We start from the raw sequence: 56,517 nt of genomic DNA on the forward strand, positions 1-56,517 counted from the left end.
GCCCTTGAGGAGATACGGCGGGGTGTAGATCGAGACGTTGTGGTTCCAGGTGCCATTGCCCGGGTTGTCACCGGTCGACATCACCCGGCCGTCCGGCAGCAGGAACGACGAGGAGTGGTAGCCGCGGGCCTCGGGGTCGGCGGCCACCGGGTCGAACGTCGTCGTCGCCGGATCGAAGATCGACGCCTCGTACACCGGGTTGGCCCTGTTGTGCAGCGCGCCGCCCGTCTCCAGCACCGTGCCGTCCGGCAGCAGTACGGCCGACACGTACATCTTGCCCTGCGCGCCGCTCTCGGCCACCGGACCGTTCCCCAAGTCGACCGTCCCCTGCGGGATCTGGGGGCCGACCGTGTAGGTCGGGCTGGCCGCCTTGAGGTCGATGATGTCGGTCAGCCGGTTGGCGTCCGGGTTGGAGTCGATGTTGCCGCCGCCGATGGTGAGGACCTTCTGGTCCTGCGCCGGAGGCAGCAACACGCTTGCCGACTGGTCGCGTTGGTCCTTGTTCTGGAGCCCCGGGACCGACGTGATCGTGTTCGCGTTGTAGTCGTAGATCGCCGAGCCCGTCCCCTGGATGTTGTTCCCGAAGACATGGCTGCCCGTGTAGAAGAGCCGGCCGTCCTGCATCAGGACCATCGACGGGTACAGCCCCCAGTACGACCAGGTCTGGTTGACCTGCGACAACGGCAGCCACTTCTGCTGCGCGTCCGACCAGTACTCGGCCGTCACCGACCCCGTCGAGTCCTCCCGCAGCCCGCCGAAGGAGACGACGTCACCGTTGCCCAGCTCGGTCGCCGACGGGTACCAGTGGCCGTCGTTGAGGTCGTTCGTCTTGCTGTATGTCTCGGTCGCCGGGTCGAAGATGTACGAGTCCTTGTAGCCCTCGTACCCGTGCCCGCCCACGACCGGGAACGCCTTGTTGCCGCTCAGCACCAGCACCCGGCCGTCCTGCAGCTGGATGTGCCCCGAGCAGAACATGTCCTTCGGGGTCGGAATCACCTTGTACGTCCCCGCGACCGGGTCGTACACCGCACTCGTGAACGTCCCCGCGTCGAACTGCTCCTCGCTGTTCCCGGAGCCCGCGATCAGCAGCACCTTGCCGTTGTCGAGCACGACGGAGTGCATCGAGCGGACGGGGTTCTGCGTCGGGAGCACGTCCCAACGCCCGTTCGCGCACTGCTCCGCGGTCGCCGTGCAGGTCGCGGGCGGGAGCGTGTCGGGGACCTGGTCCATCGTGTAGTCGTCGGTGGTCGCGGACCCGGTGCCGTAGACGGAGACACCCCAGGTGATCCGGTCGGTCCCGGCCGGGACTTCCGGCGTACGGACGCTCGCCTGGGTCCAACTGCCCTGCATCTCCAGGGTCTTGAGGTCCGTCCAGTACTGCCAGCCGGCGGTGGTGTCATGCCGGAAGAGGGTGATGTTCGCATCCGGCGTGGTCGTCCTGTACCAGAGTCCGAGGTCGTACTGCTTGCCCGCCGTCACCACCGGCGCGCACCCCGTCGACTCGGTGATCAGCGCCTTCCGGTCACCGTTCACCCGCCGCGTCACGGTGACCTTCATGGCCTTCGAACCGGAGTGCGCGTCCGAAGTCGTGGTGAAATCAAAGTCGTTGTCGCCCCAGCCGGACTTCTCCCAGCAGTACGGCATCCCGTCACCGCCCGCCGTCTCGAAGCCCGGGTTGAGGACGAGGTTCGCGGCCTCGGCGGACTGCGGCGAGGTCAGCAGCAGTCCGACGGTCAGCGTTCCCACCCCGAGGAACGCGGTTCTTCTGCGGTACTTGTTCACACGGCTCTCCTTGCGGCTGTACGACTCCCTTTGCGGCGCGGGAGGTAGACCAGTGCCTCGGTTCCGACAAAGCGCAGGACGAACGTCATGACCAGCGCGAACGCGGTCGCCGACACCGCGCCCATGCCGAACTTGTGGACGAACAGGGCGATCAGCGGGATGCGCAGCACCAGGTCGGCGTTGGCGAGCAGCGCGAACCGGCCCGCCCGGTCCCACCAGTTGCGGTGCATCCGGCGGTCGCGGAACAACAGGTGCTCGATGAGCAGGAAGTTCCAGGCCACGCCGAGCTGGTTGGCGAGGATCTCGGCGGGGACGTAGTGCATGCCCGACTTGGTCAGCGCCCACAGGCCGACCAGGTTCGGCAGGAAGCCGGTGGCGCCGATCAGGCCGAAGACCAGCATGCGGGCGACCGGCGAGGCGGTGCGCAGGCCGAGCAGATGGCGCAGGAAGCGAAAGCCTTCCCGCGCGGTCGACTTGGACTCGCCGGCGAAGCGGTCCTGGAAGACGAACGGCACCTCGGTGACCGTGGGCGGACGGCTGCGGACGGCGAGTTCGAGCAGGATCTTGTAGCCGAGCGGCTTGAGCGCCTCCGCAGTCACCGCGCTGCGGCGGATCGCGAAAAAGCCGCTCATCGGGTCGCTGATGCCCCGCAGTCTGCGCGGGAAGAGACCCTTGGTCAGCCAGGTCGCCCCACGGGAGACGGCGATGCGGTAGCCGCCGGCCAGTCCCTCGCGGCTGCCGCCCTTGATGTACCGGGAGGCGACGACGAGCCCGGCGTGCGCCCGCTCGCCCGTACCCACCAACTCCGGTACCAGGGACGGCGGATGCTGCAGATCGCCGTCCATGACGACGATCCAGTCCGACGACGCCCTCCTCATCCCCTCGACGACCGCGCCCCCCAGCCCGCCGACCGGTTCCTCCCGGTGCAGCACGGTCACCGGGAACGGGCAGTCCCGCGCGGCCTCGGAGATCACCTCGGGGGTGTCGTCGGTGGAGTCGTCGACGAAGACGACCTCGCAGGGCAGCCGGGTGGGCACGGACTCGGTGATCCGGTGCAGCAACTCCCGTATGTTCGCGGACTCGTTGAAGGTCGGTACGACGATGGTGACGGCACCCGGCTCGGCTATTTCCGCCGCGCGTACCGCGGGCTCGCCCAACTCCCCGGGGACTGTGGACTCTTGGCTCATCGCTGGGCTCCCACGGTCTCGGACTGGATCTGCCGGATCTCGATGCGGTCGTCGCCGGTGCCGAAGGTGGCGACCGGTGCGGAGTGCTCGATCGCCGCCTTGACGTTGGGCAGGTCGACCGCGTCGCGCCGTACCGTCGGGGAGGCCACCACGTAGTCGATGTCCCGCCAGCCGTGCGGCAGCGTCTTGGTGACGGCGGGGTCGAGGTCGGCCTTGTAGAACCAGATGGCCCCGAGCCCGGGCCGGTACCCGGCGTGCACCAGGTCCAGCCAGAGCGCGTCGTCGACGAGGACCCGGGTGTCCTTCGGGTCCTTCACCTCGGTGGACAGCCACTTGGAGGCTGCCCGGTAGGGGGCGTTGGCATCCGCGGTCACGGCGGTGCGGTCGCCGTCGTACCAGTGCGGTACGACGTAGGCGCCGGCGGCGAGCGCGAGGACGGCGGCGAGGGCGTACCGGCCGCCGGTGACGTACCGCTTCTCGCCCTCGCGCCGCCGTCTGCGCAGTACCGCGTGGGCGACCGAGGCGGTGCCACCGGCGAGGACCAGGGCGAGGAAGGGCAGCGCGCCGATGACGTACATGGCGGGCAGATAGCCGCCCGGGCGCAGGGCTACGGCGGCCAGGATCGCCACGGTCAGCGCCGGTCCGGCGAGCGAGCGGGCGGTGACCGACCAGCGCCAGGTGACCAGGAGCAGGAGCGCCCCGGCGAGGCCGCCCAGTGGCAGCACACGGTCGTAGTAGAGCCACGAGTGGAGGACACCGTAGGAGCCGGTCCCCCGGTCGAGGATGAAGCCCGAACCGGGCCTGGTCATCTGGTACTTGAGGCCGTCCCAGAGGGAGACATGGCCGCTGCCGGGCAGCAACTCGCCCTTGAGCAGGGCGAAGAGGGGGTACGCGAAGCCGATCAGGACGCAGGCGGTGATGGCGCCGGTGAGCGCGAATTTTCTGGTGTCGCGGTGTCCGTGCCGCCACATGGTGACCACCAGCGCGGGCAGGACGATCACCATCGTCTCCTTGGTGAGGACCGAGGCCGCGGCTGCCAGACCCGCCCCGAAGTGGTGCCAGAGATGGCGACTTGGGGACGCGGCCAGGCAGAAGGCGAGCAGCATCCACATCACGGCGATGTTGTCGAGGAAGATCTCCCGCTGGAGGATCACGGACAGCGGGGACAGCCCGAAGAGGACCATGCCGAGGCCGGCCGCCCAGCCGGGCAGAGACAGACGTCGGGCGAGGACGTAGACGAGGACCGCGCTGATCGCGCTGATCACCAGCATCGCCAGGCGCATGGTGCCGACGGTCATCGAGCCGGGGCTGAAGTGCGCGGGGATCCAGGTGAGCAGGGCGATCTGGATCCAGCCGAGCGGCGGGTGGTCGTACCAGTAGGTGTAGTGGGCGAGGCCGGTGCCCTGCTGGACGGCCCAGGCCTGGGCGAGGTAGGTGCCCTCGTCGTCGCTGAGCGTCGGGTAGTCGGCGATGTTCCAGCCCTGCACGACGAGGATCGCGGTGAGGAGCAGGCCGCAGAGGAGGAGGTCGGGGTGGGAGGAACGGAGTCTTGAGGGTGCCGTTCGACCTGTCGAACCGGTTTCAGGCGCAGGCTGCCGCTGCGCGGGGACCGTGGTGGTCGCCGCGGGAAGGGTGGAAGTCACGCAGGAACGTCCTCTCGGATCACTGCGGGTTCGGTGAGGTGCGCGCCGACATGGGAGGTCAACTCCCAGTCGTTTCGGCCACGTTGCTCACGCCACACTGCGCGGATCGCGGCTCCGGCCAGGAGAACCTGGTAGAAGGGGCCGCCCACGACGAGCTTCAGATAGTGGACGGCGCGGACACGGAGTCCGTACTGCTTGCCGAAGTCGTGCAGTCCGACGACCTCGAAGACGAAGGTGACCGCGGCGGTGACCAGCGGCAGGAAGGTGAGGAAGGCGATGCCGACCGGCACGTCCAGGAAGAGCGCGACCGCCGCGTTCAGCGGGATGATGACCCCGGAGAAGGCCTGCAGGAAGGGCGTCATCAGCGTGTAGCGGGCGAGCAACCGCTGCCCGAATCCCGGGAGTTGCTTCCAGTCCCTCTTCCGGTAGACCTGAAGGAAGCCCTGGTTCCAGCGAGTTCGCTGCTTGAGCAACGACATCAGCGAGCCCGGGGTCTCCTCCCGGGTCACCATGTCGGAGTCGTAGGCGACGACGACCTTCTTGCCGACACTGGACAGCCGCACGCCCAGGTCGCAGTCCTCGGCAAGGCAGTTGGGGTCCCAGCCGTCGGCCTCCCGCAGGGTGTCGGTCCGTACGAACACGGTGTTGCCGCCCAGCGGGATGAACCCCTTCTGCGCGTGCAGATGCAGCCGGGACCGGAACCAGAAGAAGTACTCCAGGCAGTTGCGCAGGCTGTACCAGCTGGAGTGGAAGTTGATGAGTTGCACCCCGCCCTGCACGACGTCCGCGCCGGTGGTGCGGAACGCGTGGTCGACATGGGCGAGCAGCTCCGGATGGACCTGGTCCTCGGCGTCGAAGACCCCGACGACATCGCCGCGGCAGTGCGGCAGCGCCGTGTTCATGGCCTTCGGCTTGTTCTTCTTCTCGTGCGTGTCGACGACGACCCGTACGCGCGGGTCGCGTTCGGCGGCACTGTCGGCCACCGCCGCGGTCTCGGGGTCGTCGTGCCCCACGATCACGATGATCTCGAAGTCGGTGTGGGTGGACTCCAGCAGCCGCTGGATGGTGTGGTCCAGCACGGCCTGTTCGTGCCGGGCCGGCAGCAGCAACGAGAACGAGACGTGCTCGTCCCCGTCCGGGCTGCTGAAGCGGGTGGAGGCGAGCACTTCGGGCGTACGCCACGCGTGCATCTGCCACCACAGAGTGAAGGCCGCCATCCAGAACAGGGCAAGCGAAACAGCAGCGACGAATACGGACGTCAGCACAGCAGATCCCCCCAGATCCCAATACCCCCGGCGCGACGGGGAGTTACCTCCGTCGCGTCACGGGGCCGAGACTATGGGCGACCTGTGAAGTGGACAGGTGATTTCGGTGAAGAGCATGTTTCTTCACAATGGGTCCCACACATGACCATTTCCCGCACTGGTCGCGTTTGGGATGGTTACAACTCTGTCGTTTCACCTGCTCAGCGCGGTGCGCAACTGCTCGGGATCGGTCGTCGGCGCGTCACAGGTGAAGTTACGGCAGACATACGCGGCCGGCCCACCACCCACCAACGGCCGGTCGGCGAGCAACGGCAGCTCCTCACTCTCCGCCACCCCGAAGGCGACCACCGCACCGGGCGCGGTACCCAGAAGTGCCGTACGGTGCAAGGCTTTCGCGGCTTCGTCAGAGAGCGAAGGTCCTACGACGGCCACCTCGCGCGGCCCGTCGAGGTACGCCTCGGCGACCGCGAGCCCCCACCCGATGAACCGCGGCACCCGCGGCCCGAGCGCCTTCACGACCCCCAACGCCCGCTCGGCGGCGCTGCGATGGGGCTCGGCACCGGTCTGGGCCGCATAGCTCAGCAGGGCGCCCGCCGCGGCGGTCCAGCCGGACGGGGTGGCGTTGTCGGTCGGATCCTGCGGCCGGCGAATAAGCCGCTCGGCGTCGGCGGCGGTGTCGTAGAGCGCACCCGACTCGTCGACGAACCCGGCGAGCACGTGGTCGAGCAGGAACCCGGCGAACTCCAGCCACACCCCCTCCCCCGTGACCGACGCCAGCGCGAGGAAGCCCTCCGCGACATCGGCGTAGTCCTCCAACACCCCAGCGTTCGCGCCGACTTGACCATCCTTGCTGGTGCGGGCGGGCTTGGCGTGCTCGTCGAGATGCAGCCGTACGAGGAGATCGGCGGCGGAGACGGCGGCCTCGACCAGGTCGGGCCGGTCGAAGTAGGCGCCGGTCTCGGCGAGCGCGGCGATCGCGAGCCCGTTCCAGGCGGCGACGACCTTGTCGTCCCGGCCGGGGGCGGGACGCTGTGAACGGGCCGCGAGGAGCCGCCTCCTGACCGACTCGATCTTCTCGGCGTCGAACACGCCCTCGTTCTGCGGCAGTTGGAGAACGGACTGCCCTTCCTCGAAGGTCCCTTCGTCCGTCACACCGAAGTACTGAGCGGCCAGCTCCGCGTCGGGCTCACCAAGCACCTCGGTGAGCTGCTCGGGCGTCCAGACGTAGTAGGCACCCTCGACGTGGCGGCCGGTCCCGGTCCCGTCGTCGCTGTCGGCGTCGAGCGCGGAGGCGAACCCGCCCTCGTTCGTGCGGAGTTCACGCACCATGAAGTCGGCGGTCTCCACGGCCACGCGACGCGCCAGCTCGGACCCGGTGCTGCGCCACAGGTGGGCGTAGACACGGCAGAGCAGGGCGTTGTCGTAGAGCATCTTCTCGAAGTGCGGAACCACCCACTCGCGGTCGACGGAATACCGCGCGAACCCGCCCCCGAGCTGGTCGTAGATACCACCGCGCGCCATCCGCTCACAGGTGTCCTGCGCCATCTCCAGCGCACCTTCGGAACCGGTGCGGGCATGGTGGCGCAGCAGGAACTCGACGACCATGGACGGCGGGAACTTGGGCGCACCGCCGAATCCCCCGCGCTGCGGGTCGTACTCACGGGTGAGCCCCAGCAGCGCCTGCGCCAGCTCCTCCTTGCCGGGTGCCTCGGTGCCGCCGTAGTCGATCTCCCGCTGGGCCAGATCCCGCGTGATCTTCCCGGCGACCTCGGCGACCTCGTCCCGCCGGTCGGTCCAGGCACTGCGCACACCGTCGAGCACCTGCCGGAAGGAGGGCATGCCGTGGCGGGGCGCGGGCGGGAAGTAGGTGCCGAAATAGAAGGGTTCGGCGTCCGGGGTGAGAAACACGGTCATCGGCCAGCCGCCCTGGCCGGTGGCCGCCTGCACGGCTTCCATGTAGACGGCGTCGACGTCGGGGCGTTCCTCACGGTCGACCTTGATGCTGACGAAGTGCTCGTTGAGGTAGTCGGCGGTGGGCTGGTCCTCGAAGGACTCGTGGGCCATGACGTGACACCAGTGGCAGCTGCTGTATCCGACGCTCAGCAGGACCGGTTTGTTCGCCCTCCTGGCCTCGGCGAATGCCTGTTCCGACCAGGGCCACCAGTCGACGGGGTTGTCGGCGTGCTGGAGCAGATAGGGGGAGGTCTCATGGGCCAGTCGGTTCGGCATGGACCCATCGTGCCCGACGGGCGGCACAGGTCGTAGAACGGCCCGCAGCTTCCGCGCAGCGAACGGGTGATCGTCGCCCTCTCGCGCTCACGCCTCCCCCGAAGGACACTCATAGGCCAGGGAGTTGCCGTCGGAGGGGGACGCGACATGCGGGACAGCCATCGGAGCGACGCCGAGCGGCTGTTGGCTCGGGCCGTGGAGGAGGAGGTTCGGCGCTCCGGCGGGCGCGTCGAGGGGCAGGTGCTGCTGGCGCGGTCCCGGGCCGCGCTGGATGCCATGGCGGAGACGGCGGCTGAGGAGTACGCGGCCTATACGGGCGCGCTCGACGAGGCGGCGGCCGGGCAGCTCACCTTCGGGCAGCGGTACGCCAGGGAGGGTGGTGGAACTCCCTTGCTGGTGGCGGGCGTTGCCGCCGTCGCGGCGATCGTGGCCGATCTGACACTGGGTACCGGCGCCGGTACCGCGCTCGGCGCCGGTGTGACGGTCGGTGTCGTCGGTGCGGCGGCGACCGTCGTGAAGGTGACCGCCTCGCATCTGCCGGCCGCGCATCACCGGGCCGGAGCCGCGAACCAGCCCGGTGGTCCGGAGCAGTTGCGGTTGCAGTGGCTGACGGCGCTGGAGGTGCGGGGCATCCGGCCGTTCCTGGACCAGCAGCGGGTGCTCGCCGCCTCCACCGGTCCGACCAAGAAGCCGGGGCCGCAGTTGCGCGGTACGGACAAGAGCGCGGCGGCCCGCAGACGGAGTGTGCTGGAGCAGTCGTTCGGTCAACTCCCGGAGCCGGTCGGGGCGTTCGCCGGTCGGCGGGCGGAGCTGGCGCGGATCCGGCAGCTGGTGCAGGCCGCCCGCGCGAGTACGGAGACCCGGCCGACGGTGGTCGTCCTGCACGGTGCGCCCGGCTCGGGCCGCACCACCCTCGCGGTGCGCGCCGCGCACGATCTGCGCGACCAGTTCCGCGGAGCGTGCGTGGTGGATCTGCGCGGCGACAGCCCGGGCGAGTCCCCCCTGCCCACCCGTGACGCCCTGCTGCATCTGCTGAACCGGCTCGGCGCGCCCCGCGAACAACTCCTCTTCCGTGAACGCTCCTCCCCCGACCAACAGGTCAAGCGGCTGGGCGAGTTGTACCACCAGCACCTGACCGGCCTGCCGGTGACGATCGTCCTGGACGACGCCTCCGACCCCGGGCAGGTGGCCACCCTGGTCCCCGAGCGCTCCGACAGCCTGGTCGTGGTGACCGCCCGCAAGCCTCTCGATCTGCCGGCCGAACTGGCCGCCTGGGTGCACCAGTTGCCGGTGGACGCGCTGGACGCGGCCGGCGCGGAGGAACTGCTCGGCGCGGCGGCGCAGGACGGTTCGGGGCCGTACGACGCCGAATCCGAGGACCGGATCAGGGAGTTGTGCGGCGGGCTGCCGCTGGCGCTGCGGATCGCGGGCTCCTCCCTCGGCCCGCGCTCGCCCCGCCAACTGGCCACGGACCTCGGCGCGTACGGCCCGGTCGAACCGGTCGAACGGGCGCTGTGGCTGCGCTACACCGACCAGTCCGACCCGGCCCGCACACTTCTCCGCCGGCTGGCGCTGGCCGGCCGGGCCTCGCTCGGCGCCGCGGCAGCCGCCTCCCTGCTGGCCACGGACGAGACGGAGGCCACCCGCCAGCTGGTGGCGCTCTCCCGCGCGGGCCTCATCGACCACGTCCGCGGCACCCGCTACCGCCTGCACGACCTGGTCCGCGCCTTCGCCCAGGCCCGCCTCCTCGACGAGGAGGAGTCCTCGGAACGTACGGCCGCGCAGGAACGGCTGATCGTCAACTACGCCGAACTCGCCGACTCCGTACTGCGGTTGGTCGACGGCAACATGTCCACGCGCTCGGACCGCTTCGGCCCGCACGGCTTCACCTCGCTCGACGAGGCGCTGCGCTGGCTGGACGACGAGTCCAGCTTCATCACCTCGACGCTGCGGCACGCGGAGGGCGTCGACCAGGGCGCCGTACTCAATCTGCTCGGCGCGCTGTGCGACTACTGCCTGCTGCGCGGCGACCTCTACCGCCTGGGCGAGATCAGCGAACTGGCGCAGGCCGTCGACCAGGGCCTCCTTGTCCGGTCGGTGCAGTGGCGCACGGGTATCGCGGCCCGGCAGCTCGGCGAACTCGACAAGGCGCGCACCACCCTCACCTCCGTCGTCGACCTCTACATGGAGGCCCACCACGACGCCGGCGCCGCCCGCGCCCTCTGCTCCCTCGGCATCACCCTCCACCACCAGGGCAACCTCACCGAGGCGGCGGCGAAACTCCGCGAGGCCCTCGACCTGCAGGCCGCCCCGCAACTGGCCACGGACCGCGCCTGGACCATGCACGCCCTGGCCGCCGTCGAGCGCGACCGCGCCCGACTCCCCGAAGCCATGCGGCTGTTGACCGAGTCGCTGGTCCTGCATCGCGCGGGCGAGTCCGTGCACGGTGAGGCCTGGGCCCACTTCCAGCTCGGCCAACTCGGCCTGCGCATGGGCGACATCCTGCGCGCCGAGTCCGAACTGACCACCGCCCTCGGCCTCTACGGCCGTACCCGCGACGCCCGCGGCGAGGCCTGGGCGCTGACCCAGCTGGCCCGGGCCCGGCTGGTCGCCGGCGACCCGTCCCCTGCGGTGGACGGCCTGCGTACGGCGGCCTCCCGGCACCGCGACAACGAGGACGCGCGCGGCGAGGCCTGGACGGTCTACTACCTCGGCCAGGCACTGGAGGAGACCGGCAACCTGGACCTGGCGGTACGGGAACTGGAACGGTCCCGCACCATGTTCTCCCGCATGCGGGACGTCTACGGCCTGGCCTGCGCCCGGCACCACTCGGCCCGCGTCACCCGCGACCAGCGCGCGGCCCAGACGGGTTCGTTGCGCAACTCCGGCTTCGCCCGCCAGCTCCTCGTCGACGCCCGCGCCGACTTCCAGCGCATCGGCGTCGCCCACGGCGAGGCGTGGACCTGCCTGGAACTCGCGGTCGTCGACGCGGGCAATGCCCGTACCGCACAGGCACTGACCCTGTGCGACGAGGCGCTCGGCCTGTTCACCTCGTACGGCGACCACCGCGGCGAGGACTGGGCCCGCTTCCTGCGCTCCACGCTCCTGCCGTACGCGGCCCCCGGCGGCGTCGAGGTCGGCACGGCGGTCGCGCAGGAGGAGCTGGCGCAGCTCGCCCGCACCCGGCACCCCTTCCGCGACGAGAAACTCGACGACTACGTGGAGGCGTACCAGCTACTGCTGGAGCGGGGCGTGAACCTGGAGGCGGGCTGGCAGGCGTGGCGGCTGGGCATGGTGCCGAGCCGGCACGCCCGTGAGGTGATGGGGGTGGCGGTGCCGGACCGGCCCTGAACACCCGCGCGGGCCCGCCCGGTCAGCCCTGCTTGGCCTTGGATTCGACGGCGGTGGCCTCGGACTCGGCCGTCGGATCCGGGGCCTCCTTGAAGTCGACCTTGTTCATCTGCTTGCTCATGGACTTCATCAGTCCCCATACGGCCAGGGCCATCACCGCGAAGACGATGAAACCGAGGACGCCGGGGGTGACCTTGTTCTCGTCGACCTCGGCGAGGGGGACCAGGTGCGTCATTGCCAGGGCTGCGCTTGAGCTCATATCAGGCATTGTCGCGGATGCCCGCAAAGAGGTCGTCCTCGGGGAGGGAGGTATCGACCAGAGACTTCGCGAGCTCGTACTCCTCGGTCGGCCAGACCTCCTTCTGGATCTCCATCGGGACCCGGAACCAGCCGCCGTCGGGGTCGATCTGCGTGGCGTGCGCGAGCAGCGCCTTGTCACGGATCTCGAAGAACTCGGCGCAGGGAATGTGGGTGGTGAGCGTGCGGTCCCGCATCATCCCGGACTCGTCCCAGCGCTTGAGCCAGTCCCCGTACGGCGACTCCATGCCCCGGTCGAGCAGCGCCTTGTGCAGTGCCTCGGTGCGCTGCCGGTTGAAGCCCTGGTTGTAGTACAGCTTCTGCGGCCGGTACGCCGGGCCGTACTCCCCCTCCGGGTACTTCTCGGTGTCCGTCGCCCCCTCGAACGCCACCATCGAGATCTTGTGGGTCATGATGTGGTCGGGGTGCGGGTAGCCGCCGTTCTCGTCGTAGGTGGTGATCACCTGCGGGCGGAAGGTGCGGATCTGCTTCACCAGCTCGCCGGCCGCCTTGTCGACGTCCTCCAGCGCGAAGCAGCCCTCGGGCAGCGGCGGCAGCGGGTCGCCCTCGGGCAGCCCCGAGTCGACGAAGCCGAGCCACTCCTGCTTGATGCCGAGGATCTCGCGGGCCTCGTCCATCTCCTTCTTGCGCACCTCGTGGATGTGCTCCTCGATGTACTTGTCGCCCTGGAGCTTCGGGTTGAGGATGGAGCCGCGCTCCCCGCCCGTGCAGGTCACGACCAGCACGTCCACCCCCTCGGACACGTACTTCGCCATGGTGGCCGCGCCCTTGCTCGACTCGTCGTCGGGGTGCGCGTGAACGGCCATCAGTCGCAGCTGGTCAGTCAAGACTCAATCCTCAGTAAGTCGGCGCCCCGGTGTCCTGGGGTGCAATTCAACAGGTGCCGTCCCGCAGGGACGTCGTTGAGGGGCGGTGGTCGGGCGGCGGGAGGGGGCTTCTATAGTGACCGAATCGAGGGGCGAATAATTCCGGGGGCCTGTTTCGGGAGCCCCTCGCCGGGAGGACGATCATGAGTACGGCGAGTACGCGACTGCCCGAGGGCCGCTACGGCCACTCGTCGGACGAGCGTGCCGACCACAAGCTCAAGGTCGCCGGTGCCGTCCTCGCGGCGGCCCTGCTCGTCCTCGTCGGGTACTTCGCCTACCACTATGTCGTCGAGGCCAGGATCAGCGCCGAAGTGATCACTTTCCAGGCCTCGGACAACGAGGTCAAGGTGCATCTGGAGGTCCACAAGGACTCGGGCACCAGCGGCTACTGCACCCTGCGCTCGCAGGCCGCCGACCAGTCCGAGGTGGGCCGCGCCGACTTCCGCTTCGGCGGCTCCGCGACCCGCATCGACAAGGTCGTCACCCTGCGTACGACGGCCAGGGGCACCACAGCCGAGCTGCTCGGCTGCCACTCCGACTGACATCACCCTCGTTGTATAGGCCTTGACCTGCGTTGACGTATTTCTGGTGCCTTATGTCCTCCCCCTGGCGCCGTTGAATTGTTAGGCTCGTGGTTTCGCCCTTCCATGAAGGAACATTCTTCTGGGTAGGGCGATGCTTTGTATTCCCAGTACCTACGAGGAGCACCTGTGACCCAGACCAGCGAAGACGTCACCTGGCTTACGCAGGAGGCGTACACCAAGCTCAAGGAAGAGCTGGCGTACCTGTCTGGTCCCGCGCGCGAGGAAGTCACCGCGAAGATCGCGGCTGCGCGCGAGGAGGGCGACCTGCGCGAGAACGGCGGGTACCACGCGGCCAAGGAGGAGCAGGGCAAGCAGGAGCTCCGCATCCGCCAGCTGGTCCAGCTCTTGGAGAAGGCCAAGGTCGGGGAGGCTCCGGCGTCGGCGGACGGCGCGGTCGCGCCCGGCATGGTCGTCACGATCGCCTTCGACGGCGACAAGGACGACACGATGACCTTCCTGCTCGCCTCGCGCGAGTACGCGAGCGCCGACATCGAGACCTACTCGCCGCAGTCCCCGCTGGGCTCCGGCGTGCTCGGCCACAAGGTCGGCGAGGACGCGCAGTACGAGCTGCCCAACGGCAAGAAGGCCTCGGTGACGATCCTCAAGGCCGAGCCGTACAACGGCTGACCTGCGGGACCTGACCCACGGGATTCCGGGCCTTCGCCTTCGACGAGCCCCCGGCGGCCTTGCGGCGCCGGGGGTTTCGCCATGCCCCCAGGGATTCCGTCGTCCCGCGTCCCCTCAGGCCGTCGCCGAGCGGTACTTCCGCACCGCCAGCGTCCGGAATATGAGGATGATCAGGAGCGAGTAGATCAGTGAGGCCCACACCGGGTGCACCATGGGCCAGGCGTCCGAGGGCGACTGTCCCGGGTTGGCGAAGAGCACCCGGCAGGCCTGCACGGTGGCGCTGAACGGGTTCCACTCGGCGATGTGGCGCAGCCACGGGGTCATGTTGCCGGTGTCGACGAACGCGTTCGAGATGAACGTCACCGGGAAGAGCCAGATCAGTCCGCCGGAGGTGGCCGCCTCGGGCGTGCGGACGCTGAGCCCGATCAGGGCGCCGATCCAGGTGAACGCGTACCCGAGCAGGAGCAGCAGGCCGAAGGCGCCGAGAACTTTGCCGGCGTTGGTGCCCCCGTCCGACCCGACGCGCCAGCCGACCAGCAGGGCGACTATCGCGAGGACCAGGAGGGTGAGCGCGGTCTGTACGAGGTCGGCGAGCGTCCGCCCGGTCAGCACCGCACCGCGCGCCATGGGCAGCGAGCGGAAGCGGTCGATGAGGCCCTTGTGCATGTCGTCGGCGATGCCGGCGCCGGAGCTGGCGGTGGCGAACGTGACGGTCTGCGCGAAGATGCCCGCCATCAGGAAGTTCTTGTAGTCGGTGGCGCTGGTGCTGCCGCCGATCTGCATGGAACCGCCGAAGACGTAGGTGAACAGCACCACGAACATGATGGGCTGGATGAGCCCGAAAACAACCATCTCGGGAATTCGGGACATTCGAATCAAATTACGCCTAGCGACGACCAGGGAGTCGTGCACGGACTGGCCCAGCGCGCTGCTCGGTGCCGCGACCGGCACGGCGTCGGTGACGGCACTCACTTCGCGGCCTCCTTCTTGTGCTTGTTGTCCTTGGTGTCCGGGTTGGTGTCCGCGCCGTTGTCCTCGGTCTTCTCCTCGGCCAGGTGGCCCGTCAGGGAGAGGAACACGTCGTCGAGGGTGGGGCGGCGCAGGCCGATGTCGTCGATCTCGATGCCCTCGGTGTCCAGTTCGCGGATGATTTCAGCGAGTAGCTTGGCTCCGCCGGAGACGGGCGTGGTGATCTTGCGGGTGTGCTCCTCGACGGTGGTGTCGCCCTTGCCGAAGCCGCGCAGACTGTATTTGTCCAAGAGGGCCGAGGCGATCTCGATGTGGTCGCGCTCGTGTACGACGACCTCCACGCGCTCGCCGCCGGTGCGGGCCTTGAGCTGGTCGGAGGTGCCGCGGGCGATGACCTTGCCGTGGTCGACGACCGCGATGTCGTGCGCTAGATGGTCGGCCTCTTCCAGGTACTGCGTGGTCAGCAGGAGTGTCGTGCCGCCGGAGACGAGCTGTTTGATGACCTCCCACAGCATCTGGCGGTTGCGCGGGTCGAGGCCGGTGGTCGGCTCGTCCATGAACATCACGGGCGGGGAGACGACCAGGGCCGCCGCGAGGTCGAGCCGGCGGCGCATGCCTCCGGAGTAGGTCTTGGCCGTGCGGTCGGCGGCGTCCGCGAGGTTGAACTGGTCGAGCAGTGCGTCGGCCCGGGCCTTCGCGGCCTTGGCCTTCATCTGGTAGAGCTGGCCGACCATCTGCAGGTTCTCCCTGCCGGTCAGGTACTCGTCGACCGCGGCGAACTGGCCGGACAGACCGATGGAACGCCGCACCTCGTTGGGCTGCTTGAGCACGTCGAGGCCGGCCACGGTCAACTTGCCGCTGTCGGGTCGCAGCAGGGTGGTCAGACAGCGGACGGCGGTCGTCTTGCCCGCGCCGTTGGGCCCGAGCAGGCCCAGCACGGTGCCCTCGGGGACATCGAGGTCGACGCCGTCCAGAGCTTTCACATCGCCGAAGGTTTTCACCAGGCCTTCGGCATAGATGGCGCCTGGCATATCAGCCTCCACGTCGTCGGGGATTCTTCGAAAAGCCTAGGTTTGCGCATGATGCTCCGTCTCCCGTTTTTCACAGGAACGGCGACACGAGACACACCATAACGCGATGTATCGCGTCTCTCAACGGATTTCTCGAACGAGTGACGGAACAGGTGACGAACGGGCCCTGACCTCAGTCGATGACCGTGTACCCCGCGTCGCGCAGGGCCTGGCCGACCTCGGCGCAGTGCACCGGCCCCTTCGTCTCCAGGTGCAGCTCGACCTCCACCTCGGTGAGCCCGAGCCGTGGGTCGGTCCGGACGTGGCTCACATCGAGGACGTTAGCGTCGACCACTGACAACACCCCGAGAAGCGTCGCGAGCGCCCCCGGCCGGTCCGTCAGCCGCAGCGTCACGGCCAGGTAGCGGCCCTGCGCGGACATGCCGTGGCGCAGGATGCGCTGGAGCAGCAGCGGGTCGACGTTCCCGCCGGACAGCAGCGCGACGACCGGTCCCTCGAAGGCACGCGGATCGCTCAGCAGCGCCGCGACCGGGCTGGCGCCGGCCGGTTCGACGACCAGCTTGGCCCGCTCCAGGCACAGCAGCAGCGCGGTGGACAGCTCGTCCTCGGTGACCGTGCGGACCTCGTCCACCAGATCGGCGACGATCCCGAACGGCACGTCGCCGGGCCTGCCGACCTTGATGCCGTCGGCCATCGTCGCCGGGTGCCGGATCGACACGGGGCGCCCGGCCGCCAGCGAGGGCGGAAACGCGGCGGCGCCGGCCGCCTGCACGCCCACGATCCGCACGTCGGGCCGCAGCGCCTTCACCGCGACCGCGACACCGGCCGCGAGCCCGCCGCCGCCGATCCCGACGACGATCGTGCGCACCTCGGGGCACTGGTCCAGGATCTCCAGGCCGACCGTGCCCTGGCCCGCGATGATGTCCGGGTGGTCGAAGGGGTGGATGAACACCGCGCCCGTCTCATGGGCGTACTCCTGCGCGGCGGCCAGCGTCTCGTCGACCACGTGGCCGTGCAGGCGCACCTCGGCGCCGTACTCCTTGGTGGCGCTGATCTTCGGCAGGGGTGCGCCCTTGGGCATGAAGACCGTGGAGCGCACGCCGAGGAGCGCGGAGGCGAGGGCGACGCCCTGGGCGTGGTTGCCGGCGCTCGCGGCGACGACACCTGCGGCGCGCTCCTCGGGGAGCAGTCCGGCGATACGGACGTAGGCGCCGCGCAGCTTGAAGGAGCCCGTGCGCTGGAGGTTCTCGCACTTGAAGTGCACCGGTGAGCCGACGAGCTGGGTCAGGTACCGGCTGCCCTCCATCCCGGTCACCCGTGCCACGCCCGTGAGCATCTTCTGGGCGCCGCGCACATCGTCGAGGGTGACGGGTCGCAGGGAGTCAGCCGTGCTGTAGCTCATGACTCAAGCATCGCAGTTCACAGGCGCGTGCCGCGCCTGTGACCAAGCTCCGAGACTGGTTTGCGCAGCGCAGGTACGGGCCGCCTTCCGGCCCGTTACCCTGTCCCCCAACCCAGCACCCCCTTCATGAAGCGAGCCCCCGGCCATGCCCACAACACCTGAAATGTCGATGGACATGACGACCGTCGGTGAATCCGGTCTCCTCGAGACGCTGCAGCACGAGGTGGCGGTCTTCGCGCGCCGTGCCGAACAGACCCGGCTCGGCGGAGTCGGACAGGTGCGCAACTCCATGGACCGCGCCGCGTATCTGCTGCTCAACCGCCTGGACAAGGAAGGCCCGATGGGCGTCAAGGCGCTCGCCGCGAGCATGGGGATCGACTCCTCGACGGTCACCCGGCAGGTGGCCCCGCTCGTCGACACGGGGCTCGTCAAGCGCACTTCGCACCCCGAGGACGGCCGCGCGGTGGTGCTGCAACTGTCCCCGCGCGGGCAGTCGCGACTGGAGGAAGTCCGCTCGTCCAGGCGTCAGTTGATGGACGAGTTGACACACGACTGGGCGCCTGAGGAGCGCGAGGCGTTCTGCACGCTCCTCACACGCTTCAACAGCGCCCTCTCCGCGCGGATGGCGATGCCGGGCAACGAGCCGTCGACCGCTTCCTGATCCCTCGGCGAGTCGGGCACACACGCGTGGTGCCCGACTCCCGCCCCTTCGTGCCGAACTCTTGACCTCACGACGGCCCTGGCCTCAGATGAGACCGGGGCCATCAGGGGGGAGGGTGTGGTGCGCGAACGGCAGGTGTCCCAGGGCGCCCGCCGGGCCCGGGAGTTCGAGGCGTTCGTCGCGGGCGCGGCAGGGCGGCTGCTGCATGCCGCCACACTGCTCACGGCGGAGGCCACGGACGACAACCCGCGCGCGCGACGTCTGCTGACGCTGTCGCTTGCCCACACGTACGCGTGCTGGGACCGGCTGCGCGGCGAGGACCCGTACGACCGTGCCCGGCAGTACCTGGCCAGCCGCTTCGCCCGCACGGCCTGGCACCAGTACGGCGGCCTCGGCCGGGGCCGCCCCCACCCCGACAGCCCACTGGGCGCCCTCGCGCCCCAGGAGCGGCTGATCGTGGTCCTCAGGCTGTACGAGGGGGTCGCCGAGGAACAGGCCGCCGCGCTGCTCGGGCTGCCCACGGAACGGGTCCGGACGATCTGCGAGCGGGCGACGGCGAGGCTGCTGCATCCGCCGCGCCCCCCGGTGCCGAAGGTGGCGGGGGCCAAGGTGGCGCCGTCATGAGGTCGCCGAAGGGGGGTACGCGCGCGTGAACAGGCCCGAGCGGGAGGCGGCCGTACGGCGGATCATGGAACGGACTCCGCCGCAGGTGCCGCCGGAGCTGTACGCGGAGGTGGTACGCCGCGGCGGCCGGATGCTGCGCCGTCGCAGGGCCGCCCGGCGGCTGATGTGGCTGCTGCTGTGCGCTGGGGTGGTCGCGTTCACCGTGTGGGCGCTGATGGTCCATCCCTGGGTGGAGCCGCCGTCGGAGACGACTCCACCGCTGACGGGCTGGTGAGAACAGGCGCTCTCGCCGTCGGCTAGCCCAGGGCCTGCTGCAGGTCCTCCAGGAGGTCCTGCACGTTCTCGATGCCCACGGAGAGGCGCACGAGGTCGCCGGGGACCTCCAGGGCCGAACCGGCGACGGACGCGTGCGTCATGCGCCCCGGGTGCTCGATCAGCGACTCGACGCCGCCCAGGGACTCGCCGAGCGTGAACACCTTGGCGCGGTTGCAGACCTCGACGGCCGCCTCCTCGCCGCCCTCGACCTGGAAGGAGACCATGCCGCCGAAGGCCCGCATCTGCTTGGCGGCGATCTCGTGACCGGGGTGCTCCGGGAGGCCCGGGTAGAGAACGCGCGTCACGCGTGCGTGCCGGGTGAGCATGTCGGCGACCTTGGTGGCGTTCTCGCTGTGCCGGTCCATGCGTACCGACAGCGTCTTGGCGCCGCGCAGCACCAGCCAGGAGTCGAAGGGCCCGGCGACCGCGCCCATCGCGTTCTGGTGGTACGCCAGTTCCTCGCCGAGCGCCTCGTCGGCCGCGATCAGCGCACCGCCGACCACGTCCGAGTGGCCGCCCATGTACTTGGTCAGGGAGTGCACGACGACGTCCGCGCCGAGGGCGAGCGGCTGCTGGAGGTAGGGCGTGGCGAAGGTGTTGTCGACGACGAGCCGCGCGCCCGCGTCCCGGGCGATCTGCGCGACGACCGCGATGTCGGTGATGCCGAGCAGCGGGTTGGAGGGGGTCTCCACCCAGACGACCTTGGTCTTCGGGGTGATGGCGGCCCGTACCGCCGCCGGGTCGCTGGTGTCGGCGACCGACCACTCGACGCCCCACCGGGAGACGACCTTCGCGAAGAGGCGGAACGTGCCGCCGTACGCGTCGTTCGGGATGACGACGTGGTCGCCGGGGCTGAGCAGCGTACGCAACAGGCAGTCCTCGGCCGCCAGTCCGGACGCGAACGCGAGACCTCGGCGACCGCCCTCCAGGGCGGCGAGGTTCTCTTCCAGGGCGGTCCTGGTGGGATTGGCGCTACGGCTGTACTCGTAGCCGCCGCGCAGACCTCCGACGCCGTCCTGCTTGTAGGTCGAGACCTGGTAGATCGGCGGGACGACCGCGCCGGTGAGGGGATCGGCGGTGTTGCCCGCGTGAATCGCGAGGGTCTCGAAGTGCTGACTGATGTGCCTGTCGCTCATGGGGCCGAGCGTAGTGCGCTCGCGGAGTGAACGACGATCCGGAGGTTTTCCACAGGGTGGCGGGACGGAGCGGCGGTCGTTTTCCACAGGGTGGTGGGCCGGGTTGGCCAATTGTCGGACCCGTCTGGTTCGCTTGAGGCATGGAGATTCTCTGGGTCCTGATGGCGCTGCTCATGATGGGCTTCGTGCTGCTCCCGTTCCTGCGGCGCAGGCGCGGAATGATCGAGCAGGTCTCGCCGGGCCACCCGGACGCCGCGGACCCGGCGACCTACGGCTTCGTGCGCGAGGAGGAGCTGGACATCCGCATGCCCGGCCCCGACCAGGACCTGCTGGACGTCCTCGACCTGGTGCAGCGCTCGCAGGACTACCGCGCGGCGATGCAGTTGCTGGCCGGCACCGAGATCACGGGCGAGCTGCGCTGGCAGCGGGTGCAGGCCTTCGCGGGCGCCGCCTCGCTGGAGCTGCAGCAGCGGCCCGGCGGGGTCAGCGAGACGCCGGGCGGGCAGTGGCTGCGGGTGTGGCGGGCCGAGCATCCGAAGGACGCGGGCGGCGCGGCCGTGCACGCGGAGTTCCTGGTGCAGCAGGCGTGGCGTACCTCGACGCGGGGGACGGACGAGTTCCGGATCATCATGGAGGAGGCGAAGGACGCCTGCGGGCAGGCGGCGCTGCTCTCCCCCGGTGACCCGGTCCCGTACATCGTCGAGTTGTCGGTGGCCCGTGGACTGGCGTATCCGCAGCCGGAGTTCGAGCAGCTGTGGCTGAAGATCCTGGACCGTGCGCCCGCCCACATGGGGGCGCATCTGGCGGCGCTGCACTACTGGTGCGAGAAGTGGCACGGCTCGCGTGAGCTGGCGAACTCGTTCGCGGAATCCGCCGCCGCGCGGGCGCCGCAGGGCTCGCTGCTCGCCGCGATGCCGCTGTTCGCGGTCTTCGAGCACCTCCCCGAGGTGAATCTGGTCAGCAGCTTCTACCGGAGCGAGGTCGTGGAGAAGGCGATCCACGGCGCGCTGTTCGCCGTGCACGCGGCCCGCCCCGACGACCCGATGCTGGCGCACGTCCGCCATCTGCTGGTCTTCTTCCTGGTCCGCGCGGAGCGCTGGTCCGAGGCGATGAACCAGCTCATACACATCGACGGCCATGTCGGAGCCCTCCCCTGGACGCTGTCGCCCGACCCGGCGGCGGAGTTCGCGGTGTACCGGGCGCTGGCGGTGGCGGGCTACGAGGCGAACGGCGGAAGTCCGGCGAGCCTGCCGCACTGACGGCTGGGGGGCACGGGGGCGGCAGGGGGCCGGCGGGGGCTTCAGGACCGCCGTATGCGAAGACGGGACCGGAATTCTCGAAGCCCCTCGCCCGTTGACGCTTCGGCCTCGGACTCACCCCGGGGCCCGTTGGGAGAGCGCATGTTCCTGTACAGCCGTACGCCCCAGCTGCCGACCCCTGAGCACGCTCTGCAGGGTAGGCCGGAGCGGGTGTTCGCGGTCCCCGACCGCCACATCGTCCTCGGTACACCGTTGCTCGGTCCCTACCCCGGGCACCTGGAGGTCGCCGACTTCGGGCTGGGCTGCTTCTGGGGTGCCGAGCGCAAGTTCTGGCAGCTCCCGGTGGGGGTGTGGACGACCCTGGTCGGCTATCAGGGCGGCTACACGGAGAACCCGCACTACGAGGAGGTCTGCTCGGGCCTGACCGGCCACACGGAGGCGGTCCGTGTGGTCTACGACCCGGCGCTGATCTCGTACGAGAAGCTGCTGAAGACGTTCTGGGAGTCCCACAACCCGACGCAGGGCTTCCGCCAGGGCAACGACGTGGGCACGCAGTACCGCTCCGCGATCTACCCCCACACCCCGGCACAGGCAGCCGCGGCGGAAACCTCCCGCAGGGCCTACCAACAGGTCCTCACGGGTTCGGGCTTCGGGACGATCACCACGGAGATCCTGCCGGCGGAGGGGCGGGTGTTCTACCCGGCCGAGGGATACCACCAGCAGTACCTGGCCAAGAATCCGGCGGGGTACTGCGGGATCGGCGGGACCGGGGTGTCCTGCCCGACGGGTTTCGCTCCTGCGCCGGAAGCCATGGACAAGTAGGACCGAGGTGCTGAAGAGCCGTGGGACCGGCCATGCGCACGGCGCTGCGGCCGATGCTCCCCGTCACATCGAACGGCAGTAGAAATTCAGTGGCCGCCTGAACCGGCCGACCCCACGCTGTACGCCATGGACCAACCGCAACACACGATCCGTGCGGCCTACTCGGAATCCGCGATCACCGTCTACCAGGCGTACTCGCCCGAGATCGGCCTGGCCGCCGTCCGCGACGGCCGTTTCCCCGCCGCGTGGAAGCGGGACAGGATGACGTGGATCAAGCCGTCGTTCCTGTGGATGATGTACCGCTGCGGCTGGGGCGCCAAGACAGGGCAGGAGACCGTCCTCGCCATCGACATCAGCCGTGACGGCTTCGAGTGGGCGCTGCGCAATGCGTGTCTGTCGAGTTACGTCCGCGGGGTGCACCCCGACCGAGCCACCTGGCAGCGTCAGTTGAAGCGCGCGCCCACCCGCGTTCAGTGGGACCCCGAGCGGGACCTGCACCTCCAGCCCCTGCCGTACCGATCCCTGCAACTGGGCCTCTCCGGCGAGGCTGCACGGCGCTACGCGGACGAGTGGACGGTCGCCATCCGCGACGTGACCCCGCTCGCCCACAATCTCCACGCGCTCGTCAGCCGTGGCGAGTTGGACTCCGCCACGCGGCTGCTGCCCCAGGAACTCCCTTATCCCGCTTATCCCGCTGGAGAGGAATCACTTGCCCACCTCCTGGAATGACGGGCCGGCTCACCCGACAGACGACCGCGGCCGACGGGTCACACGGCAGCACAGGCTCGCCGGGACCGAGGTGTCCTGCCCGATCGGTGCGCAGCTGGCCGACGGATGAGCGGCGACCTCGACAGAGAGGGTCAGCCCTCCGTGCGTGCCGGCAGGCGCCAGCCCGGGCGGGGGAAGTGGCAGGTGTAGCCGTCCGGGTAACGCTGCAGGTAGTCCTGGTGCTCGGGCTCGGCCTGCCAGAAGGGGCCGACCGGCTCCACCTCGGTGACGACCTTGCCGGGCCACAGGCCGGAGGCGTCCACGTCGGCGATCGTGTCCTCGGCGATCCGCTTCTGCTCGTCGTCCGCGTAGTAGATCGCGGAGCGGTAGCTGAGGCCGATGTCGTTGCCCTGGCGGTTCTTGGTGCTCGGGTCGTGGATCTGGAAGAAGAACTCCAGGAGCGCGCGGTAGTCGGTCTTCTCGGGGTCGTAGAGGATCTCTATGGCCTCCGCGTGCGTGCCGTGGTTGCGATAGGTCGCGTTCTCCACGTCACCGCCGGTGTATCCGACGCGGGTCGCCGTCACTCCGGGGAGCCGGCGGATCAGCTCCTCCATCCCCCAGAAACATCCGCCCGCCAGTACGGCCCTCTGCGTCTGCGCAGCCATCGCGATCCCTCCACTTTCTGTCGGCTCGGTCACCCACAGTCCACAACGCGCGAGGACGCCCGGCGATTCCGTACCCGTACGACCGGGCGGCCCGGAAAGTCGGTTGCTTCCGACGGCTCCGAGAGCGCTGAATGCCGGGTATAGCCGATATTCAGGGATCGTACGACGACCTGTTCGACGCGGTACCCCGTGCGCTGGCCGGAATGCTGGACTCCGGGGACGCGGGGCCTCGGTCGCGGTGTTCGTGGACGGTGAGCCGGTGGTGGACGTGTGGGGCGGGTTCGCCGACACGGACCGCACCACCCCATGGCAGCGGGACACGATCACCAATGTCTGGTCCGTCACCAAGACCATGACGGCGCTGTGCGCGCTGATCCTGGCCGACCGCGGCGAACTCGACCCGGACGCGCCGGTCGGCCGTCACTGGCCGGAGTTCGCCGCGGCGGGCAAGGAGAAGGTCCTCGTACGGCACCTGCTCTCGCACACCGCGGGACTGCCCGACTGGGACGGGCCGGTCGAGGAGCTGTACGACTGGACGTCCGCCACGGCACGCCTGGCGGCCCTGGCTCCGCAGTGGGAACCGGGCAGTGCCGCCGGATACCACTCCCTCACCCAGGGGTTCCTGGTGGGCGAGGTCGTACGCCGGATCACCGGCCGCAGCGTGGGCGAGTTCTTCGCGGCGGAGGTGGCCGGCCCGCTGGGCGCGCAGATCCCCGCGGCGAGCGGATTCGGCAACGCCCGCTCGGTCGCGCTGGTGCAGTCGGTGCCGGCCTGTGGCGGAGCGGTGGGCGGGGTGCGGCTGCTGTCGGCGGCGGGGTGTGACCGTGCGCGGGAGGAGCAGTTCGCCGGCGAGGACCGCAGGCTGGGCATGCCGGTCCGGTGGGGGCTGGGCTACGGGTTGTTCGGCGGCGCCTTCGGGTGGGGCGGCTGGGGCGGTTCGCTCGTCGTGATCGATCCCGAGAGCCGGATGGCGGTCGCCTACGTGACCGACCAGATGCGCGATCCGGCGGACGACACCCGGGGGATGGAGCTGGTGACGGCCGCCTACGACGGGCTCAAGGGGCTGCGGGCCTGATCGGAGCGGCAGTCCGGCCCGGCGGCAAAAGCGTGTGACAGGGGTCGGGGGACGGGATGTAATGCGCTGGTGAACGAGCCGAGTGAGCCCGCCGGACCCAGCACCTTTCTGATCGGCGGCGGCTGGGACACTCCCGCCGTCCATGCTCCCTTCCTGCGCGCCGCTGCGGCCTCCGCCGGGGCCGTGCCCCGCGTCGGCTGTGTGATCGTCGACGAGGGCGAGGGCGAAGGAGACCGTCAATTCGCCCGCTACGACGCCGCGTTGAGGGCCGCCGCCGACTGCACACCCGTACCGTCGCTCGTGCCGATCGGTGAGCGCTACGACATCAGAGCGGCCTCGGACGTGGACGGGCTGCTGGTGTGCGGCGGGCTGACCCCCGCCTATCAGGACGCCTTCGCCGGCTGTCTCGACCTGTTGCCCGGCCTTCTCGCCGAGCGGCGCATCCCGTACGCCGGGTTCTCCGCCGGAGCGGCCCTCGCCGCACGGTCGGCTGTCGTCGGCGGGTGGCTGCTCGACGGCGTTCCGGTGTGTCCGGAGGACACTGCGGAGGACCTCGAAGAGATCGCCGTACGGCCGGGGTTCGGGCTCGTGCCCTTCGCCGTGGACGCGCACGCGGCGCAGTGGGGGACGCTGCCGCGGCTGATCGCGGCCGTCACCCGACACCGGCTCCCGCACGGCGTCGCCGTCGACGAGAACACGCTGGTCGAGGTGGCGGCGGACGGCCGTGCGCGCGTCTCCGGGCTGGGGCGGGCGCACTCGGTGCGGCCGTCGGCGGACGGTGGTGTGCTCGTGCGCTCCTATGGAGCCGGCGAGTCGTTTCTCACCCACTGAGCCCCCTGGCCGACCCACTCCGACGGCAAGCTAAGGTAAGCCTTACCTGGCCAGTTTCGATCGGAGTGACAGTGACAGTGCGTGCGTTCAAGAGGAAGGCTGTCACGGCGGTGGCCGCCGTGACCGTCGTCGGGGGGCTGCTGGCCGGGTGCTCGTCCTCCTCCGCCGACAACGATGCCGGGAAGACGACCGAGGGCTCGCAGAACAAGGTGATCGGCGCCTCGGAGGGGCCGTCCGCCGCGCCGAGCACCCTCGCGACCGGCATGGGCGCGGACACCGACACCGATGGGACCTTCCCCCGGACCGTCACGCACTTCGAGGGCAGGACGACGATCAAGGCGAAGCCCAGGAAGATCGCCGTGCTGAGCACCGGGCAGCTCGACGACCTGCTCTCCCTCGGCACCGTCCCGACGGCCACCACCCGCGCCGACAACGCCGGGCTCGTCCCCGACTATCTCGCGGACGCCTTCCCGGCCGACAAGTCGAAGCTGGCCGCGATGACGGACGCGGGCACGCGCCAGGCGCCCAATCTGGAGACACTGGCCGCCGCGAAGCCCGATCTGATCCTCGCCAACGACTCGCTCGGCGACCTCTACCCCAAGCTGTCGAAGATCGCGCCGACCGTCATCACGGCCGGCAACGGCATCAACTGGAAGCGCGACCTGCTGCTCGTCGGCGACGCGATCGGCAAGGGGCAGCAGGCGCAGCAGCTGCTCGACGGGATCGTCGAGGACGCGCACGAGAAGGGGGAGGCGCTGTCGAAGACCTCCGTGTCGATGCTGCGGTTCACGGCCGGCCGGACCCGGATGTTCGGCGTCTCCTCCTTCACCGGTTCGATCGCCGTCGACATGGGGCTCGACCGGCCCAAGTCGCAGCAGTTCAAGGCGATTTCGCAGGACATCGGCGCGGAGAGCATCGACTCGGCCGACGGTGACTGGATCTTCTACTCGGTGCAGGGCGACGCTGGCAGGACCGACGCGGTGAGCGTGGTGGCCGGGCCGCTGTGGAAGTCGATGAAGGCCGTGAAGGCCGGGCACGCGGTGAAGGTCGACGACGACCCCTGGTACCTCAACGCGGGCCCGACCGCGGCCCGCCTCGTCGTCCTCCAACTCGCCGAGGACATCAGCAAGTAGAGACAAGTAGAGAGACGAGCAGCGGAAGAGAAGTGAGCCTCAAACGCCTCGCCTGGCCGGCGGCCGCCCTCGCGGTGGCCGCCGCCGTGCTGCTCAGCCTCGCCGTCGGTACCCGCCCGGTCCCGCCCTCCGCCGTACTCGACGCCCTTCTGCACGGCGGGAGTTCACCGGACGCGCTGGTCGTACGGTCGCTGCGGCTGCCCCGCACCGAGATCGGGCTGACGGCGGGCGCGGCGCTCGGCGTGGCGGGCGCGGCACTTCAGGCGATCACTCGTAATCCGCTCGCCGACCCGGGCATCCTCGGCCTCAGCCAGGGCGCGGCGGCCGGTGTCGTCCTCGCCATCGCGACCGGCCTGGCGAGCGGCTTCGAGGGCTACGTCTGGTACGCCTTCGCCGGTGCCGTCCTCGCCGCCTGTCTGGTCTACGGCATCGCCGCGCGCGGACGCGGTGGGGCGTCCCCGGTGAAACTCGCCCTCGCCGGTACGGCGTTGTCCGCGATGACCGCCGGTGGTACGACCGTCGTCCTGACCTCCGGTTCGGCCACCCTGGACCAGTTCCGGTTCTGGCAGGTCGGCTCGCTGAGCGGGCGGGACGCCGACACCGTCGTACGGATGCTGCCGTTCCTGGCGGCGGGCGCGGTGCTGGTGCTCGCCTGTGCGCGCGGGCTGGACGCGCTGGCGCTCGGGGACGAGACGGCGCGGGCGCTGGGGCATCGGGTGGGGGTCGTACGGGTGTGTGCGGCGCTCGGCGCGACCCTGCTGGTGGCGTCGGCGGTGGCCGCCGCCGGTCCGATCGCCTTCGTCGGGCTCGCCGTCCCGCATCTGGCCCGTCGGCTCACCTCGGGCGGTCATCGCGGTCTGCTCCCGCTGTCCGCGCTGCTCGGTGCGGCACTGCTGGTCGCGGCGGACGCGGCTGGCCGGGTGGTGCGGGCACCGGCGGAGGTGCCGGCCGGGGTGATGACGGCGTTGGTGGGGGTGCCGGTGCTGGTGGTGCTGGTGCGGCGTCGGGGAACCGCGCTGTGAGCACCACCGGCGTCACCGTCCTGCGCCCGCGCCCCACCATCTCCCTTCTGCTGCACCGCCGTTCGGCCGCCGTGGCCGTAACTCTCGTACTGCTGCTGGCCGTTGCGATGGGCGCGGCGGCCTGTCTCGGGCAGACCTATATCTCACCTGCCGAGGTGTGGCACACGCTGCGTACCGGTTCCGGGCAGTACGACCTTGTCGTCAACGAGTTGCGGGTGCCGCGGATCGTGCTGGGGGCGCTGGTCGGGGTGGCGCTGGGGCTGGCGGGGGCGCTGGTGCAGACCGTCACGCGGAATCCGCTGGCCAGCCCGGATGTGATCGGGGTCGGGCACGGTGCCGCCGCCGCGACCGTGCTCGCGCTGTCCACCGGGCTGGTCGCCTCGCCGGGTGCGATGCCCGTCGTCTCCGTGGTGGGCGGACTCGCCGCCGCCGCGCTCGTGTACGTGCTGGCGTGGCGGCACGGGATGCAGCCGAGTCGGTTCGTGCTCACGGGAGTTGGTATCGGGGTCGCGCTGTCGGCCGTCGTGCAGCTGTATCTCGCCGACAGCGAACTGGAGGCCGCCGAGCAGGTGAAGCTGTGGCTGACCGGGTCGCTCAACGGGCGCGGCTGGGAGCAGGCGGGGCCGCTGGCCGGCGTACTGCTGGTGTGTCTGCCCGCGCTGGTGTGGGCGAGCCGGGCCGTACGGCCGCTCGGGCTCGACGCCGATACGGCGGCCTCGCTGGGGGTGCGGGTGGACCGGGCGCGGCTCGCGCTGACCGTGCTCGGGGTGGTGCTGGCCGCGACGGCGACCGGGGCGGCCGGGCCGATCGGGTTTGTCGCGCTGACCGCCCCGCAGTTGGCCCGCCGGCTCACGCGTACGCCTCAACTTCCGCTGCTGTGCTCGGCGTTGACGGGTGCGGTGATTCTGGTGACGGCCGATCTCGCGGCGCGGACGATCCTGCCTCCGCTGGAGGTGCCGGTCGGCGCGCTGACCTCGCTGGTCGGTGGGCCGTATCTGCTGTGGCTGCTGGGGCGGAGCCGGGCGGAACGCTGAGGGCCGAGAAGGGGGGTGGGGTACCTGTCCCAGAAAAGTGTGACGTTTTCGGGCGGAAGTGTCACACTTTTTTGAAGTAGGTACCCCACCCCCCTGCCCGTCAGATGGTGGCGGTGTCGATCACGAAGCGGTAGCGGACATCGCTCGCGAGGACTCGCTCATAGGCCTCGTTGATCTGGTCGGCGGAGATCAGCTCGATCTCGGCGCCGAAGCCGTGCTCGGCGCAGAAGTCCAGCATCTCCTGGGTCTCCTGGATGCCGCCGATACCGGAACCGGCGAGGGTCTTGCGGCCGCCGATCACGGAGAACAGGTTGAGGGAGACGGGCTCCTCGGGGGCGCCCACGTTGACCAGCGCGCCGTCCGTCTTCAGCAGCGAGAGGTACGCGCCGAGGTTGAGCGGGGCCGACACGGTGGAGATGATCAGGTCGAGTGTGCCGCGCAGTTCCTCGAAGGTCTTCGGGTCGCTGGTCGCGTAGTAGTGGTCGGCGCCGAGCTTCAGGCCGTCCTCCTTCTTGCGCAGGGACTGCGAGAGGACGGTGACCTCCGCACCGAGCGCGTGCGCGATCTTGACGCCCATGTGACCGAGGCCGCCCATGCCGATGATCGCGACCTTCTTGCCGGGGCCGGCGTTCCAGTGCTTCAGCGGCGAGTAGGTGGTGATGCCGGCGCAGAGCAGCGGGGCGGCCACATCGAGGGAAATGCCCTCGGGAATGCCGAGGACGAAGTTCTCGTCGACGACGATCTTCTCGGCGTAGCCGCCATAGGTGGGCTCGCCGTCCTTGTCGAGCGCGTTGTACGTGCCGACGTTGCCGCCGGTGCAGTACTGCTCCAGGCCGGCCTTGCAGTTGTCGCACTCGCGGCAGGAGTCGACCATGCAGCCGACGCCCACCCGGTCGCCCACCCGGAACTTGGTGACACCCGGGCCGACCTCGGAGACGATGCCGGCGATCTCGTGGCCGGGCACCATCGGGAAGATGGCCTCGCCCCAGCCCTCGCGGGCCTGGTGGATGTCCGAGTGGCAGATGCCGGCGAACTTGATGTCGATCAGGACGTCGAACTCGCGGACCGCCCGGCGCTCGATCGTGGTGCGCTCCAGGGGAGCCTTGGCGGCGGGGGCTGCGTAAGCGGCGACTGTGGTCATGCCGGAACACTCCTAGGGGGGATGTGCGCCCGGCTGCCTTCCGGCCGGGCACGCTGAACAGCCTGCCCGAACGCCCGACGGCTACCCAGGCCACGCTTCTGCGTACGTCCGCTGTGCCTACCACCAGCGAGGTCAGGCTCATGGACGTACGACCGGGAATACTGGAACGCATGGACGAACAGCCCGAATCCGCCACCGAGCCCCTGGACCCCGGCCGGCCGCTGGACCAGCGTGCCGAGCTCAGCGAGTTCCTGCGCAGCCGGCGGGCCCGGCTGAAGCCGGAGGACGTCGGGCTGCCGGACTTCGGGCGGCACCGCCGGGTGCCCGGGCTGCGGCGCGAGGAGCTGGCGCAGCTGGCCGGGGTGTCGGTGGCGTACTACACCCGGCTTGAGCAGGGCAACGGGCGGAACGTGTCGGCGGAGGTCCTCGACGCGATCGCCCGCGCGCTGCGCCTCTCGGACGCCGAGTCCTCGCACCTCACCCACCTGGCGAAGCCGAAGCAGCACAAGAAGAAGTCGTCGGCCCCGGCCCAGCATGTGCGGGCGCCGCTGCGGCAGCTGCTCGACACGATCGACACGGTCCCTGCGTACATCACGGGCCGCCGCACGGACATCCTGGTGTGGAACCGGATGGCCGCGGCGGTCTTCGGCGACTGGTCCGAGCTGCCGCCGCAGGAGCGGAACTGGGCGCGGCTGGTGTTCCTGCGGCCCGAGTACCGGGACCTGTTCGTGGAGTGGGAGCAGAAGGCGACGGACATCGTCAGCATGCTGCGGATGGACGCGGGCTACTGCCCGGACGACCCGCGGCTGTCCGCGCTGGTGGGCGAACTCTCCGTGAAGAGCGAGGAGTTCAGGCGGCTGTGGGCGACCCACGACGTCAAGGAGAAGACCTACGGCGTCAAGCGCCTCCTCCATCCGCTGGTCGGTGACCTCACCCTGCACTTCGAGGGTTTCCGCCTGTCGGACGGCTCCGAGCAGATCCTCGTCACCTACCACGCTGAACCGGGCTCCCCGTCCGCCGACGCCCTTCGCCTGCTGGCGAGCTGGGGCGCGGACGCGACCCGCGCGGGGGCGTCGGCCGACCGTCCCGGACTCACTCCGTGACGCCGAGGTCGGCCCGCATCAGCCGCCGCATCGCGGTCAGCCGGGGCTCTGCCTCCTTCAGGTCGAGCATGACCTGCTCGGCGTTCTCGCCGTCCCGCGTCAGCCCCCGGTCGAGCCGTTTCACGGCGGCGTCGGCGGCCACGAGGACCTCGTTCACCGCACGTGACGCGTCCAGGACGCGTTCGGGTACGACCATCTGCGCCTCGGCGTAGCGGTCCCGGTGCTCACGGCGCGCCTCTTCCAGCTGGTCGCGTTCCCGCTCGGTGTAGACGCCGTCGCGGATGCGGTGCAGGGCGTCCTTGAGGAGCGTATGGAAGTGCCGCGAGGAACGGTTCATGGCCGTGTACGCGTCCCGCCGCTCCTCGAACAGCCGCCTGCGCTCGGCGACTTGGGCGTCCTCGGCACGCTGCCGGGCGGTGAGGCGCTGACTGAGAACGGGCGCGAAGAGCGTACCGAGCACACCGACGACGGCGGTGATCATGGCGGTGACGGCGGCGGTCATGGCGTGACCTTATGGCACCCCTGGTACGGCGGCATCGATCCCCAGCTCCACCGCGGTACCGGCTGTTCCGCCGGTGGCTGGGCGTCCGGGGCGGAGAAGTACACGGCCAGGCGCGTGCCCCATTCCACGTATGCGACGAACGCCGAGCGGAGCTCCGCGTCCGTCGGCAGGCCGGCGTCGTCCGCCGCCGCGGGTCGGTGGGGGCTGGTCGCGCACTTCCCCGCGCCCCTTACGGGGCGCTGTACCAGCGCCGGACTTCAACGAAGCTGGAGCCAGAAGGCGTCCTGGGGCATTCCTTCGCCAACCCGGTAACAGGGAGAATGCCTCGGCTCCGTTGCCCAGTTCTACCTGGTGGGGACGGTCGGGGCTGTCATGGGGCCACAGAAACACGAAGGGCCCGCCGGAAGCCGCACTTCCGGCGGGCCGTTCGCTGTCGGCCTACTCAGGTGCTAGTGGCTCACTTGGCGTAGTACGCGTTGTAGATCGAGATCGTCGACTTGTTGCCCTTCTTGTCGGCGATCTTGGCGTGGAAGGAGATGGCCTTGCCCTTGGCGGGGTTGGTGACCGTGATCTTGCCGTTGACGACAGTGACCTTCTTCCAGGTCTGGCCGTAGTCGTACGACACCCACACGCCGAGCGACTTGAGGTTGCGGCCGGCCGCCGCGCCCTCGACGGTGACCGGGAAGGTCACCTTCTTGCCGGCCTCGACGCGGCTGTCCGGGCCGGTGACCGCGTGGAAACGGGCCGTGGAGACCGGGAGTTGGGCGACGGTGTCACCGGACGGCTTCTTCGAGGAGAACGTCCAGCTCGCGTCGATCCGGGTGGAGGCGGCGGCGACCTTGACGCTGCGGATGACCGAAGTGGTCAGTTTGTACGAGGCATTGGCGGCCGGGACCTTGAACGTGTCCCCGCCGAACAGCGGGTCCTTGTTGGAGCCGACCTTGGTGCCGTTGCGGTACAGGCTCGTGTTGACCGAGGTGAACGTCGACGAGCCCGGGTTGCCCTGGGAGTCGGCGAACAGCGGCACCCGCCCGGCAATGTCGTTGCCGATGCGGAACACGCCGTAGGCGGCGGTGAGATGGGGGCCGAAGACTGCCGTGTTGAAGGTCTTGGAGTAGGTCTGGCCCGCCTTGAAGGTCTGCAGGTCGTTCAGGGTGTAGTAGGCCTCCGTGATCGGGAAGCCGTCCGCGTCGAGCCCGCCGTCCTGCTCGAACTCCAGCCCCCACTGCACTCCGTTGATGGTGGAGACGTGCAGGGTGCGGGTGCCGGGCAGCTTCTGCTGGACGCCGGTGGCGGAGCCGCCGAGGCCGTTGGGCACATAGCCGAAGGCGGCCACCTGACCCGTCTTGCCGCTCGCCGCGGCGCCCATGTGGGCCTTCACCGTGGCGAGTTCGGTCGCCTTGTAGTGCCTGGTGTAGCCGGTGGCGAGCTGCTTGACCTTGGCCGCGGTCGTGGTGTCGTACTGCTCGTCGGCGCCCTTGATGAAGTGGGCGTCCCACTGCTCGGTCAGCGAACCGTCGGTGATCTGCGGACCGAGGTGCGCGGTACGGAAGTTGGCGTACGTCTCCAGGAACCAGCCGAAGGAGATGTCCCCGTCGCCGGTCTCGAGCAGGTAGGCCGGTGACGCGAAGACCGACTTGGCGCCGGTGTCGGGCACCGTGATGTCGACCGGCTTCGTCGTGCGGGCGTCGAGGGTCAGCGTGGTGTCCTTGCTGATGTCCAGCTTGGGCCGGGCGAGCCAGTCGGCACCCTTGGCCGCGTCCTCCGGGTCCACGAAGATCGCGCCGTCGAGGACGTAACCGCCCTTGGGGACCCGGACCTTGACGGTGCCCGAGGCGTCGTAGGGGCTGAAGAACTGGCCGTTGCCGAGCCCGGAGACACCCGCCACCGAGGCGCTGTAGTAGGTGGCGGGGGTGCCGTCACGGTTGACGAACTTCAGTGTCAGGTCGTACGACTGCACCTCGCGCACCACGGCCGCGGCCGTACGGACGTTCTGTCCGCCGCCGGTCGCCGTCACATACGCGGAGTAGGCGCCGTCGAGCGTGCCGCCGAGCTTGGTGTTGACGGTCAGGGCGACCGAGGCCTTGCCACCGGCCGGGACGGTCACCTTCGTGGCGCCCAGCTTGAAGAAGCCCGCGGGGGCCGTGCGGCCCTTGGGGTCGGTGGCCGCCGCCGTGAGGCCGAGGGTGACGGCCGTGGTGCCGAGGTTGCGGTAGGTGAGTTCCTTGCTGACCGGGGTGTCGTCGGTGTGCGGCCACTGCTGCACGCCGAAGCTCACCGACACCGGGTCGGCGATGACGCTCTGCTTGATGGCCTTGTCGACGGCGATACGGCCCGAACCCTGCTGGAACGGCGTGTACTTGCCGCCCTTCGCGGACCCGGTCAGCGCGCCCTTCAGCTCGGCGTAGCCCCACGTGGGGTGCTCCTGCTTGAGGAGGGCGGCGGCGCCCGCGACGTGCGGGGTCGCCATCGACGTACCCGAAATGGTCAGGTAGCCGGGCGGGTTCTCGCCGACCTCCTGGTCGATGAGGCTGCCGGGTGCGGCGGCTGCCGTGATGTCGACGCCGGGCGCGGTGACGTCCGGCTTGATGGCGCCGTCGCCGAGGCGCGGGCCGGTGGAGGAGAAGTCGGCGAGCTTGTCGTTGCCGTCGACGGCGCCGACGGTGATGGCCGCGTCGGCGCTGCCGGGCGAACCGATCGACTCCGGGCCCTCGTTGCCCGCCGCGATGGCGAACAGGATGCCCTTCTCGACGGAGAGCTTGTTGACCTCCGCCTCCAACGGGTCGATCCCCGGGGTGTCTTGACCGCCGAGGCTCAAGTTGACGATGTCGGCGCCCTGTTGGGCCGCCCACTCCATGCCGGCGAGGATGCCGGAGTCGTCGCCGGAGCCGGTGTCGTCGAGGACCTTGCCGCTGAGGATCTTCGCGTCGGGCGCGACGCCCTTGTACTTTCCGTGCGACTTCGCGCCGGTGCCCGCCGCGATGGACGCGACATGGGTGCCATGTCCGACGCGGTCCTTGGTGTCGGCGGAGGTGGAGAAGTTCTTGGCCTCGATCACCTGCGTCTTCAGGTCCGGGTGGTCGGCGTCGACTCCGGTGTCCAGTACGGCGATCTTGACGCCCTTGCCGGTGTAGCCGGCGGCCCATGCCTTGGGGGCGCCGATCTGCGGCACGGACTTGTCGAGGCTGGCCCTGCGGACGCCGTCGAGCCAGACGTGCGCGATGCCGGAGGCCGTACGGTCGCCGTTGGTGACGGCGTCCCACAGTTCGGGGGCGTCCTGCTGCGGGGTCTGGACGGCGTCGGCGTTCAGCGTCTTCAGGGACCGGCGCAGCGTGCCCGCGTCGCGGACGTCGGCTCGGGTGGCGGCCGCGGCGCCCTGGTAGCCGACGATGACCTTCAGGCCGGCCTTCTGGGAGGCGCGCTCGGCGGACTTGTCGAGTTCGGTGATGTCGAAGAGCCGCTGGTCGAGCTTGCCGCTCGCGACCAGGCGGGCCGCGTCGGCGGGTATGACGAGCGTGTGCCCGGCGATCTTCCGCACCTGAACCGGTATGTGCTGACGGCCCTTTGCCGGCTCGAGGCCCACGACCCGGCCCTTGGCGTCGACGGTGACGCGGTCGCCGGTGATCAGCGTCAGATGATGCTCGCCGGCCAGCCGGGCCTGCGCGGCACCAGCCGTACGCAGCGCGGAGCCGGTCGAACTCCCCCCGCCCTGTTCGGACTTCGCCGACGCCGGGCTGGTCATGCCGGCGGCGAGGGCGACGGCGGCGGCCGTGGCGACACCGGCCGCGCACGCTCTCTTCACTTGTCTGCGCAAGACTCCCCCTGGAGCTCAGGTACCGGGCGAATTTCCCCATTCACCCGGCCGGGGGAAAGTTCGCACACCTGCGCGCACACCCCCCGGAACACGAAGTATGCCGAGGGGTGATCAACCGCTCAAGAGATGAGAGGAGGGTAAGAGAGCACGGCCGGAGAATGTTACGGACCCGCGCGAACTCCGTTACCCAGTCGCCGGGTTCAGCCCGCGAGAACTCCGCTAAGGAAACCCCTCCCGCCGAACTCCCTTGCACAGCACCGGAGTTACTTGGACCCCGCGTTCTCCTTCACCGTGATCTTGCCCTTGCGGATGGTGGCGAGACGCGGCGCCTTCTTCGCGATGGCGGAGTCGTGGGTGACCATGATGAAGGTCAGCCCGTGCTCCTTCCACATGCGCTCCAGTACGTCCATGATCTCGTCGCGCATCGACTCGTCGAGATTGCCGGTCGGCTCGTCGGCCAGCAGCACCTTGGGCTGCTTGACGAGCGCGCGGGCGATGGCGACACGCTGCTGCTGTCCGCCGGACAGCTCGCCGGGGAGGTGGTTGGCCCGCTCGCCCAGGCCGACCGAGACCAGCGCCTCGGCGGCCCGTTCACGCCGGACCTTCGCCTTGATGCCGAGCGGTACGAGGGCGGTCTCGACGTTCTCCTGCGCGGTGAGCGTCGGGATCAGGTTGAAGGACTGGAACACGAAGCCGATGTTCTCGCTGCGGACCTTGGTGAGCTTGGCCTCCGACAGCTTCGCCAAGTCGACGCCGTCCAGGACGATTTCGCCTGCGGTGGGGCGGTCGAGGGCGCCGATCATCTGGAGCAGCGTCGACTTGCCGCCGCCTGTGGGGCCCTGGATGACGAGGCGGTCGCCGTCGCCGATGGTCAGGTCGATGCCGTCGAGGGCGTGGACGGTTTCCTTGCCACGTGAGTAGAGCTTGGTGACGCCTCTGAGTTCGTACATCGTGCAGCTCCTGGGGAAGTAAAGGGGGTTGGGGCCCGTCGTGGGACGGGCCCCAAGGCCGGGCGGTGACTGCCGTACCGGTGCGGGCTACTCGACTCGGCGCAGGGCGTCCGCCGGGCGGAGGCGGGAGGCGCGCCAGCCGCCGAAGGCGCCGGCGATCAGGCCGCCGGCGACGGCGAGGCCGACCGCGAGCCCGATGGTGGTGGCGTTGACGGGCGCGGTGAGCGCGACGTCGAGGGTCTTGGCCGCGGCCTGCCGGCCACCGCCGAAGCCACCGCCACCGCCGGGTCCGCCGCCCGGACGGGCGGCGCCGCCGGCCGAGTTGCCGAGGGAGGCGGACAGGGTCGGGCTGATCGCGGTCACGACGTACGCGCCCGCCAGGCCGAGCGCGATACCGAGGGCGCCGCCGACCAGACCGTTGACGATGGCCTCGCCGACCACCTGCCGGGTCACCCGGCCCGACTTCCAGCCGAGCGCCTTCAGCGTGCCGAACTCACGCACCCGGCGGGAGACCGCCGAGGAGGTGAGCAGACCGGCGACCAGGAACGCGGCGATCAGCACCGCGATCGACAGCCACTTGCCGACGCTGGTGGCGAGGGAGGAGGCGGTGGACAGGGACCCGGAGACGGTGTCGGCGAGATCGGCGGACGTGGTGACCGTCGTACCCGAGACATTGCTCGTGATGGTCTTCTTGACGGCCGAGATCTGCTTGGAGTCGGTCGCCTTGACGTAGATCGTGGTGACCTTGTTCTTGTCACCGCTCAGGGTCTGCGCCTGCGTCAGCGGGATGTACAGGTTGGCCGCGGCGTCCCCGCTGGTCGCGGTGGCGATCCCGATGACCTTGTACTTGACGCTCTTGATCGTGACGGTCGAACCGACCTTGAGCTTCTTCGTCTTGGCGTACGCCGAGTCGGCGACGACGACCTTGGAGTTGGCCTCGGCGGTGGTGAAGGTACGGCCGCTGGTGATCTTCGAGGAGGTCAGCGGGCCGAGCGCGGGCTTGGTGACGTCCGTGCCGTAGACCGAGTACGAGTTGATGTTGAAGTTGGCGCCGCCACCGGTGACTTCGCCCTGCGGCGCGCCGGTGGCGCCACCGCGGTTGCCGCCGCCTCCGGTGCCGCTGCTCTGGTTCTGCTGGAACTGGCCGCGGGTGAACTGGCCGTCGACCTTGACGACGTTGAGGCTGAGCCCGCCGACGGCGTCGGACACCCCCTTCTGTCCCGCGACCTTGGTGACGGTGGTGGAGGCCAGCGTCGTGAAGCCCTGGACCATGACGCGGTCACTGCTCTGCGTCTTGCTGTCGTCGTTGTTGTTGGCGTCGAACTGGAACCGCGGCTGCTGCGAGCTGCTCGCGCTGGCCGTGGCCGCCTTGGTGACGGTCATGTCCGTGCCGAGTCCGTACAGCGACTGGAGGACCTTGTCCTGCGCCTTCCCCATGCCGGAGGACACGGAGTTGACCACGATGACCAGCGCAATGCCCAGTGCGAGGCCGGAGGCGACGACGAGGGCCGCTTTTCTGCGGCGGCGCAACTCGCGCCTCAGGTAGGTGAAGAACATGGCCCGCAAGCTAGGTACGGCGCGTGATGATGCCATAAGGCCGACATAAGAGAACGATGAGAAGGCTGTCCGTGGGCAAAGAATGAACCTCTGCGGGGCTGTCAACGGGGGTGCGGGACCCGTGTGACCCCGCGGACGTCTCAGCCCGGCCCTCAGCCTCCGACGGGTCCGGTGTACGTGCCGGGATGCGTGGCGCCGTCCTGGAGCAGGACGCTGCCGCCGGGCCAGGCCAGGGTGGCGGAGGTGGTCTCGTTCGGCGGGGTGACGACGACGGAGGTGGCCTTGAACTCGGTGCCGCTGCCCTGGGTCCAGGGCAGGAAGCTGATGGTGAACGTCGCGGTGCTGCCGGCGGCCAGGGTGACCTTCTTGGGCGTCGCACCGCTGCGGGTCAGTGACCAGCTTCCTCCGGAGGACTTCAGGTCGACCCCGGGGAAGCCCTGGACGGTGCACGCGACGGACGTCTTGTTCTTCAGCACCACGGCCAGTTGCTGCTGGTCGTCCGAGCTGCTGACCTTGCCGTCGCCGGAGCCGAACGAGAAGCCCAGCCCGGCGGTGTGGCAGCGGCCCGCGCCGGTGCCGTCACCGCTGCCGGTGCCCGTACCGCCACCGGTGCTGCTGTCACTTCCACTGGTGCCGCTGCCCGCGTCCTCGGTGGCACCCGCGTTCTCGGCCGTGGCCGTGGCGCCGGCGGCCGCGGTGGCCGAGGACGAGGACGCCGGTGCGGACGACTGGTCGCCCGAGGCGTCGTCGCCACTGCCGTTCCCGCAGGCGGTGAGCGCCAAGGCGAGCGCGGACGTGGCGGCGAGTGCCGTGGCGGCGTGGAGCAGTCGCATCGTGGTACTTCTCCGTTGGATAAGGGGCGCTGACGTGCGCCGTGTTGATCACCACAGTATGGGTGAATCCTCAACAGATCTGTAACCAAGGTGTTCTGACGTTGTATCCGGCAAAAGGGGTGACCTCGACTCGTGTGGCCGTCGTCGGTGCCGAGAACGCGGACGCGGACGGTCACCGGAGTCCCCTCCCCCCACGTGGTCGATCACGTTGGTCACCAACTCCGTTGCGCAGAGGCGGACGACTTCGTCTGCGTTTTCTGCGGCGGCGATCTGCCTGCGGCGTGGAACGTGGATCCCACCGGTTGAGGGACGGCTCCGTCATGAAAGGACGAAGAGGCGGTCACCCCCAACCAGGGGCAACCGCCTTCAAGCGAACCGGAGTTGGCAGGTCGGTCGGGTCAGACCGCCGAGCCCGCCTTCCACTGCGCCCAGTCCATGTTCCAGCCGTTGAGGCCGTTGTCCGGCGCCACCGTCTTGTCGCCGGTGTTGGAGATGACGACCACGTCACCCACGATCGAGTTGTTGTAGAACCACGCCGCCGGCATGTTCTTGTCGCCCGCGCCCTTCACGTCCTGCAGGCCCACGCAGCCGTGGCTGGTGTTGACGCTGCCGAAGACGGACGGCGAACCCCAGTAGTTGCCGTGGATGAACGTGCCGGAGCTGGTGAGGCGGATGGCGTGGGGGACGTCCTTGATGTCGTACTCGCCCTTGCCGTCGTCGTCGGTGAAGCCGACCGTCGCACCGTTCATCCGGGTCTGGACGAACTTCTCGGACATCACCATCTGGCCGTTGTACGTGGTGTGCTCGGGGGAACCGGCCGAGATCGGGATGGTCTTGACGACCTTGCCGTCCTGCTCGACCTTCATCTGCTTCGACTTCGCGTCCACGTACGAGACCTGGTTGCGGCCGATGTGGAAGGTGACCGTCTTCTGCTGCACGCCGTAGACCCCGGAGGCGCCCTCGACGCCGTCGAGCGCGAGCTTCAGCGTGACGGTGGAGTTCTCCTTCCAGTAGTCCTCGGGGCGGCAGTCCATGCGCTGGGTGTTGAACCAGTGGCAGACGACCTCCTGGCCGCTGCTGGAGGTGACGGTGACGCCCTTCTGGACGGCGGCCTTGTTGGTGATCGCCTTGTTGAAGTTGATCGAGACCGGCATGCCGACGCCGACCGTGGAGCCGTCCTCGGGAGTGAAGTTCCCTATGAAGCTGTTGGCCGGGGAGACCGTGGTGAAGGAGGCGTTCTCGTGGGCGGCGAGGCCGGCGGAGTCCTTGGCGGTCGCGGCGACCTTGTACGTCGTGGAGCGCTCCAGCTGGGCGCTGGGCTTCCAGCTGAGCTTGTCGGCGGAGATGGTGCCCGCGACGGCCGTACCGTCCGCGGTCGTCATCGTCACGGCCGTGAGCGTGCCCTTGCTGACCGTGACGGCGGCCGAGTTGTTGATGGAGGCGTTGTCCGAACCGTCCGCCGGTGTGATCTTGATCTGGGCCTCGGACGACTTCTTCGCCGCCGCCTCGTCGGCCTTCGACTGTGAGCTCTGGCTCGAGTCGCTTCCGGACGACTTGTCGTCGCTGCTGGAACACGCCGTGAGCACGAGCACACCGCCGAGCAGTGCGGACGCGGCCACAAGACCCCTGCGCCGCTTACTGTCCGTCATCACACGCTTCTCCATCGTTGCCGAATCACCAAAAACCCGAGCGCCCCGTTAAACAGTTCTTAAGAATCCAACGCTACGACTGGTGCGTCCCGTTCCGCTTACCCACCATGTGTGGGGCACACCACGTCCACCGTGACGCCCGGAACGGCTGAGACGACGAAACCCCGGACAGCGGTTGCCGCCCGGGGTCACACGCTCCCGCACGGTTCAGCCGACCAGTGCCGTCCCGTCTGCTTCCTCATCGCCGTCGACATCATCCTCGTCGAGGTCCCAATCCGGCGAATCCGGGTCGTAGTCGATCTCCTCACTGCTCCATGAGGCCTGGGCCAGTCCGACCCCGGGCATCTCGCCGACCAGGTCGAACGGGTCCACGAGATAGGCGAGGGCCTCGGCGGTGTCTTCCGTCACAGCGCTCTCGGCGTGCACCCGTTCGTCACCGGGTAGTTCCGGATCGTCGGCGATCTTGGCCAGCGCGGCCTTGGTCACGGCGTCCTCGTTCTCGACTTCAAGAACGAGTTCGACACGAAGGCGTACAAAACGTGATGTCTCTGGAGTGGTCATGCCGGGAGCGTACGGCCCACAGCTCCCGCGACTTTCCCACGACCCGCAGAGTTCATTAGCATCGCTCCACACGGCCAATTCGCCAGCGCCACAAGGGGATCGATATTCCGTGTCAACCGCTCGCCGAACGATGCTGACCGCCACCGCCGCGGGCACCCTGCTGGGCGCCCTGTGGTTCGTCCCCTCCGCCAACGCGACGGTGACCGACCAGGTGAGAGTGGAGACTTCGGCGACGCCAACCTCCCAGGTAACCCAGCAGGCCAGGGTGACCTCGTCGGCCGTCACCACCTACTCGGACGACACCCAACTCGCCGACACCGGAAGCCCGGACACCACGCCGTACATCATCGGCGGCACCGTGTTCCTCGGCCTCGGCGCCGGTTTCGTGGCGTATTCGGTGCGGCGGGAGCGGCTCGGGTTTTAAGTTGCTTGACTCTTGCTTGACTCAAGCTTCATAGTCCGCTCATGAAGAGATCATCGGGCATACGGCTGCGCGTCACCGTCGCGGTGGGCGCACTGTCGCTGGCCCTCATCACCGGCTGCTCCGACGGCGGTTCGGACAACGCGAAGAGCGACGACGCCAAGAGCGACGCCGCGAGCACCACCAAGAACTCCTCGAAGGCGCTCACCGCCGCCGAGTTGCAGAAGCTGGCCCTCGCGAAGGGCGATGCCGTCGGCTACGAGGTCGGGGCGGTCGGCAAGACGTACCCCGCGACCAAGAGCGCTGTCACCGTCGACAAGGCGCAGTGCCGTCCGCTGGCCTGGGCCATGGCCGGGCAGGCGCCGGGAGACGCCGCCTCGGCGACGAACCGGCTGGTCACCGAGGCGAAGAAGCCCTCCGCCGCCGCCTCCAAGTCCGTGGAGGACCTGAGCGAGGAGGAGTTCGACGACGCGTTCGGTGCCGCGCTGGACCGCACGACCACCGTCGTCGGGCTGTCGTCGTACGACGGCGACGGCGCCGAGAAGACGTTCAAGGCCGTCTCCGACGCGGTCAAGAGCTGCGCCGGCGGCTTCACCCTGGTCCCGGGTTCCGACGGCACGAAGTACACCGGGGTCGCGGCCGAGAAGGCCTCGGACACCGGCGACGAGTCGGTGGCGTTCGGCGCGAGCGCCGTAATGGAGGACTCCGGCGGCAAGACGGGCACCGTACACACCGAGGTGGTGCGGCACGGCAGCACCCTCGTCACGTACTACACGGTCAACCTCGGCGCCCTGATGTCGCAGAAGGCCTACGACGTGCCGGACGCGCTGATCACCGCGCAGTCCGCCAAGCTGAAGTGACGTACGGGGCCCGGCCGTTGCCACGGCCGGGCCCCAACAGCCGTCTGAAGACGGCCCGTTGACCAACTGCCCTACCGCAGCGGCCCGGTGACCTTCTCCACGGCCTCGACCACGTGCCCGTCGCGCACGAACGCCTCCGCCGCGGCCAGGTCGGGAGACAGGAAGCGGTCCGGCCCCGGGCCCTCGACCCCCGCCGCGCGTACGGCGTCGATGACCGCCCGGGAGGCCGGTGCCGGGGACAGACCGGAGCGCAACTCCACGGCCCGCGTGGCCGCGTACAGCTCCACCGCGATGATCCGGGTGAGGTTGCCGACAGCGGTGCGCAGCTTGCGCGCGGCCGACCAGCCCATGGAGACGTGGTCCTCCTGCATCGCGGAGGACGGGATCGAGTCGGCGGAGGACGGTACGGCCAGCCGCTTCATCTCGCTGACCAGCGCGGCCTGCGTGTACTGGGCGATCATCAGCCCGGAGTCGACACCGGCGTCGTCGGCGAGGAACGGCGGCAGCCCGTGCGAGCGGTTCTTGTCGAGCAACCGGTCGGTACGGCGCTCGGCGATCGAACCGAGGTCGGCGGCGGCGATGGCGAGGAAGTCGAGGACGTAGGCCACCGGCGCGCCATGGAAGTTGCCGTTGGACTCCACCCGGCCGTCGGGCAGCACAACGGGATTGTCGACGGCGGACGCCAACTCCCGTTCCGCGACCAGGCGGGCGTGCGCGATCGTGTCCCGTCCGGCCCCGGCGACCTGCGGGGCGCAGCGCACGGAGTAGGCGTCCTGGACGCGGGGCGCGTCGTCCTGGTGGTGCCCGGTGAGTTCCGAACCGGCAAGCACGGCAAGCATGTTGGCGGCACTGGCGGCCTGCCCGGGGTGCGGGCGGATGGCGTGCAGCTCGGGCGCGAGCACCTTGTCGGTGCCGAGCAGCGCCTCCAGCGAGAGCGCGGCGGTGACGTCGGCGGACTTGTAGAGCATGTCGAGGTCGGCGAGGGCCATGACCAGCATGCCGAGCATGCCGTCGGTGCCGTTGAGGAGGGCGAGGCCCTCCTTCTCGCGGAGTTCGACGGGCGCGATGCCGTGCTCGGCGAGCAGCTCGCCCGCGGGCCGTACGACGCCGTCGGGGCCCTCCGCGTCGCCCTCGCCCATGAGGGTCAGGGCGCAGTGCGAGAGCGGGGCGAGGTCGCCGGAGCAGCCGAGGGAGCCGTACTCGTGGACGACGGGGGTGATCCCGGCGTTGAGGACGTCGGCCATGGTCTGGGCGACCTCGGGGCGGACGCCGGTGTGTCCGGAGCAGACGGTCTTCAGGCGCAGGAACATCAGCGCGCGGACGACCTCGCGCTCGACGTGCGGGCCCATGCCGGCGGCGTGCGAGCGGACGATGTTGCGCTGCAGCTGGGCGCGGAGTTCCGGGCTGATGTGCCGGGACGCGAGGGCCCCGAAGCCGGTGCTCACGCCGTACACGGGTTCCGGTTTGGCCGCGAGCGCGTCCACGATCTCGCGCGCCGCGGCGAGCGCCGCGACGGCCTCGGCCGAAAGCTCGATCCGGGCGCCCCCGCGCGCCACGGCGAGGACGTCGGACGCGGTGACCCCGAACGTCCCCACCACCACAGTGTGCATATCCATATTCAGGAGCGTACGCATTGAATGCGGCAGTGTCACTACCGGGGTGCCGGTTGAACCCTTACAGGTAGGTCACGTCCGACGGCCCCGGAAGCGGCGCCGCTCGGCCGGCGTCTCCGGTGTCGGGGAGTCGGCGAGGCGCACCACCGGATCGTCCGGGCCGGCACGTCCGGCGACCACCGGCCGGTCCGCGCGCAGCGCCTTCGCACGGTACTGGGCCGCGTCCGCCAGCCGGAACAGCCGGCGGCCGGACCGTACCGCCCCGATCGGGTCCTCGGTCGACGCGACCCCGCAGGCGGCCCCCTCGCCGAGCTCCAACTCGGCGGCGCGGCGGCACAGTTCACCCGCCGCGTCGACCACCTCGTCGGCGGGCGGCCCGACCGCGAGCAGACAGAACTCGTCCCCGCCGAGTCGCGCGGCGAGCGCCCCCGGCAGCATCGCCCCGCACAGCGACAGCACCGACCCGAAGCGTTCGAGCAGCCGGTCACCGACCGCGTGCCCCTGGGTGTCGTTGACGCGCTTGAGCCCGTTGAGATCGCAGACGACGAGGCTGACCACGACCCCGTCGCGCCGGTGCCGCTCGACCGCCTCGTCGAGCCGTACGTCCACCGCACGGCGGTTGGCGAGACCCGTGAGCGCGTCCGTGAACGCCAGCCGCCGCGCCTCCTCCAGCCGCTCGGTCTGCGCGATCCCGGCCGCGACCACGGAGGCCAGCACGGTCGCGAAGTCGGCGTCGGCACGGTCGAACACGGGCGCGCCGACCGACCGTGCCACATACAGCTCGCCCCAGGCCCGCCCGTGCAGCACGATCGGGGCGACCACACAGCATCCGCGCCTACGACGCCGTAGCGCCGCCACACGCTGGTGGCAGTAGCCGGGACTGCCCGCGGCCGGGCCCTCGGCGGTCTCGACCCAGGCGTTGGGCTCGCCGCCGCCGGCCCAGCGCTCGTGCAGGAACTCGGTGATCTCGGGGAACTGGTGCACCGGATAGGTCTCGCCGTCCGGGAACTCCTCCTCGCCCGCCGCCCGCTCCCCCACGTTGGCGAGGACCCGCAGCCGCCCCAGCTCCCGCTCCCACACCGACAGCGCGGCGAAACTCCCGTCCAGCGCCCGGCACGCCCCGGCCGCCGCCGCCCGCCAGGACTCGCGCGGGGTGTGCGCCGCCGCCATCCCCTGCGCCAGCTCCACCACGGCAGCCAGCCGCCTGTCCTCACCCATCACTCCAGGCTAGGGAGGTTCGCGACATATCGGGACGTTGATGCGGCGAACAGGTGGGTGCGGACAGCTCGCCCGAGGCCTCGGGGCAGCTCGGGCCTCAGGTCGACAGGGGCTGACTCCCTATGACCGAAAGCAGCTGAAGTCTGTCGTGGTCCTTCGTGCCGGGCGTCGCCGTGAACACCAGCAGTGACTGCGACTGGTCGGGGTCGACGAGCGTCTGGCAGTGCAGGGAGACCGTCCCGACCTCGGGGTGGATGATCCGCTTGCGGTTGGTGTAGGTGACGCCGACCTCGTGGTCGGCCCACAACGCCGCGAACTCGGGGTTCTCGGCCCGCAGTCTCCTTGCGAGGGCGGCGGCGCGCGAGCCGCTGCCCTCCCGGGCGGCGACGGACCTGAGCTGCGCCACGTACACCCGGCCGTGCGTCGCGTGGTCCCCCGGCGCATAGCGCGCCCGCTCGTCCGGATCGGTGAACCAGCGGTGGACGATGCTGCGCGCGGGCCCGGTGAAGCCCGTCTGGTCACCGAGCAGGGCCACCGCCAGCCGGGTCTGCACGAGCGTCTCGCCGAGCGCGGTGACGACCTGTGCCGGGGTGTCCTCCAACCGGTCGAGGATCCGCATCATGCCCGCGTTGACATGGTCGCCCCGGCTCACCCGGGCCGGCGCGTTGTGCCCGGCGAGTACGAACAGGTGGTCCCGCTCGTCGAGGGTGAGGCGCAGCCCGCGGGCGATCGCGGTCAGCATCTGCTCGGACGGCTGGGGTCCGCGCCCGCGTTCGAGGCGGCTGTAGTAGTCGGTCGACATCCCGCACAGCGCGGCCACCTCCTCGCGCCGCAGCCCGGGCGTACGGCGCCGCTGCCCCGGCGGAAAGCCGACGTCGGAGGGTTGCAGCGCCTCCCGGCGGGTGCGCAGGAACGTCGCCATCGCGGTCTGGTCCATGGCTCCACTGTGCCGCGCCCGACGGGCGGCAACCACTGTCTGCCGATCCCAGGATGAGCGGCACTCCCCGCAACCTGGGACCGCCGGGCAGAGGACGAACAGGCACTGGTTATGCGTTCCGCGGGCGTCTCAACTGGTCAGGGCTGCACCCCTCGCACCACCCCCCTCGCAGCCCCTCCCGAACGAGAAACCCTCAAGGAGTCACCATGAGCACCGACCAGAAGATCGCCGTCATCACCGGGGCCAACCGCGGCCTCGGGCGTGCGCACGCGCTGCACCTCGCCGAGACCGGCGTCGACGTCGTCGTCACCTACCGCGCCAACCGGGCCGAGGCGGAGGACGTCGTGGCCGCCGTCACCGCACGCGGCCGGTCCGCGGTGGCGCTGCGCCTCGACGCCGGCGATGTCGGCTCGTTCGCCGGTTTCGCCGAGCGGCTGGGCAGTGAGCTGACGGCCCGCTGGGACCGGCCGGCCTTCGACTTCCTGGTCAACAACGCCGGCACCGATCTGACCGCGCCGTTCGCCGAGACCACCGAGAAGGACTTCGACGACCTGGTGAACGTCCACCTCAAGGGCGTCTTCTTCCTCACCCAGGCCCTGCTGCCGCTGCTCGCCGACGGCGGCGCCGTCGTGAACGTCTCCAGCGGTCTGACCCGCTTCGCGGTCCCGGGCCACGCCGCCTACGGCGCGGTCAAGGGCGCGGTCGAGATCCTCACCCGCTACCAGGCCAGGGAACTCGGGGCACGCGGCATCCGCGTCAACACCATCGCCCCCGGAGCGACCGCGACCGACTTCGGCGGCGGCATGATGCACGACGAGCAGGTGCGGGCGTACCTCACCTCGCAGGTCGCGCTGGGCCGCGTCGGCGAGCCCGACGACATCGGCGCGGCCCTCGCCGCACTCCTCTCGGACGCGAACCGGTGGGTGACGGGACAGCGCATCGAGATCTCCGGCGGCCAGAGCCTGTGAGCCCGGCGAGGAACGAAGGGAGAGGACGCTTCCGATGACCGACCTCACCGGAAAGACCGCCGTGATCACCGGCTCCGCACGGGGCATCGGCAGGGCGATCGCCCTGCGCTACGCGAGCCTCGGCGCGAACATCGTGGTCAACTACTCCGCCGACGAGGAACGGGCGGCTGCCACCGCCGCCGAGATCGAACGCCTCGGCGGCCAGGCGATCACGGTCCGGGCCGACGTGTCCGTCCTCGCCGGCATAGACCGCCTCTTCGCCGCGGCCGCCGCACGGTTCGGGCAGATCGACATCGTCGTCGCCAACGCGGGCGTCGAGCTGATCGGCATCGACTTCGTCGACATCACGGAGGCGCAGTTCGACCAGCTGTTCGCGATCAACACCAAGGGCACCTTCTTCGCGCTCCAGGCGGCCGCCCGCCACGTCGTGGACAAGGGCAGGATCATTTACGTCGGTTCGAGCACGACGACCGTGCCCGTGCCCGGAGAGGGCCTGTACGGGTCGAGCAAGACGGCGCCGCGCTACGCCGTGCAGGTCCTGGCGCAGGAACTCGCGGACCGGGGCGTGACCGTCAACACGATCCTCCCGACCGCCATCGAGGGCGCGGGCGTCTTCACCGAGCCCGATCCCGCCCACCCGGTACGGCAGTTCGTCGCCCGGCCCGGGCGCATCGGCCGTCGGATGGGCACCGTGGACGACGTAGCGGACGCCGCCGAGTACCTCGTCTCGGAGCTGGCCGCGTGGGTCAGCGGCCAGAGCCTGCTGGTCAGCGGGGGCGCACTTCAGTAGTCACGCGTGGCCGTCACGAACGCCGACCGACCGCCCGTCAGAGGGGCTTCTGACGGGCGGTCGGTCGGCGTTCGTGCGCGGAGCCCTCGCTCAGAGCTGGGTCTGGCCGCCGTTGGCCTCGTACACCGATCCGGTGACGAAGGCCGCCTCGTCGGAGAGGAGGAAGTGCACCACGCCCGCGACCTCCTCCATGGTGCCGGGCCGGTTCATCGCGGTCTTGGCCGCGATCTGGGCGCGTATCTCGGGAGGCAGCCCCTGTGCGGAGGGTGCGTCGATCGGGCCGGGGGCGACGGCGTTGATCCGGATACCGCGCCGGGCGTACTCGACGGCGGCCGACCGGGTCAGTCCGACGATGCCGTGCTTGGAGGCCGAGTACGCGGCCCGTCCGGCGTGGGCCATCACCCCTGCCGTGGAAGCCATGTTGACGATCGCGCCGCCGCCGTGGTCCACGAAGTGGGACAGCTCCGCCTTCATGCAGAAGAAGACGCCGGTGAGGTTGACCCGGATGACGTCCAGCCAGTCCTGCGGCTCGATCTCGTGGACGTCGACGAGCCGCGGAGTGATGCCCGCGTTGTTGAACGCGAGGTCGAGTCCGCCGTAGCTGGAGACCGCGAACTCCACCAGTTCCCGGGCCTGTTCGAACACCGAGATGTCGGCGACGAACGGCACGGCCTCGTGGCCTGCGGCTCTGATCTCCTTGGCCACCCGCTCCACGGCGTCCGGGTTCCGGTCGGCCACGACGAGCCGCGCGCCTTCGCCGGCGAGGCGTCTGGCAGCCGCCTCACCGAGTCCGGAACCGGCTCCGGTGACGATGGCTGTCCTTCCGTTGACGGACATGGTGCTGTTCCTCTCTCACTTCTCGGGCGCGACGACGGTAAAGACCGCGCCGGCCGGGTCGGCGAAGACGGCGATCGTGCCGTGCTCGACCGGGGTGGCACCCATGAGCACCGTTCCACCGAGGGCCGGAACTGCGCCTACGGCCGACTCCGCATCGGCGACGGTGAAGTAGACGTCCCAGTACGGAGGGATCCCGGCCGGCATCGCCGCGGGCCTGGGCAGCAGTTCGGTGACGGCACGCCCGTTCAACCGCAACTCCCGCCGCCCCAGGGGGCCTTGCGGATCGCCGAGGGTCCAGCCGAACACCGCGCGGTAGAAGGCCGCCGATGCCTCGACGTCGTCGGTGATCAGTTCGCCCCGGCTGAAGGCGCCGGGCTCGTCGACCACCCCGGCGCCGCCGTGACCGCCGGCCTGCCACACCGCGAACGTGGTCCCGCTGTGGTCCGCGAACCCGGCCGCCCGCCCGGCCCCTTCGAGGTCGTACGGCGGTGTCGTCACGCGGCCTCCCGCGGCGACGACCGTCTCGGCCGTCTTGTCGGCGTCGGAAACGCCGACGTGCATCGACCACGTGGCCTGCCCCGCGCCCTCCGCCGACACGACCGAGGCCACGGGACGGCCCCGCAGCAGCGCCGTCCAGGACGTGCCCGGGTCACCGAAACCGTCCTCGTAGGCCCAGCCGAACAGCGAGCCGTAGAAGCGGGTGCTCGTGGCGGCGTCCGGTGTGGTCAGGGTGACCCACGACGGGGCGCCACCCTCATGGCTGTTGATGTCCACCACTGCTCTCCTTGCGTGCCGGGCACCCCCGGCGCCGCTCTGGCGCACCGCTCCGGCCTGTCAACCATAGACATGTCTGTCAGTGAGTGACAATACAAGCATTGGGTGACAGTTTCGTCTTGCTATGATGGATTGCGTGACCGAGACTGCGAACGCCCGGCGATCGGGGCTGCGGGAAGCCACTCGACGGGCGGTGCGCGCCGAGATCGCGGACACCGCGATGACCCTGTTCATGGAGCGGGGCTTCGAGGAGACCACCGTCGAACAGATCGCCAACGCCGTGGGCATGTCGGGCCGGAGCGTGTTCCGCTACTTCGACACCAAAGAGGACATGGTCGTCGGGTCCATGGAGCAGCTCGGCCACGACCTGGCCGCCGCCCTGAGGGCACGGCCGGCACAGGAATCGGCGTGGGAGGCCCTGCGGCGGGCGTTCGACGAACCGCTCCGCACGCTCAGGCAGGACGGCGGGATCGCCCTGGCCCGGTCCACCCTGCTGGCCACCACGCCCTCATTGCGGGCCGCCCAGCAGCAGAAGCACGCGCAGTGGAACGCCCTCCTCGCACCCGCCGTCGCCGACCGGCTCACCGGCCCGGCGGCCACCCGCGACTACCAGGCGCGCGCCGTCGTCGCCGCCGCGCTCGCCTGCATGGACGCCGCCGTGGAGGAGTGGACCGCGTCCAAGGGCAGAAAGCCCCTGGACAGACTGCTGGACACGGCGATCGCGGCAGTCCGGGAGTAGCACTCCAGGGGCAACCAGAAAACGGGCGAAGCTACTCGCCGGGCCACTCCGGCTTCCGCTTCTCGTTGAACGCCGCCACACCCTCCGCCCGGTCCCCCGAGAACGCCACCGACCGCCACGCCGCGTCCTCGACCTCCAGCCCGGCCCGCAGGTCCAGGCCGTGCCCGAGCCGCAGCGCCCGCTTGGCCGCGCGCAGGCCGACCGGCGAGTTCGCGGCGATGCGCGCGCCCAGCGCCAGGGCCTCCTCGCGGTCGCGGCCGGTCTCCACCAGGAGATCCACCAGGCCCAGCTCCGCCGCCTCGGGCGCCTCCAACCGCCGTGCGGTGAAGATCAGTTCGGCCGCCCGGGCCGCGCCCACCCGGCGGGGCAGCAGCTGCGAACCGCCGCCGCCCGGGATGACGCCCACGGACACCTCCGGCAGCCCCACCACGGCCGTGGCGTCGGCCACGATCAGATCGCAGGACAGCGCGAGTTCGAAGCCGCCGCCGAGTGCGAAGCCGTGCACGGCGGCGATCGTCGGCATCGGGAGTTCCAGGACGCCGGTGTACGCGCCCCGGGCGAGCGGGCGCTGCCGTACGAGCTCCGCGTCGGTGAGCGAGTTGCGCTCCTTCAGGTCGGCGCCGACGCAGAAGGCCCGCTCGTGCGAGGAGGTCAGCACGGTGACACGGACGTCCCGGTCCGCCGCCAGTGCCGTACAGGCCGCGGCGATGGAGCCGGCCATCGCGGTGGAGACGGCGTTCATGGCCTTGGGCCGGTCCAGGACGAGTTCCGCGACGTGGTCGTGCCGCCGCACCAGCACGAACTCCCCGAACCGTTCCTCGCTCATGACACCCTCCTGGTTAACGTGGGTTAACGGAACTCGCCCCGATCATCGCACGGGCCTTCCCCGTTCGGGTGACATCCCGCCCAACTCCCGCCGCACCGCCCGGAGAAGCGCATAACGTGCGTCCGCCACACGACAGGGGAGGGATCGTGACGACGACCACGAAGGCGGAGCGGGCCGAGGGCACCGCGGACGTAGAGCCACCCGTCCTCCCCCGGGGGCGGCACCGGCGCCCGCGGCCCCGGAAGGTCCTGCTCGCCGCCGGCGGGCTCGCCGTGGCCGCCGGGGTGCTGAGCCTCGTACGGCTGACGCCCGAGTCGGGGGTCGGCGGGGTGGGCACGGCGGAGGCGGAGCCGAGCCCGGACGTGGACGCGGAGCAGAGCGCCGGGCACCCGGCCAACGCCGCCACGATCCGCGGCGATCCGACGGCGATCCCCTCCGCGACCTCGGTGATGGGCGGCGCGAGCGCGACGCCGGCCACCGCCTCCGGCGTCGTACCGACTCCGTACGCGACGACGGCACCCACGACCGTCCCGGAGACGGGGACCGGGACGGGGGCAGAGACGACGACGGCGCCCGGCACCCCACAGCCCCAGGCACCGGTCACCGCGCCGGGCCCCCTGGCTCCCGCGACGAGCGCGGCCCCGGAGCCGACATCCACGCCGCCCCCGAGCCGGACCGCCAACTCCCCTGCCCCGGCGCCGAGTCGGCCGGGTCTGTGCGTGCCGATCATCGGGCTCTGCGTGGACCCGCCGGCCCACCGTGATTGAGCAGAGAGCTGCCGGTTCATGCCGGTTCCGGGAGGCGTGTCGGCATCCTGCGCCGGCTGGGGATCGCCCCCTGGCGGAGACTCCCAGCGCTACGCCGGGGCCGAGTCCCGGCGGGTGAGCAGCCAGGGTTCGACCACGCCGAGGCCGCGCACCGGGCGCTGCCACATCGGCTGGAGCGCGAAGCGGTACGTCGGGGGCTCCTCGCCCTCCTTCTCGGCGGTGGCCGCGGCCTCGGCCGCCTCCGCCTCGGAGGCGGGGGCCTCGCCGCTGCGGATGAGCTCCTCGGCGAAGGCGCTGTCGACGAGGACGGCGTCGCGGGGAGCTATCGAGGTCAGCCGGGAGGCGAGGTTGACGGTCGTGCCGAAGACGTCGCCCATGCGGGTCGTGACGGTGCCGAAGGCGATGCCGACGCGGAGTTCGGGCATGGTCTCGTCGTGGGCCATGGTCTCGATCAGGCGCAGCGCGATCTCGGCGGCGACCCCGGCGTCGTCCGCGGAGAACAGGACCTCGTCGCCGAGGGTCTTGATGAGCCGGCCGCCGCGCGCGGCCACCAGGTCGGCGGCGGTGGTCTCGAAGGCCTCGACGAGTTCGCCGAGTTCTTCTTCCTCCATGCGGCGGGTCAGCCGTGTGAAGCCCACCAGGTCGGCGAAGCCGACGGCGAGACGCCGGTCGACCATCTCCTCGTCGTCACTGGCCTGGACGACCCGGCCCGCCGAGGCGGCGAGCTGGCGCCGCCACACGTAGACGAGGAACTCCTCCAGCTCGGGCAGCAGCAGCTCGATGATCGGATACGTCACCTCGGTGCGGGACATACCGGGCTCGGGCGGCTCGGTCAGGCCCTCCAGGAACGAGTCCATCTGCCAGCCGGCCAGCCGCGCGGTGGTCTGCCCGGTGGAGCGGGCCACCTGCACGGCCATCGCCTCGCTCAGCAGCCCCGCCTCGACCAGACCGGCGAGACGGCGCAGCGCGAGGACGTCCGCCTCCGTGAACGCCTTGGCCTGGCCGACGTCGGCGAAGCCCATGGCCCGCCAGAAGCGGGTGGCCAGCTCCATGGAGACACCGGCGGTACGGGCCGCCTGGAACGGCGTGTAGCGGCGCTCCGCGCCCAGGATGAGCCCTTCGAGGCGCAGCGCGAGGGGGTCTTCGCCGGGATCGGCGGCATAGGGGTCGGCCCGGCCACCGGCGGCATCGGGGTCCACCCGGCCGTCCGCGTCCGCGCCGGAGCCCGTGTCGTCGACGGTCACGCCTGCTGCCCTTCCGATCTGCCACGGTCAGGTATCGACCAGGCCCAATGCTACGGCAGGTGTGGGCCAGCTCACTCCGTGAGTCACGCGGACAAAGCTGTCACAAGAGCGGTCGGGGTCACGCGGGACGCAGGTGCACGATGTCGCCCGCCCCCACGGGCTCCTGCACTCCGTCCTCCGTGGCGAGGACCAGCCGCCCGTCCCCGTCGATCGCGACGGCCTCCCCGGTGATCGACCGGTCCCCGGGCAGCTCGGCCCGTACGACCCGGCCGAGCGTGGCGCAGCCGGCCGCGTACGTCTCCTGGAGGCCGCTTTCCACCGGGTCGCCGCCCGCCGCGCGCCACTTGTCGTACCAGTGCTCCAGGGAGCGCAGGACCGCCCGCAGCAGGGGATCGCGGTCCGTGGCGACGGCCCCGGCCAAGGCAAGAGAAGCCGCCTGGGGCACGGGGAGCTCGTCCTCGCGCAGGGTGACGTTGATGCCGACACCGACGATCACGGCGTCGTCCCCGGCACGCTCGGCGAGGATGCCGCCGGCCTTGCGTTCCTCGCCACCGACAGTCACCAGCAGGTCGTTGGGCCACTTGAGTGCCGTGTCGACGCCGGCCGAGCGGGACAGGCCCGTGGCGACGGCGACACCGGTGAGCAGCGGGAGCCAGCCCCAGCGGGCCACGGGGACGTCGGCGGGCTTCAGGAGGACGGAGAAGAAGAGCCCGGAGCGGGCCGGTGCCGTCCACTGCCGGTCGAGGCGCCCGCGCCCGGCGGTCTGTTCCTCGGCGACCAGCACCGCACCCTCGTCGGCGTCCCCCGCGAGTGCCAGGGCGATGAGGTCCGCGTTGGTGGATCCGGTGCGCTGCACGACCTCGATGTCGCAGTAGAGGCCCCCGTGGCCGCCGTCCCGTACCAGGCCCTTACGCAGCGCCGCGCCGTTGAGCGGTGGACGGTCCAGGTCGGACCAACGGCTGCTGTTCTCGTCTGAGGCATCTCGCGGCGTCATGCAAGCCACCCTAGGTGTGTTGTACGCCGCACTGCCGATCGGTAGGCCCGCCACTACTCTACGAATGAGTAACCGTCCCCCCTTTTGAGCAGGCAGGGAGCCGTAATCCCGATGTCCGAGCCGGAAGCGCCTCAAGAGATCGACATCCACACCACCGCCGGGAAGATCGCGGATCTTCGGCGCCGCACCCAGGAGGCGACGCACGCGGGCTCGGAGCGCGCGGTCGAAAAACAGCACGCCAAGGGCAAGTTGACGGCCCGTGAGCGGATCGACCTGCTCCTCGACGAGGACTCCTTCGTCGAGTTCGACGAGTTCACCCGGCACCGGTCCACGGACTTCGGCCTGGAGAAGAACCGCCCCTACGGCGACGGTGTCGTCTCCGGCTACGGCACGGTCGACGGCCGCCCCATCGCCGTGTTCTCCCAGGACTTCACGGTCTTCGGCGGCGCCCTCGGCGAGGTCTACGGCCAGAAGATCGTCAAGGTGATGGACTTCGCGCTGAAGACCGGCTGTCCGGTCATCGGCATCAACGACTCCGGCGGCGCCCGCATCCAGGAGGGCGTGGCCTCGCTCGGCGCGTACGGCGAGATCTTCCGCCGCAACACCCACGCGAGCGGTGTCATCCCGCAGATCAGCCTGGTCGTGGGCCCGTGCGCGGGCGGCGCGGTGTACTCCCCCGCGATCACCGACTTCACGGTGATGGTCGACCAGACCTCGCACATGTTCATCACCGGACCGGACGTCATCAAGACGGTCACCGGCGAGGACGTGGGCTTCGAGGAGCTGGGCGGCGCGCGCACCCACAACTCCGTGTCCGGCGTGGCCCATCACATGGCGGGCGACGAGAAGGACGCGATCGAGTACGTCAAGCAGCTGCTGTCGTACCTGCCCTCCAACAACCTGTCCGAGCCCCCGGCGTTCCCCGAGGAGGCGGACCTCGCCGTCACGGACGAGGACCGCGAGCTGGACACCCTGGTCCCGGACAGCGCGAACCAGCCGTACGACATGCACACGGTGATCGAACACGTCCTGGACGACGCCGAGTTCTTCGAGACGCAGCCGCTGTTCGCGCCGAACATCCTCACCGGTTTCGGCCGGGTCGAGGGCCGACCGGTAGGCGTGGTGGCCAACCAGCCCATGCAGTTCGCGGGTTGCCTGGACATCGACGCGTCCGAGAAGGCGGCGCGCTTCGTCCGCACCTGCGACGCGTTCAACGTCCCGGTCCTCACCTTCGTGGACGTCCCCGGCTTCCTCCCGGGCGTCGACCAGGAGCACTACGGCATCATCCGCAGAGGCGCGAAACTGATCTACGCGTACGCCGAGGCGACCGTGCCCCTGATCACGGTCATCACCCGCAAGGCCTTCGGCGGCGCCTACGACGTCATGGGCTCCAAGCACCTGGGCGCCGACCTCAACCTCGCCTGGCCGACCGCCCAGATCGCCGTCATGGGCGCCCAGGGCGCGGTCAACATCCTGCACCGGCGCACGATCGCCGAGGCGGAGGCGGCCGGCGAGGACCTGGACGCGGTGCGCGCCCGCCTCATCCAGGAGTACGAGGACACCCTCCTCAACCCCTACATCGCGGCCGAGCGCGGCTACATCGACGCGGTCGTCCTCCCCTCCGACACCCGCCGCCAAGTGGTCCGGGGCCTGCGCCAACTCCGCACCAAGCGCGAGTCGTTGCCCCCGAAGAAGCACGGCAACATCCCCCTGTAAGGAGCCGCTGTGACGATCAAAGTCGTAAGGGGCAACCCGACCCCCGAGGAGCTGGCCGCCGCCCTGGCAGTGGTCAGGGCCCGCGCCGCGGCGGCAACATCAACACCGCCCGGCGCACCGAGGCAGCGGGACGCCTGGTCCGACCCGTCCCGAATCGCGGGCGCGAGGCTGCCCATCCCCGGGCCAAGCGCATGGACCCGCACATTCTGGCCCGGCTGAGGGGATTCACTTAAGGGGCGCGGGGCTGTATCGATTTGCGGCTCCGCCGCGTGGGCGCACAGAGGAACAATCCCGGGCAAGAATTTAAGTACCCGTACTCAGGCGCCCGCCCCCACCCAAGCCGCACGCTGGTGCCATGTTGTGGTCCGACCCCGATGACGAGCCTCCCGAGGAACTGCGGGAGATGCAGGTCATGTTGCGGCGGCTCGGAATACTCATGGCACTCGCGATGGTGCTGGCGATGATCGTGATCGGACTGTCGGGCTGAGGCGAGCGCCGGTGGCGCCGCCGATACCCTGGCCGTATGACAGATCAGCCGCGCCGCCGACTCGTGCTCGCCTCCCAGTCCCCCGCCCGGCTGGGCCTCCTGCGCCAGGCGGGACTGGACCCCGAGGTGATCGTGAGCGGGGTCGACGAGGACGCCGTCTCAGCCCTCACCCCGGCCGACCTCGCCCTCGCCCTCGCCGAGGCAAAGGCCTCTGTCGTGGCCTCCCGACCGGAGGTGCACGGCGCGCTGGTGATCGGCTGCGACTCGGTGCTCGACCTGGACGGCGAGGCCCTGGGCAAGCCCGCCGACGCCGAGGAGGCCACCGCCCGCTGGAAGTCGATGCGCGGCCGGGCCGGCACGCTCCAGACCGGCCACTGCGTCTACGACACGACGAGCGGCCGGTACGTGTCGGCGATCGCGTCCACCGTGGTCCGCTTCGGCGAGCCGACCGACGCCGAGATCGCCGCGTACGTCGCCTCGGGCGAACCCCTCTACGTCGCCGGGGCGTTCACGCTCGACGGCCGTTCGGCGCCGTTCATCGAGGGCATCGACGGCGACCACGGCAATGTGATCGGCATCAGCCTGCCGCTCGTTCGCCGGCTGCTGGGCCAACTGGGCGTCGGCATCACGGAGTTGTGGACGCCTCGGGAGGCGTGATCAGGAGGGGCTGGGGGCCG

General features: G+C 70.2%; 53 protein-coding genes and 2 pseudogenes (2 of these 55 running past the window's edge). 25 read left to right on the plus strand and 30 right to left on the minus strand.

The window, feature by feature from the left end; translation table 11 throughout:
* The 5 genes from OH768_RS19510 to OH768_RS19530 form a co-directional block, all read right to left on the minus strand.
* On the minus strand, nt 1-1,782 hold the 5' portion of the coding sequence (locus OH768_RS19510) for a galactose oxidase-like domain-containing protein (RefSeq protein WP_406455308.1). The gene continues 633 nt to the left of window position 1, outside the view; 1,782 of the gene's 2,415 nt are visible here — the first part of the coding sequence; it begins with the start codon at nt 1,780-1,782; its stop codon lies beyond the left edge, outside the window.
* Nucleotides 1,779-2,969 (minus strand): glycosyltransferase, encoded by a 1,191-nt coding sequence (locus OH768_RS19515; protein WP_406455310.1) that lies wholly within the window; start codon nt 2,967-2,969, stop codon nt 1,779-1,781. The genes OH768_RS19510 and OH768_RS19515 overlap by 4 nt, the downstream gene beginning before the upstream one ends.
* Nucleotides 2,966-4,612 carry an ArnT family glycosyltransferase gene (locus OH768_RS19520; RefSeq protein ID WP_406455312.1) on the minus strand — a complete coding sequence of 549 codons (1,647 nt, stop codon included), beginning with the start codon at nt 4,610-4,612 and terminating at the stop codon, nt 2,966-2,968. Before OH768_RS19520 ends, OH768_RS19515 begins: the two co-directional genes overlap by 4 nt.
* On the minus strand, nt 4,609-5,877 hold the full coding sequence (locus OH768_RS19525; protein WP_406455313.1) for a glycosyltransferase: 1,269 nt from the start codon (nt 5,875-5,877) through the stop codon (nt 4,609-4,611). The genes OH768_RS19520 and OH768_RS19525 overlap by 4 nt, the downstream gene beginning before the upstream one ends.
* 192 nt (nt 5,878-6,069) lie before the next feature.
* A complete protein-coding gene (locus OH768_RS19530) occupies nt 6,070-8,106 on the minus strand; it encodes a thioredoxin domain-containing protein (RefSeq protein WP_406455315.1) in 2,037 nt (678 codons plus the stop codon).
* Nucleotides 8,107-8,253: 147 nt separating this feature from the next.
* On the opposite strand from OH768_RS19530, the gene OH768_RS19535 reads away from it, so the two are divergent.
* Nucleotides 8,254-11,457, plus strand: a complete 3,204-nt coding sequence (locus OH768_RS19535) for a tetratricopeptide repeat protein (RefSeq protein ID WP_406455317.1) — start codon at nt 8,254-8,256, stop codon at nt 11,455-11,457.
* 22 nt (nt 11,458-11,479) lie between these two features.
* On the opposite strand, the gene OH768_RS19540 is transcribed toward OH768_RS19535, so the two are convergent.
* Complete coding sequence (locus OH768_RS19540) at nt 11,480-11,725, minus strand: hypothetical protein (protein ID WP_406455318.1); 246 nt, start codon at nt 11,723-11,725, stop codon at nt 11,480-11,482.
* Complete coding sequence (gene mca / locus OH768_RS19545; RefSeq protein ID WP_406465341.1) at nt 11,718-12,581, minus strand: mycothiol conjugate amidase Mca; 864 nt, start codon at nt 12,579-12,581, stop codon at nt 11,718-11,720. Before mca ends, OH768_RS19540 begins: the two co-directional genes overlap by 8 nt.
* A 203-nt stretch (nt 12,582-12,784) precedes the next feature.
* Between mca and OH768_RS19550 the strand changes: the two genes are divergently transcribed.
* Together OH768_RS19550 and greA are read left to right on the plus strand one after the other, a co-directional pair.
* Nucleotides 12,785-13,183: a DUF4307 domain-containing protein gene (locus tag OH768_RS19550; protein WP_406455320.1), complete on the plus strand. Its 399-nt coding sequence runs from the start codon at nt 12,785-12,787 to the stop codon at nt 13,181-13,183.
* A 168-nt stretch (nt 13,184-13,351) separates the two neighbouring features.
* On the plus strand, nt 13,352-13,852 hold the full coding sequence (gene greA / locus OH768_RS19555) for a transcription elongation factor GreA (protein ID WP_359602932.1): 501 nt from the start codon (nt 13,352-13,354) through the stop codon (nt 13,850-13,852).
* Nucleotides 13,853-13,966: 114 nt separating this feature from the next.
* On the opposite strand, the gene OH768_RS19560 is transcribed toward greA, so the two are convergent.
* From OH768_RS19560 to ilvA, 3 genes are all read right to left on the minus strand, one after another.
* A complete protein-coding gene (locus OH768_RS19560) occupies nt 13,967-14,824 on the minus strand; it encodes an ABC transporter permease (protein WP_406455322.1) in 858 nt (285 codons plus the stop codon).
* Nucleotides 14,821-15,852: an ATP-binding cassette domain-containing protein gene (locus OH768_RS19565; protein ID WP_406455324.1), complete on the minus strand. Its 1,032-nt coding sequence runs from the start codon at nt 15,850-15,852 to the stop codon at nt 14,821-14,823. Before OH768_RS19565 ends, OH768_RS19560 begins: the two co-directional genes overlap by 4 nt.
* A gap of 172 nt (nt 15,853-16,024) precedes the next feature.
* Complete coding sequence (gene ilvA / locus OH768_RS19570) at nt 16,025-17,254, minus strand: threonine ammonia-lyase (protein WP_406455326.1); 1,230 nt, start codon at nt 17,252-17,254, stop codon at nt 16,025-16,027.
* A 163-nt stretch (nt 17,255-17,417) separates the two neighbouring features.
* Here ilvA and OH768_RS19575 point away from each other — a divergent pair, with 163 nt between their 5' ends.
* From OH768_RS19575 to OH768_RS19585, 3 genes are all read left to right on the plus strand, one after another.
* Nucleotides 17,418-17,915, plus strand: a complete 498-nt coding sequence (locus tag OH768_RS19575) for a MarR family winged helix-turn-helix transcriptional regulator (RefSeq protein WP_406455328.1) — start codon at nt 17,418-17,420, stop codon at nt 17,913-17,915.
* A gap of 120 nt (nt 17,916-18,035) precedes the next feature.
* Nucleotides 18,036-18,539 (plus strand): sigma factor-like helix-turn-helix DNA-binding protein, encoded by a 504-nt coding sequence (locus tag OH768_RS19580; RefSeq protein WP_406455330.1) that lies wholly within the window; start codon nt 18,036-18,038, stop codon nt 18,537-18,539.
* 25 nt (nt 18,540-18,564) lie between these two features.
* Nucleotides 18,565-18,813 carry a hypothetical protein gene (locus tag OH768_RS19585; RefSeq protein WP_406455332.1) on the plus strand — a complete coding sequence of 83 codons (249 nt, stop codon included), beginning with the start codon at nt 18,565-18,567 and terminating at the stop codon, nt 18,811-18,813.
* Between the two features lie 22 nt (nt 18,814-18,835).
* On the opposite strand, the gene OH768_RS19590 is transcribed toward OH768_RS19585, so the two are convergent.
* Entirely contained in the window at nt 18,836-19,990 is a 1,155-nt protein-coding gene (locus OH768_RS19590; protein WP_406455334.1) for a cystathionine gamma-synthase, read from the minus strand.
* A 140-nt stretch (nt 19,991-20,130) separates the two neighbouring features.
* On the opposite strand from OH768_RS19590, the gene OH768_RS19595 reads away from it, so the two are divergent.
* The 3 genes from OH768_RS19595 to OH768_RS19605 all read left to right on the plus strand — a co-directional run bounded on the left by OH768_RS19595 (nt 20,131) and on the right by OH768_RS19605 (nt 22,800).
* Nucleotides 20,131-21,249 (plus strand): hypothetical protein, encoded by a 1,119-nt coding sequence (locus tag OH768_RS19595; RefSeq protein ID WP_406455336.1) that lies wholly within the window; start codon nt 20,131-20,133, stop codon nt 21,247-21,249.
* A gap of 141 nt (nt 21,250-21,390) precedes the next feature.
* Entirely contained in the window at nt 21,391-22,071 is a 681-nt protein-coding gene (gene msrA, locus OH768_RS19600; protein WP_406455338.1) for a peptide-methionine (S)-S-oxide reductase MsrA, read from the plus strand.
* A 126-nt stretch (nt 22,072-22,197) separates the two neighbouring features.
* Nucleotides 22,198-22,800, plus strand: coding sequence for a DUF4291 domain-containing protein (locus tag OH768_RS19605; RefSeq protein WP_406455340.1), 603 nt, complete (start codon nt 22,198-22,200; stop codon nt 22,798-22,800).
* Between the two features lie 131 nt (nt 22,801-22,931).
* On the opposite strand, the gene msrA (OH768_RS19610) is transcribed toward OH768_RS19605, so the two are convergent.
* On the minus strand, nt 22,932-23,444 hold the full coding sequence (gene msrA / locus OH768_RS19610; RefSeq protein ID WP_406455342.1) for a peptide-methionine (S)-S-oxide reductase MsrA: 513 nt from the start codon (nt 23,442-23,444) through the stop codon (nt 22,932-22,934).
* Nucleotides 23,445-23,584: 140 nt separating this feature from the next.
* Here msrA (OH768_RS19610) and OH768_RS19615 point away from each other — a divergent pair.
* The 5 genes and pseudogenes from OH768_RS19615 (at nt 23,585) to OH768_RS19635 (ending at nt 28,539) form a co-directional block, all read left to right on the plus strand.
* A pseudogene (locus OH768_RS19615) lies at nt 23,585-24,519 on the plus strand (serine hydrolase domain-containing protein).
* 69 nt (nt 24,520-24,588) lie between these two features.
* A complete protein-coding gene (locus OH768_RS19620) occupies nt 24,589-25,350 on the plus strand; it encodes a hypothetical protein (RefSeq protein ID WP_406455344.1) in 762 nt (253 codons plus the stop codon).
* A 110-nt stretch (nt 25,351-25,460) separates the two neighbouring features.
* Nucleotides 25,461-26,483, plus strand: coding sequence for an ABC transporter substrate-binding protein (locus OH768_RS19625; protein WP_406465343.1), 1,023 nt, complete (start codon nt 25,461-25,463; stop codon nt 26,481-26,483).
* A 32-nt stretch (nt 26,484-26,515) separates the two neighbouring features.
* Complete coding sequence (locus OH768_RS19630; protein ID WP_406455346.1) at nt 26,516-27,505, plus strand: FecCD family ABC transporter permease; 990 nt, start codon at nt 26,516-26,518, stop codon at nt 27,503-27,505.
* On the plus strand, nt 27,502-28,539 hold the full coding sequence (locus tag OH768_RS19635; RefSeq protein WP_406455348.1) for a FecCD family ABC transporter permease: 1,038 nt from the start codon (nt 27,502-27,504) through the stop codon (nt 28,537-28,539). Before OH768_RS19630 ends, OH768_RS19635 begins: the two co-directional genes overlap by 4 nt.
* A gap of 100 nt (nt 28,540-28,639) precedes the next feature.
* Here OH768_RS19635 and OH768_RS19640 read toward each other — a convergent pair whose 3' ends face one another.
* Nucleotides 28,640-29,680 carry an NAD(P)-dependent alcohol dehydrogenase gene (locus OH768_RS19640; protein ID WP_406455350.1) on the minus strand — a complete coding sequence of 347 codons (1,041 nt, stop codon included), beginning with the start codon at nt 29,678-29,680 and terminating at the stop codon, nt 28,640-28,642.
* Between the two features lie 170 nt (nt 29,681-29,850).
* Between OH768_RS19640 and OH768_RS19645 the strand changes: the two genes are divergently transcribed.
* Nucleotides 29,851-30,783: a helix-turn-helix domain-containing protein gene (locus OH768_RS19645; RefSeq protein ID WP_406465345.1), complete on the plus strand. Its 933-nt coding sequence runs from the start codon at nt 29,851-29,853 to the stop codon at nt 30,781-30,783.
* Here OH768_RS19645 and OH768_RS19650 read toward each other — a convergent pair.
* The 8 genes and pseudogenes from OH768_RS19650 to OH768_RS19685 form a co-directional block, all read right to left on the minus strand.
* On the minus strand, nt 30,773-31,285 hold the full coding sequence (locus OH768_RS19650; protein ID WP_406455352.1) for a hypothetical protein: 513 nt from the start codon (nt 31,283-31,285) through the stop codon (nt 30,773-30,775). The genes OH768_RS19645 and OH768_RS19650 overlap by 11 nt on opposite strands.
* A pseudogene (locus OH768_RS19655) lies at nt 31,282-31,473 on the minus strand (antibiotic biosynthesis monooxygenase); the annotation flags it as partial. The pseudogene OH768_RS19655 and the gene OH768_RS19650, both read right to left, overlap by 4 nt.
* Nucleotides 31,474-31,742: 269 nt before the next feature.
* Nucleotides 31,743-35,099 carry a S8 family peptidase gene (locus tag OH768_RS19660; protein WP_406455354.1) on the minus strand — a complete coding sequence of 1,119 codons (3,357 nt, stop codon included), beginning with the start codon at nt 35,097-35,099 and terminating at the stop codon, nt 31,743-31,745.
* 263 nt (nt 35,100-35,362) lie between these two features.
* Nucleotides 35,363-36,049 (minus strand): ABC transporter ATP-binding protein, encoded by a 687-nt coding sequence (locus OH768_RS19665; protein ID WP_406455356.1) that lies wholly within the window; start codon nt 36,047-36,049, stop codon nt 35,363-35,365.
* 87 nt (nt 36,050-36,136) lie between these two features.
* Nucleotides 36,137-37,606 carry an ABC transporter permease gene (locus tag OH768_RS19670; RefSeq protein ID WP_406455358.1) on the minus strand — a complete coding sequence of 490 codons (1,470 nt, stop codon included), beginning with the start codon at nt 37,604-37,606 and terminating at the stop codon, nt 36,137-36,139.
* Nucleotides 37,607-37,758: 152 nt separating this feature from the next.
* Nucleotides 37,759-38,439, minus strand: coding sequence for a DUF4232 domain-containing protein (locus OH768_RS19675; RefSeq protein ID WP_406455360.1), 681 nt, complete (start codon nt 38,437-38,439; stop codon nt 37,759-37,761).
* Between the two features lie 398 nt (nt 38,440-38,837).
* Nucleotides 38,838-40,088, minus strand: a complete 1,251-nt coding sequence (locus OH768_RS19680; RefSeq protein ID WP_406455362.1) for an Ig-like domain-containing protein — start codon at nt 40,086-40,088, stop codon at nt 38,838-38,840.
* Nucleotides 40,089-40,295: 207 nt separating this feature from the next.
* Nucleotides 40,296-40,649 (minus strand): hypothetical protein, encoded by a 354-nt coding sequence (locus tag OH768_RS19685; RefSeq protein WP_406455364.1) that lies wholly within the window; start codon nt 40,647-40,649, stop codon nt 40,296-40,298.
* Between the two features lie 130 nt (nt 40,650-40,779).
* On the opposite strand from OH768_RS19685, the gene OH768_RS19690 reads away from it, so the two are divergent.
* Both OH768_RS19690 and OH768_RS19695 read left to right on the plus strand, forming a co-directional pair.
* Nucleotides 40,780-41,073, plus strand: a complete 294-nt coding sequence (locus OH768_RS19690; RefSeq protein ID WP_406465346.1) for a hypothetical protein — start codon at nt 40,780-40,782, stop codon at nt 41,071-41,073.
* 41 nt (nt 41,074-41,114) lie between these two features.
* Entirely contained in the window at nt 41,115-41,930 is an 816-nt protein-coding gene (locus OH768_RS19695) for a hypothetical protein (protein WP_406455366.1), read from the plus strand.
* Between the two features lie 71 nt (nt 41,931-42,001).
* Here OH768_RS19695 and hutH read toward each other — a convergent pair whose 3' ends face one another.
* The 3 genes from hutH to OH768_RS19710 all read right to left on the minus strand — a co-directional run bounded on the left by hutH (nt 42,002) and on the right by OH768_RS19710 (nt 45,698).
* Nucleotides 42,002-43,540, minus strand: a complete 1,539-nt coding sequence (gene hutH / locus OH768_RS19700; protein ID WP_406465348.1) for a histidine ammonia-lyase — start codon at nt 43,538-43,540, stop codon at nt 42,002-42,004.
* Nucleotides 43,541-43,615: 75 nt separating this feature from the next.
* The gene (locus tag OH768_RS19705; protein WP_406455368.1) at nt 43,616-44,761 is read right to left on the minus strand and encodes a diguanylate cyclase domain-containing protein; all 1,146 of its coding nucleotides are present in this window, start codon (nt 44,759-44,761) and stop codon (nt 43,616-43,618) included.
* Nucleotides 44,762-44,858: 97 nt separating this feature from the next.
* Entirely contained in the window at nt 44,859-45,698 is an 840-nt protein-coding gene (locus OH768_RS19710; protein WP_406455370.1) for a helix-turn-helix transcriptional regulator, read from the minus strand.
* Between the two features lie 206 nt (nt 45,699-45,904).
* On the opposite strand from OH768_RS19710, the gene OH768_RS19715 reads away from it, so the two are divergent.
* Complete coding sequence (locus OH768_RS19715; protein WP_406455372.1) at nt 45,905-46,666, plus strand: SDR family NAD(P)-dependent oxidoreductase; 762 nt, start codon at nt 45,905-45,907, stop codon at nt 46,664-46,666.
* A 34-nt stretch (nt 46,667-46,700) separates the two neighbouring features.
* Nucleotides 46,701-47,456, plus strand: a complete 756-nt coding sequence (locus OH768_RS19720; RefSeq protein WP_406455374.1) for an SDR family oxidoreductase — start codon at nt 46,701-46,703, stop codon at nt 47,454-47,456.
* Nucleotides 47,457-47,546: 90 nt separating this feature from the next.
* Here OH768_RS19720 and OH768_RS19725 read toward each other — a convergent pair whose 3' ends face one another.
* Together OH768_RS19725 and OH768_RS19730 are read right to left on the minus strand one after the other, a co-directional pair.
* Nucleotides 47,547-48,293: an SDR family NAD(P)-dependent oxidoreductase gene (locus OH768_RS19725; protein ID WP_406455376.1), complete on the minus strand. Its 747-nt coding sequence runs from the start codon at nt 48,291-48,293 to the stop codon at nt 47,547-47,549.
* A gap of 15 nt (nt 48,294-48,308) precedes the next feature.
* Complete coding sequence (locus OH768_RS19730) at nt 48,309-49,067, minus strand: VOC family protein (RefSeq protein WP_406455378.1); 759 nt, start codon at nt 49,065-49,067, stop codon at nt 48,309-48,311.
* A 136-nt stretch (nt 49,068-49,203) separates the two neighbouring features.
* Here OH768_RS19730 and OH768_RS19735 point away from each other — a divergent pair, with 136 nt between their 5' ends.
* Entirely contained in the window at nt 49,204-49,806 is a 603-nt protein-coding gene (locus OH768_RS19735) for a TetR family transcriptional regulator (RefSeq protein ID WP_406455380.1), read from the plus strand.
* A gap of 31 nt (nt 49,807-49,837) precedes the next feature.
* Here OH768_RS19735 and OH768_RS19740 read toward each other — a convergent pair whose 3' ends face one another.
* Nucleotides 49,838-50,632 carry an enoyl-CoA hydratase/isomerase family protein gene (locus OH768_RS19740; protein WP_406455382.1) on the minus strand — a complete coding sequence of 265 codons (795 nt, stop codon included), beginning with the start codon at nt 50,630-50,632 and terminating at the stop codon, nt 49,838-49,840.
* 146 nt (nt 50,633-50,778) lie between these two features.
* On the opposite strand from OH768_RS19740, the gene OH768_RS19745 reads away from it, so the two are divergent.
* Nucleotides 50,779-51,399: a hypothetical protein gene (locus OH768_RS19745; protein WP_406455384.1), complete on the plus strand. Its 621-nt coding sequence runs from the start codon at nt 50,779-50,781 to the stop codon at nt 51,397-51,399.
* A gap of 89 nt (nt 51,400-51,488) precedes the next feature.
* Here OH768_RS19745 and OH768_RS19750 read toward each other — a convergent pair whose 3' ends face one another.
* Both OH768_RS19750 and OH768_RS19755 read right to left on the minus strand, forming a co-directional pair.
* A complete protein-coding gene (locus OH768_RS19750; RefSeq protein WP_019072861.1) occupies nt 51,489-52,643 on the minus strand; it encodes an adenylate/guanylate cyclase domain-containing protein in 1,155 nt (384 codons plus the stop codon).
* 118 nt (nt 52,644-52,761) lie between these two features.
* Nucleotides 52,762-53,637, minus strand: coding sequence for a biotin--[acetyl-CoA-carboxylase] ligase (locus tag OH768_RS19755; RefSeq protein WP_406455386.1), 876 nt, complete (start codon nt 53,635-53,637; stop codon nt 52,762-52,764).
* Nucleotides 53,638-53,748: 111 nt separating this feature from the next.
* On the opposite strand from OH768_RS19755, the gene OH768_RS19760 reads away from it, so the two are divergent.
* From OH768_RS19760 to OH768_RS19775, 4 genes are all read left to right on the plus strand, one after another.
* Entirely contained in the window at nt 53,749-55,353 is a 1,605-nt protein-coding gene (locus tag OH768_RS19760; RefSeq protein WP_406455388.1) for an acyl-CoA carboxylase subunit beta, read from the plus strand.
* A 9-nt stretch (nt 55,354-55,362) separates the two neighbouring features.
* Nucleotides 55,363-55,572 (plus strand): acyl-CoA carboxylase subunit epsilon, encoded by a 210-nt coding sequence (locus OH768_RS19765; protein WP_406455390.1) that lies wholly within the window; start codon nt 55,363-55,365, stop codon nt 55,570-55,572.
* A gap of 136 nt (nt 55,573-55,708) precedes the next feature.
* Nucleotides 55,709-55,840: a morphogenic membrane protein MmpB gene (mmpB, locus tag OH768_RS19770; RefSeq protein WP_359603005.1), complete on the plus strand. Its 132-nt coding sequence runs from the start codon at nt 55,709-55,711 to the stop codon at nt 55,838-55,840.
* Nucleotides 55,841-55,876: 36 nt separating this feature from the next.
* A complete protein-coding gene (locus OH768_RS19775; protein WP_406455393.1) occupies nt 55,877-56,497 on the plus strand; it encodes a Maf family protein in 621 nt (206 codons plus the stop codon).
* Here the strand turns inward: OH768_RS19775 and OH768_RS19780 are convergent, their stop codons facing one another.
* Nucleotides 56,498-56,517 carry the final stretch of a hypothetical protein gene (locus OH768_RS19780; RefSeq protein ID WP_406455395.1) on the minus strand. 472 nt of this gene lie beyond the right edge of the window, so only the last 20 of its 492 coding nucleotides appear in the window; the start codon falls outside the window, past its right edge — the gene reads right to left on this strand; it ends in the stop codon at nt 56,498-56,500.

It is taken from the genome of Streptomyces sp. NBC_01622, assembly GCF_045209635.1.
Taxonomy (GTDB): domain Bacteria; phylum Actinomycetota; class Actinomycetes; order Streptomycetales; family Streptomycetaceae; genus Streptomyces.

Coding starts and splice junctions, on each gene's coding strand:
- OH768_RS19515 (WP_406455310.1), bottom strand. CDS start 2,969: ATGAGCCAAGAGTCCACAGTCCCCGGGGAGTTGGGCGAGCCCGCGGTA.
- OH768_RS19575 (WP_406455328.1), top strand. CDS start 17,418: ATGTCGATGGACATGACGACCGTCGGTGAATCCGGTCTCCTCGAGACG.
- OH768_RS19640 (WP_406455350.1), bottom strand. CDS start 29,680: ATGACCACAGTCGCCGCTTACGCAGCCCCCGCCGCCAAGGCTCCCCTG.
- OH768_RS19675 (WP_406455360.1), bottom strand. CDS start 38,439: ATGCGACTGCTCCACGCCGCCACGGCACTCGCCGCCACGTCCGCGCTC.
- msrA (WP_406455338.1), top strand. CDS start 21,391: ATGTTCCTGTACAGCCGTACGCCCCAGCTGCCGACCCCTGAGCACGCT.
- OH768_RS19685 (WP_406455364.1), bottom strand. CDS start 40,649: ATGACCACTCCAGAGACATCACGTTTTGTACGCCTTCGTGTCGAACTC.
- OH768_RS19760 (WP_406455388.1), top strand. CDS start 53,749: ATGTCCGAGCCGGAAGCGCCTCAAGAGATCGACATCCACACCACCGCC.
- ilvA (WP_406455326.1), bottom strand. CDS start 17,254: ATGAGCTACAGCACGGCTGACTCCCTGCGACCCGTCACCCTCGACGAT.
- OH768_RS19565 (WP_406455324.1), bottom strand. CDS start 15,852: ATGCCAGGCGCCATCTATGCCGAAGGCCTGGTGAAAACCTTCGGCGAT.
- OH768_RS19690 (WP_406465346.1), top strand. CDS start 40,780: ATGCTGACCGCCACCGCCGCGGGCACCCTGCTGGGCGCCCTGTGGTTC.
- OH768_RS19595 (WP_406455336.1), top strand. CDS start 20,131: ATGGAGATTCTCTGGGTCCTGATGGCGCTGCTCATGATGGGCTTCGTG.
- OH768_RS19680 (WP_406455362.1), bottom strand. CDS start 40,088: ATGACGGACAGTAAGCGGCGCAGGGGTCTTGTGGCCGCGTCCGCACTG.
- msrA (WP_406455342.1), bottom strand. CDS start 23,444: ATGGCTGCGCAGACGCAGAGGGCCGTACTGGCGGGCGGATGTTTCTGG.
- OH768_RS19740 (WP_406455382.1), bottom strand. CDS start 50,632: ATGAGCGAGGAACGGTTCGGGGAGTTCGTGCTGGTGCGGCGGCACGAC.
- OH768_RS19695 (WP_406455366.1), top strand. CDS start 41,115: ATGAAGAGATCATCGGGCATACGGCTGCGCGTCACCGTCGCGGTGGGC.
- OH768_RS19645 (WP_406465345.1), top strand. CDS start 29,851: ATGGACGAACAGCCCGAATCCGCCACCGAGCCCCTGGACCCCGGCCGG.
- mmpB (WP_359603005.1), top strand. CDS start 55,709: ATGTTGTGGTCCGACCCCGATGACGAGCCTCCCGAGGAACTGCGGGAG.
- hutH (WP_406465348.1), bottom strand. CDS start 43,540: ATGCACACTGTGGTGGTGGGGACGTTCGGGGTCACCGCGTCCGACGTC.
- OH768_RS19550 (WP_406455320.1), top strand. CDS start 12,785: ATGAGTACGGCGAGTACGCGACTGCCCGAGGGCCGCTACGGCCACTCG.
- OH768_RS19535 (WP_406455317.1), top strand. CDS start 8,254: ATGCGGGACAGCCATCGGAGCGACGCCGAGCGGCTGTTGGCTCGGGCC.
- OH768_RS19590 (WP_406455334.1), bottom strand. CDS start 19,990: ATGAGCGACAGGCACATCAGTCAGCACTTCGAGACCCTCGCGATTCAC.
- OH768_RS19650 (WP_406455352.1), bottom strand. CDS start 31,285: ATGACCGCCGCCGTCACCGCCATGATCACCGCCGTCGTCGGTGTGCTC.
- OH768_RS19605 (WP_406455340.1), top strand. CDS start 22,198: ATGGACCAACCGCAACACACGATCCGTGCGGCCTACTCGGAATCCGCG.
- OH768_RS19530 (WP_406455315.1), bottom strand. CDS start 8,106: ATGCCGAACCGACTGGCCCATGAGACCTCCCCCTATCTGCTCCAGCAC.
- OH768_RS19665 (WP_406455356.1), bottom strand. CDS start 36,049: ATGTACGAACTCAGAGGCGTCACCAAGCTCTACTCACGTGGCAAGGAA.
- OH768_RS19670 (WP_406455358.1), bottom strand. CDS start 37,606: ATGTTCTTCACCTACCTGAGGCGCGAGTTGCGCCGCCGCAGAAAAGCG.
- OH768_RS19775 (WP_406455393.1), top strand. CDS start 55,877: ATGACAGATCAGCCGCGCCGCCGACTCGTGCTCGCCTCCCAGTCCCCC.
- OH768_RS19725 (WP_406455376.1), bottom strand. CDS start 48,293: ATGTCCGTCAACGGAAGGACAGCCATCGTCACCGGAGCCGGTTCCGGA.
- OH768_RS19715 (WP_406455372.1), top strand. CDS start 45,905: ATGAGCACCGACCAGAAGATCGCCGTCATCACCGGGGCCAACCGCGGC.
- OH768_RS19755 (WP_406455386.1), bottom strand. CDS start 53,637: ATGACGCCGCGAGATGCCTCAGACGAGAACAGCAGCCGTTGGTCCGAC.
- OH768_RS19540 (WP_406455318.1), bottom strand. CDS start 11,725: ATGCCTGATATGAGCTCAAGCGCAGCCCTGGCAATGACGCACCTGGTC.
- mca (WP_406465341.1), bottom strand. CDS start 12,581: ATGGCCGTTCACGCGCACCCCGACGACGAGTCGAGCAAGGGCGCGGCC.
- OH768_RS19720 (WP_406455374.1), top strand. CDS start 46,701: ATGACCGACCTCACCGGAAAGACCGCCGTGATCACCGGCTCCGCACGG.
- OH768_RS19710 (WP_406455370.1), bottom strand. CDS start 45,698: ATGGACCAGACCGCGATGGCGACGTTCCTGCGCACCCGCCGGGAGGCG.
- OH768_RS19705 (WP_406455368.1), bottom strand. CDS start 44,761: ATGGGTGAGGACAGGCGGCTGGCTGCCGTGGTGGAGCTGGCGCAGGGG.